General features: G+C 40.7%; 55 protein-coding genes, 1 tRNA gene and 2 pseudogenes (2 of these 58 only partly in view). 15 read left to right on the top strand and 43 right to left on the bottom strand.

Annotated elements, in window-relative coordinates; translation table 11 throughout:
- A protein-coding gene (locus tag G9Q97_RS04075; protein ID WP_166143367.1) for a copper homeostasis protein CutC crosses the window boundary here: on the bottom strand, positions 1 to 703 show its 5' portion. It extends 53 nt beyond the left edge of the window; only the first 703 of its 756 coding nucleotides appear in the window; the start codon lies at positions 701 to 703; the stop codon falls past the left edge of the window.
- A 3-nt stretch (positions 704 to 706) separates the two neighbouring features.
- The gene (locus G9Q97_RS04070; protein WP_166143365.1) at positions 707 to 1,699 is read right to left on the bottom strand and encodes an isoaspartyl peptidase/L-asparaginase family protein; all 993 of its coding nucleotides are present in this window, start codon (positions 1,697 to 1,699) and stop codon (positions 707 to 709) included.
- A gap of 273 nt (positions 1,700 to 1,972) precedes the next feature.
- Between G9Q97_RS04070 and G9Q97_RS04065 the strand changes: the two genes are divergently transcribed.
- From G9Q97_RS04065 to G9Q97_RS04045, 5 genes are all read left to right on the top strand, one after another.
- On the top strand, positions 1,973 to 3,217 hold the full coding sequence (locus G9Q97_RS04065) for an ROK family protein (RefSeq protein WP_166143363.1): 1,245 nt from the start codon (positions 1,973 to 1,975) through the stop codon (positions 3,215 to 3,217).
- A gap of 24 nt (positions 3,218 to 3,241) precedes the next feature.
- Positions 3,242 to 5,569 carry a PIG-L family deacetylase gene (locus G9Q97_RS04060; protein WP_166143361.1) on the top strand — a complete coding sequence of 776 codons (2,328 nt, stop codon included), beginning with the start codon at positions 3,242 to 3,244 and terminating at the stop codon, positions 5,567 to 5,569.
- A 157-nt stretch (positions 5,570 to 5,726) separates the two neighbouring features.
- Positions 5,727 to 6,626 (top strand): ROK family protein, encoded by a 900-nt coding sequence (locus G9Q97_RS04055; RefSeq protein ID WP_166143359.1) that lies wholly within the window; start codon positions 5,727 to 5,729, stop codon positions 6,624 to 6,626.
- Positions 6,627 to 6,774: 148 nt separating this feature from the next.
- Positions 6,775 to 8,133 carry a vanadium-dependent haloperoxidase gene (locus G9Q97_RS04050; RefSeq protein ID WP_166143358.1) on the top strand — a complete coding sequence of 453 codons (1,359 nt, stop codon included), beginning with the start codon at positions 6,775 to 6,777 and terminating at the stop codon, positions 8,131 to 8,133.
- A 79-nt stretch (positions 8,134 to 8,212) separates the two neighbouring features.
- Positions 8,213 to 9,571, top strand: a complete 1,359-nt coding sequence (locus tag G9Q97_RS04045) for a flavin monoamine oxidase family protein (protein WP_166143356.1) — start codon at positions 8,213 to 8,215, stop codon at positions 9,569 to 9,571.
- 1 nt (position 9,572) lies between these two features.
- Here G9Q97_RS04045 and G9Q97_RS04040 read toward each other — a convergent pair whose 3' ends face one another.
- The 3 genes from G9Q97_RS04040 to G9Q97_RS04030 all read right to left on the bottom strand — a co-directional run bounded on the left by G9Q97_RS04040 (position 9,573) and on the right by G9Q97_RS04030 (position 11,811).
- Positions 9,573 to 10,133, bottom strand: coding sequence for a DUF1349 domain-containing protein (locus tag G9Q97_RS04040; RefSeq protein WP_166143354.1), 561 nt, complete (start codon positions 10,131 to 10,133; stop codon positions 9,573 to 9,575).
- Positions 10,134 to 10,344: 211 nt separating this feature from the next.
- Complete coding sequence (locus G9Q97_RS04035) at positions 10,345 to 11,070, bottom strand: hypothetical protein (RefSeq protein ID WP_166143352.1); 726 nt, start codon at positions 11,068 to 11,070, stop codon at positions 10,345 to 10,347.
- Positions 11,071 to 11,370: 300 nt separating this feature from the next.
- Entirely contained in the window at positions 11,371 to 11,811 is a 441-nt protein-coding gene (locus G9Q97_RS04030) for a hypothetical protein (protein ID WP_166143350.1), read from the bottom strand.
- Positions 11,812 to 12,009: 198 nt separating this feature from the next.
- On the opposite strand from G9Q97_RS04030, the gene G9Q97_RS04025 reads away from it, so the two are divergent.
- On the top strand, positions 12,010 to 12,192 hold the full coding sequence (locus G9Q97_RS04025; protein ID WP_166143348.1) for a hypothetical protein: 183 nt from the start codon (positions 12,010 to 12,012) through the stop codon (positions 12,190 to 12,192).
- A 339-nt stretch (positions 12,193 to 12,531) separates the two neighbouring features.
- Here G9Q97_RS04025 and G9Q97_RS04020 read toward each other — a convergent pair whose 3' ends face one another.
- The 8 genes from G9Q97_RS04020 to G9Q97_RS03985 form a co-directional block, all read right to left on the bottom strand.
- The gene (locus tag G9Q97_RS04020) at positions 12,532 to 13,578 is read right to left on the bottom strand and encodes a hypothetical protein (RefSeq protein ID WP_166143346.1); all 1,047 of its coding nucleotides are present in this window, start codon (positions 13,576 to 13,578) and stop codon (positions 12,532 to 12,534) included.
- A gap of 206 nt (positions 13,579 to 13,784) precedes the next feature.
- Positions 13,785 to 14,516, bottom strand: a complete 732-nt coding sequence (locus G9Q97_RS04015; protein ID WP_222851902.1) for a sulfotransferase-like domain-containing protein — start codon at positions 14,514 to 14,516, stop codon at positions 13,785 to 13,787.
- On the bottom strand, positions 14,513 to 15,427 hold the full coding sequence (locus G9Q97_RS04010; RefSeq protein ID WP_166143344.1) for an aminotransferase class IV: 915 nt from the start codon (positions 15,425 to 15,427) through the stop codon (positions 14,513 to 14,515). The genes G9Q97_RS04015 and G9Q97_RS04010 overlap by 4 nt, the downstream gene beginning before the upstream one ends.
- Positions 15,428 to 15,587: 160 nt before the next feature.
- Positions 15,588 to 16,883, bottom strand: a complete 1,296-nt coding sequence (thrC, locus tag G9Q97_RS04005; RefSeq protein ID WP_166143342.1) for a threonine synthase — start codon at positions 16,881 to 16,883, stop codon at positions 15,588 to 15,590.
- Positions 16,884 to 16,912: 29 nt separating this feature from the next.
- Positions 16,913 to 17,857, bottom strand: coding sequence for a homoserine kinase (locus G9Q97_RS04000; RefSeq protein WP_166143340.1), 945 nt, complete (start codon positions 17,855 to 17,857; stop codon positions 16,913 to 16,915).
- Position 17,858: 1 nt separating this feature from the next.
- On the bottom strand, positions 17,859 to 20,306 hold the full coding sequence (gene thrA / locus G9Q97_RS03995) for a bifunctional aspartate kinase/homoserine dehydrogenase I (protein WP_166143338.1): 2,448 nt from the start codon (positions 20,304 to 20,306) through the stop codon (positions 17,859 to 17,861).
- 458 nt (positions 20,307 to 20,764) lie between these two features.
- On the bottom strand, positions 20,765 to 21,445 hold the full coding sequence (locus tag G9Q97_RS03990) for a head GIN domain-containing protein (RefSeq protein WP_166143336.1): 681 nt from the start codon (positions 21,443 to 21,445) through the stop codon (positions 20,765 to 20,767).
- Between the two features lie 29 nt (positions 21,446 to 21,474).
- Positions 21,475 to 22,155, bottom strand: coding sequence for an SDR family NAD(P)-dependent oxidoreductase (locus G9Q97_RS03985; protein ID WP_166143334.1), 681 nt, complete (start codon positions 22,153 to 22,155; stop codon positions 21,475 to 21,477).
- A gap of 82 nt (positions 22,156 to 22,237) precedes the next feature.
- Between G9Q97_RS03985 and G9Q97_RS03980 the strand changes: the two genes are divergently transcribed.
- The 3 genes from G9Q97_RS03980 (at position 22,238) to G9Q97_RS03970 (ending at position 24,452) form a co-directional block, all read left to right on the top strand.
- Positions 22,238 to 23,116 (top strand): mechanosensitive ion channel family protein, encoded by an 879-nt coding sequence (locus G9Q97_RS03980; protein ID WP_222851901.1) that lies wholly within the window; start codon positions 22,238 to 22,240, stop codon positions 23,114 to 23,116.
- A complete protein-coding gene (locus G9Q97_RS03975; RefSeq protein ID WP_166143332.1) occupies positions 23,109 to 23,441 on the top strand; it encodes an MGMT family protein in 333 nt (110 codons plus the stop codon). The genes G9Q97_RS03980 and G9Q97_RS03975 overlap by 8 nt, the downstream gene beginning before the upstream one ends.
- 321 nt (positions 23,442 to 23,762) lie before the next feature.
- Positions 23,763 to 24,452: a sugar transferase gene (locus tag G9Q97_RS03970; RefSeq protein ID WP_166143330.1), complete on the top strand. Its 690-nt coding sequence runs from the start codon at positions 23,763 to 23,765 to the stop codon at positions 24,450 to 24,452.
- Between the two features lie 10 nt (positions 24,453 to 24,462).
- Here G9Q97_RS03970 and G9Q97_RS03965 read toward each other — a convergent pair whose 3' ends face one another.
- The gene (locus tag G9Q97_RS03965; protein WP_166143328.1) at positions 24,463 to 25,908 is read right to left on the bottom strand and encodes a sodium:solute symporter; all 1,446 of its coding nucleotides are present in this window, start codon (positions 25,906 to 25,908) and stop codon (positions 24,463 to 24,465) included.
- A 53-nt stretch (positions 25,909 to 25,961) separates the two neighbouring features.
- Between G9Q97_RS03965 and G9Q97_RS03960 the strand changes: the two genes are divergently transcribed.
- The 3 genes from G9Q97_RS03960 to G9Q97_RS03950 all read left to right on the top strand — a co-directional run bounded on the left by G9Q97_RS03960 (position 25,962) and on the right by G9Q97_RS03950 (position 26,997).
- A complete protein-coding gene (locus tag G9Q97_RS03960) occupies positions 25,962 to 26,249 on the top strand; it encodes an ATP-dependent Clp protease adaptor ClpS (RefSeq protein ID WP_163382422.1) in 288 nt (95 codons plus the stop codon).
- An 11-nt stretch (positions 26,250 to 26,260) separates the two neighbouring features.
- Positions 26,261 to 26,881 carry a recombination mediator RecR gene (recR, locus tag G9Q97_RS03955; protein WP_166143326.1) on the top strand — a complete coding sequence of 207 codons (621 nt, stop codon included), beginning with the start codon at positions 26,261 to 26,263 and terminating at the stop codon, positions 26,879 to 26,881.
- A gap of 42 nt (positions 26,882 to 26,923) precedes the next feature.
- Positions 26,924 to 26,997: transfer RNA gene (locus tag G9Q97_RS03950), tRNA-Ala, on the top strand.
- Positions 26,998 to 27,044: 47 nt separating this feature from the next.
- Here the strand turns inward: G9Q97_RS03950 and G9Q97_RS03945 are convergent.
- The 5 genes from G9Q97_RS03945 to rsgA form a co-directional block, all read right to left on the bottom strand.
- Positions 27,045 to 27,881 (bottom strand): maleylpyruvate isomerase N-terminal domain-containing protein, encoded by an 837-nt coding sequence (locus tag G9Q97_RS03945; RefSeq protein WP_166143324.1) that lies wholly within the window; start codon positions 27,879 to 27,881, stop codon positions 27,045 to 27,047.
- A 78-nt stretch (positions 27,882 to 27,959) separates the two neighbouring features.
- The gene (locus tag G9Q97_RS03940; RefSeq protein WP_246255382.1) at positions 27,960 to 28,235 is read right to left on the bottom strand and encodes a cyclase family protein; all 276 of its coding nucleotides are present in this window, start codon (positions 28,233 to 28,235) and stop codon (positions 27,960 to 27,962) included.
- 39 nt (positions 28,236 to 28,274) lie between these two features.
- On the bottom strand, positions 28,275 to 28,727 hold the full coding sequence (locus G9Q97_RS03935) for a DUF1569 domain-containing protein (protein ID WP_166143322.1): 453 nt from the start codon (positions 28,725 to 28,727) through the stop codon (positions 28,275 to 28,277).
- A gap of 70 nt (positions 28,728 to 28,797) precedes the next feature.
- Positions 28,798 to 29,004: a VOC family protein gene (locus tag G9Q97_RS03930; RefSeq protein ID WP_166143320.1), complete on the bottom strand. Its 207-nt coding sequence runs from the start codon at positions 29,002 to 29,004 to the stop codon at positions 28,798 to 28,800.
- Positions 29,005 to 29,342: 338 nt separating this feature from the next.
- Positions 29,343 to 30,434 (bottom strand): ribosome small subunit-dependent GTPase A, encoded by a 1,092-nt coding sequence (rsgA, locus tag G9Q97_RS03925; protein WP_166143318.1) that lies wholly within the window; start codon positions 30,432 to 30,434, stop codon positions 29,343 to 29,345.
- Positions 30,435 to 30,850: 416 nt separating this feature from the next.
- Between rsgA and G9Q97_RS03920 the strand changes: the two are divergent.
- Positions 30,851 to 30,931, top strand: a pseudogene (locus G9Q97_RS03920) (transposase); the annotation flags it as partial.
- Positions 30,932 to 30,951: 20 nt separating this feature from the next.
- Here the strand turns inward: G9Q97_RS03920 and G9Q97_RS03915 are convergent.
- The 10 genes from G9Q97_RS03915 to G9Q97_RS03870 all read right to left on the bottom strand — a co-directional run bounded on the left by G9Q97_RS03915 (position 30,952) and on the right by G9Q97_RS03870 (position 40,123).
- Positions 30,952 to 32,211: a TlpA disulfide reductase family protein gene (locus tag G9Q97_RS03915; protein ID WP_166143316.1), complete on the bottom strand. Its 1,260-nt coding sequence runs from the start codon at positions 32,209 to 32,211 to the stop codon at positions 30,952 to 30,954.
- Positions 32,212 to 32,334: 123 nt separating this feature from the next.
- The gene (locus G9Q97_RS03910; RefSeq protein WP_166143314.1) at positions 32,335 to 32,526 is read right to left on the bottom strand and encodes a hypothetical protein; all 192 of its coding nucleotides are present in this window, start codon (positions 32,524 to 32,526) and stop codon (positions 32,335 to 32,337) included.
- A complete protein-coding gene (locus G9Q97_RS03905) occupies positions 32,516 to 33,091 on the bottom strand; it encodes a zeta toxin family protein (protein WP_166143312.1) in 576 nt (191 codons plus the stop codon). Before G9Q97_RS03905 ends, G9Q97_RS03910 begins: the two co-directional genes overlap by 11 nt.
- Before the next feature lie 112 nt (positions 33,092 to 33,203).
- Positions 33,204 to 33,653: a hypothetical protein gene (locus G9Q97_RS03900; protein WP_166143310.1), complete on the bottom strand. Its 450-nt coding sequence runs from the start codon at positions 33,651 to 33,653 to the stop codon at positions 33,204 to 33,206.
- A 542-nt stretch (positions 33,654 to 34,195) separates the two neighbouring features.
- Complete coding sequence (locus G9Q97_RS03895; protein WP_187357703.1) at positions 34,196 to 34,993, bottom strand: cupin domain-containing protein; 798 nt, start codon at positions 34,991 to 34,993, stop codon at positions 34,196 to 34,198.
- 34 nt (positions 34,994 to 35,027) lie between these two features.
- On the bottom strand, positions 35,028 to 36,161 hold the full coding sequence (locus G9Q97_RS03890; protein ID WP_166143308.1) for an aldo/keto reductase: 1,134 nt from the start codon (positions 36,159 to 36,161) through the stop codon (positions 35,028 to 35,030).
- 18 nt (positions 36,162 to 36,179) lie between these two features.
- The gene (locus G9Q97_RS03885) at positions 36,180 to 36,941 is read right to left on the bottom strand and encodes an SDR family NAD(P)-dependent oxidoreductase (RefSeq protein WP_166143306.1); all 762 of its coding nucleotides are present in this window, start codon (positions 36,939 to 36,941) and stop codon (positions 36,180 to 36,182) included.
- A 248-nt stretch (positions 36,942 to 37,189) separates the two neighbouring features.
- Entirely contained in the window at positions 37,190 to 37,987 is a 798-nt protein-coding gene (locus G9Q97_RS03880; protein ID WP_166143304.1) for a glucose 1-dehydrogenase, read from the bottom strand.
- Positions 37,988 to 38,048: 61 nt separating this feature from the next.
- A complete protein-coding gene (locus G9Q97_RS03875) occupies positions 38,049 to 39,035 on the bottom strand; it encodes a quinone oxidoreductase family protein (protein ID WP_166143302.1) in 987 nt (328 codons plus the stop codon).
- A gap of 44 nt (positions 39,036 to 39,079) precedes the next feature.
- Positions 39,080 to 40,123 (bottom strand): alpha/beta hydrolase, encoded by a 1,044-nt coding sequence (locus G9Q97_RS03870; RefSeq protein WP_166143300.1) that lies wholly within the window; start codon positions 40,121 to 40,123, stop codon positions 39,080 to 39,082.
- Positions 40,124 to 40,292: 169 nt separating this feature from the next.
- On the opposite strand from G9Q97_RS03870, the gene G9Q97_RS03865 reads away from it, so the two are divergent.
- Entirely contained in the window at positions 40,293 to 41,108 is an 816-nt protein-coding gene (locus G9Q97_RS03865; protein WP_222851899.1) for a helix-turn-helix domain-containing protein, read from the top strand.
- Positions 41,109 to 41,255: 147 nt separating this feature from the next.
- Positions 41,256 to 41,372: pseudogene (locus tag G9Q97_RS03860) on the top strand (helix-turn-helix domain-containing protein); the annotation flags it as partial.
- Between the two features lie 359 nt (positions 41,373 to 41,731).
- Here G9Q97_RS03860 and G9Q97_RS03855 read toward each other — a convergent pair.
- The 14 genes from G9Q97_RS03855 to G9Q97_RS03790 form a co-directional block, all read right to left on the bottom strand.
- Positions 41,732 to 42,286 carry a hypothetical protein gene (locus G9Q97_RS03855; protein WP_166143298.1) on the bottom strand — a complete coding sequence of 185 codons (555 nt, stop codon included), beginning with the start codon at positions 42,284 to 42,286 and terminating at the stop codon, positions 41,732 to 41,734.
- A gap of 137 nt (positions 42,287 to 42,423) precedes the next feature.
- Positions 42,424 to 43,644 (bottom strand): group II intron reverse transcriptase/maturase, encoded by a 1,221-nt coding sequence (gene ltrA, locus G9Q97_RS03850; protein WP_166143287.1) that lies wholly within the window; start codon positions 43,642 to 43,644, stop codon positions 42,424 to 42,426.
- Between the two features lie 795 nt (positions 43,645 to 44,439).
- A complete protein-coding gene (locus G9Q97_RS03845) occupies positions 44,440 to 45,987 on the bottom strand; it encodes an ADP-ribosylglycohydrolase family protein (RefSeq protein WP_166143296.1) in 1,548 nt (515 codons plus the stop codon).
- The gene (locus G9Q97_RS03840) at positions 45,984 to 46,646 is read right to left on the bottom strand and encodes a DarT ssDNA thymidine ADP-ribosyltransferase family protein (protein ID WP_166143291.1); all 663 of its coding nucleotides are present in this window, start codon (positions 46,644 to 46,646) and stop codon (positions 45,984 to 45,986) included. Before G9Q97_RS03840 ends, G9Q97_RS03845 begins: the two co-directional genes overlap by 4 nt.
- A 2-nt stretch (positions 46,647 to 46,648) precedes the next feature.
- Entirely contained in the window at positions 46,649 to 48,157 is a 1,509-nt protein-coding gene (locus G9Q97_RS03835; protein ID WP_166143289.1) for a 3'-5' exonuclease, read from the bottom strand.
- Between the two features lie 233 nt (positions 48,158 to 48,390).
- Positions 48,391 to 49,611 carry a group II intron reverse transcriptase/maturase gene (ltrA, locus tag G9Q97_RS03830; protein WP_166143287.1) on the bottom strand — a complete coding sequence of 407 codons (1,221 nt, stop codon included), beginning with the start codon at positions 49,609 to 49,611 and terminating at the stop codon, positions 48,391 to 48,393.
- 793 nt (positions 49,612 to 50,404) lie between these two features.
- Positions 50,405 to 50,698, bottom strand: coding sequence for a putative quinol monooxygenase (locus G9Q97_RS03825; RefSeq protein ID WP_166143285.1), 294 nt, complete (start codon positions 50,696 to 50,698; stop codon positions 50,405 to 50,407).
- A 100-nt stretch (positions 50,699 to 50,798) separates the two neighbouring features.
- Positions 50,799 to 51,659 (bottom strand): helix-turn-helix domain-containing protein, encoded by an 861-nt coding sequence (locus G9Q97_RS03820; RefSeq protein WP_065722184.1) that lies wholly within the window; start codon positions 51,657 to 51,659, stop codon positions 50,799 to 50,801.
- Positions 51,660 to 51,886: 227 nt separating this feature from the next.
- The gene (locus tag G9Q97_RS03815) at positions 51,887 to 52,492 is read right to left on the bottom strand and encodes a GNAT family N-acetyltransferase (RefSeq protein ID WP_166143283.1); all 606 of its coding nucleotides are present in this window, start codon (positions 52,490 to 52,492) and stop codon (positions 51,887 to 51,889) included.
- A 6-nt stretch (positions 52,493 to 52,498) separates the two neighbouring features.
- The gene (locus tag G9Q97_RS03810; RefSeq protein ID WP_166143281.1) at positions 52,499 to 53,050 is read right to left on the bottom strand and encodes a hypothetical protein; all 552 of its coding nucleotides are present in this window, start codon (positions 53,048 to 53,050) and stop codon (positions 52,499 to 52,501) included.
- Entirely contained in the window at positions 53,050 to 53,571 is a 522-nt protein-coding gene (locus G9Q97_RS03805) for a TetR/AcrR family transcriptional regulator (RefSeq protein ID WP_166143279.1), read from the bottom strand. The genes G9Q97_RS03810 and G9Q97_RS03805 overlap by 1 nt, the downstream gene beginning before the upstream one ends.
- A gap of 425 nt (positions 53,572 to 53,996) precedes the next feature.
- Complete coding sequence (locus G9Q97_RS03800; RefSeq protein ID WP_166143277.1) at positions 53,997 to 54,515, bottom strand: DUF3347 domain-containing protein; 519 nt, start codon at positions 54,513 to 54,515, stop codon at positions 53,997 to 53,999.
- A gap of 23 nt (positions 54,516 to 54,538) precedes the next feature.
- Positions 54,539 to 56,320 carry an efflux RND transporter periplasmic adaptor subunit gene (locus G9Q97_RS03795; protein WP_166143275.1) on the bottom strand — a complete coding sequence of 594 codons (1,782 nt, stop codon included), beginning with the start codon at positions 56,318 to 56,320 and terminating at the stop codon, positions 54,539 to 54,541.
- Positions 56,317 to 57,671, bottom strand: the 3' portion of a protein-coding gene (locus G9Q97_RS03790; protein WP_166143273.1) for a copper-translocating P-type ATPase. The gene runs 667 nt beyond the window's last position; the window shows 1,355 of its 2,022 coding nt (coding positions 668–2,022); the start codon falls outside the window, past its right edge — the gene reads right to left on this strand; its stop codon occupies positions 56,317 to 56,319. Before G9Q97_RS03790 ends, G9Q97_RS03795 begins: the two co-directional genes overlap by 4 nt.

Here is a 57,671-nt window from a genome sequence, read left to right as displayed (position 1 = left end):
CCGTCAGCACTTTTCCTTCCATTTCTTTTATCAAAGAAAGTTTCAAACCTGTGTCCGGCAGATCCATGGTTGAATTCCTGAATTGTTTACAGGAACTGTGTACTTCCTCTAAAGCACCATATTGATTCAGCCTGGGCAGATCAGCTGGTTTTAAACCTCCACCAGGAAGGATGATGATCCTGTCCTTAGCCCAGATGTTTAGTTTTTTGATCATGTCAAAACCTGCTGAGACGGTCGGCGCACCACCTGAAGTTAGAATTCTTTCAAAACCAAGACCAATAATGGTTTCCAAAGCTGTTTTTTTATCCGGAACCAGGTCAAAAGCGCGGTGAAAAGTACAGGGTTTTCCCTCAGCCGCCTGTATCAGTCTAGCACATGCTTCCCTATTCACTTCCCCGGAGGAAGCCAAAATCCCAAATACAAAACCATCTGCACCATGCGCAGACAAAATTCCAATATCGGTTCGCATGATTTCCAACTCCGAATCGGAATACAAGAAGTCTCCCCCCCTACACCTGATCATCACAAAAACGGGCACATCCACCTGCCGTTTTATCTCCTTTAACAATCCGGCACTAGGGGTGGTACCCCCTTCACCGAAATCCGCGCAAAGCTCCAATCGGTCTACCCCATGCTGGACTGCATTTAAAGCAGCTTCCAAGGTATATACAGGAGCTTCAAAAACTATATTTTTTCTGGCCATAACTTATTTAAACCAACTTTTGGCATCAGTCAACGATTTTCCCTGCCGGTGGTGCTGGGCATAATTAAATCCGGGCCGTATGGCAAAAGCGCCGTATTCGCCGGATTTATTCAAGGCTAAAAATCCAATCTGCGTATTGTCGATGTCTTTACTCTTGGATACTGCCCTTCTGACCGCCTCTTCACATGCCTCCTGAGGCGTCCTACCCTGACGCATCAACTCCACGATTAAAAATGCGCCGCAAATCCTGATTACTTCCTCTCCCAATCCGGTTGCGGTAGCTGCACCCACTTCCTCATCCACAAACAGGCCTGCCCCGATTATGGGGCTGTCTCCTACCCTTCCATGCATTTTATATGCCAGTCCGCTGGTGGTACATGAACCCGCCATGGTTCCATTTTCATCTATGCCCACCATACCAATGGTATCATGGTTTTCTATATTTATGATCGGCTGGTATTTCGAATTTTCCTTCCAGCGGCGGTAAGCTTCTCTGGCTTTTGGACTCAGCTCTTCCTGCTCCATAGGCATTCCCTCCGATTCGGCAAAAAGTCTTGCGCCTTCTCCCACAAGCATGACATGAGGTGTATTTTCCATGACTTTCCTTGCCAATGTAATGGGATGTTTGACTTGTCTTACAAAGGCAACAGAGCCACAAGAACCATCCCCCTTCATGATAGAGGCATCCAGGGTCACAACTCCTTCCCTGTCAGGCAAGCCTTGAAGCCCCACAGACAAGTTGGTCAAATCATTTTCGGTTACCATTACTCCCTGTTCGACGGCATCCACAATGGATCCGCCACTATTCAACACCTCCCATGCTTTGTCATTGGCAGCCATGCCATGATTCCAGGTAGATAATATTTGAGGGGTGAAATGATCCTGTTTTTTTTCATCCCATCGAAAAGAACCCGCAGAAGAGGCACTTACAGCAAATGGTATTCCCGCAAAGGTAGATAGCAGGGAATGCTTAATGAATTTTCTTCTTCCTCCCATATGATTTTTGTAATAAAGGTTGTAATTGGTCAAAACAAATTGCAAACATGACAAAATATTTTCAGAAAATAGCTTGGCTTTATATATTTTTATAAATAACTTAAATTTTACTACCCAATAGGAAGGTCTTTTCATGTCCCGTTATTGGCAGGCATAAAAAAATCTTATCCAAACAAAAACAAAAGAATTTCTATTTAAAGTTATACAAATTTTTTAATGTAAGTTATAGCTAATTAATAAAATTTTTTATTAATTTGCATAAAATTAAACCAGATGAACCTAATTGACCCAAAAATAGTCCTTGAAAAAAAAGAAGGCGTTGTTGAAATTAAAAATTATATCAACAAACTAAAAATCGTCAAGGAATTATATACCCTAGGTAACAATACAGCCAACAACATCTGTCAACTGGTAGGTATCAGTTTACCGACAGTAAACCTTTTATTGACAGACCTTTTGGAGGAAAACATCGTGATTAAGGAAGGCCGGGGTCAATCCCAGGGTGGGAGAAAGCCCGATCTTTATGGGTTGGCTCCTGATTCTTTCTATATTTTAGGCATTGACCTCAGCCGGTATGGTGCCAAAGCGGCAATTTACAACACCAAAAATGAAAGGGTCACTAAAATTAAGACCGTTAAGCTGACCTTGAACAACGAGGCAAGAACCCTGGACGAAATCTACGATTTTTCCATGGAAGTAATCGCATCCTCCGGAATACCGGAAGAAAAGGTTATAGCCGTTGGGATAAGCATGCCAGGCCTGGTGGATGGTGTTGCCGGCATCAACCATACCCATTTGAAATCAGGCAAAAAGCCGCTCAAAGATCAATTGGAATCAAAATTCGGGAGAAGGGTATTTATCGAAAATGATGCCAGGGCGAAGACTTTGGCCGAATTTAAATTTGGTAATAATTATGGCCATAAAAACGTCCTTGGGATATTTGTAGATTGGGGTATAGGTTTGGGCATTATCATTGATGAAAAACTTTACAGAGGATACTCTGGCTTTGCCGGCGAGTTCAGTCATTCCCCCTTATTTGATGCCAAGGAAATCAGTTGTACCTGTGGAAAAAGAGGCTGTCTTGAATCAGTTGCTTCCGGGGGAGCGGTAGTGAGATTGGCCAAAGAAGCCATACACCTGGATAAGGATTCCATCCTTGCCAGATTATCCGAAGGGAAAGAAGAAAATCTTGATCCTTCAGTTGTGGTAGAAGCAGCATCAGCAGGTGATCAGCGGGCAATAAGTATATTATCGGATGTTGGACTGGATCTGGGCAGGGGGATTGCTATTCTTATTCAGTTGTTTAATCCTGAGCTGATTATTTTGGGTGGTGCCATTGCGGAAGCAAACCAATACATCACCACTCCCATACAACAGGCATTGAACATCTACTCTATGGCAAAACTAAGAGAAAAAACCTCCATCGAACTCTCAAAATTAGGTAAGGAAGTCGGACTCCGGGGAGCTATAGCGATTGTGAATGAGCATATATTCGAAGATACCATCAACTCACATTAGAAAATAAAAAACAGATAAAAAGATATGTTAGCAAATTACCCACTTTCGAAAACTGAAGAGGCTTTTTTTAAGGATTCAGAAACAGAAACTATCACCACAAAAATTCCTTACCTCACAGTAGATAATTTTCCAAAACTTGGATTACTTACCGCTTGCAGGTTTTTGGAATGGGTTTCAACCAACCCTGAGGGAGTTATCAGCCTGCCCACAGGCAAAACTCCGGAGTACTTTATCAAATGGACCAAGTTTTTGCTGGAAAACTGGGATAAGAAAAAGGGATTGGAATTAAGGGAGAAGTACGGTTTGAAAGATTGCAAAAAACCTGTGCTAAAAGACCTGCAATTCGTTCAGATTGATGAATTTTACCCCATTTCTTCCCAGCAAAAAAACAGCTTTTACCATTATGTAAACAAGTTTTATATAGAAGGATTTGGTCTGGACCCAAAAAAGGCCTTGTTAATCAACTCAGATGAAATACAATTGGCAGAAGGGAAATCATACAAGGAAATATTCCCGGATTCCAAAGTAGATCTATCCTTGCGGTACCGGGAGTACACCAATAATCTGGAAAGATTACAACAGGAATCCATTTACCTGATAGATCAATGGTGTGGAGAGTACGAAGCCAAAATCAGGGAAAAAGGTGGTATAGGATTCTTTGTCGGGGGTATAGGTCCCGATGGACACATCGCATTCAATACCCGGGGCACCGATATCTTTTCAACCACCCGGCTAACGGAAACCAATTTTGAAACACAGGCAGTGGCTGCCGGAGATCTGGGCGGGATTGAAATTTCATCCAATCGTCTTGTTATCACCATAGGGTTGGATACCATTGTCCACAACCCTGAAGCCGTGGCCATCATTATTGCTGCAGGAGAGGCCAAAGCCCCTATTGTCAAACAGTCACTGGAACAATCCATGACCAATGTATTTCCGGCAACTGTTCTTCAAAAATTAAAAAATGGCCGGTTTTACCTCACAAAGGGAGCTGCTTCCAAGCTGACTGACAGTGTGGATCAATATTATTTCACTGGAAAATGGAGTTTCACCAAAACCGAACGATCGGTATTGGACCTTTGTAAAAGGCTTCAAAAATACGGCCACCGGATCACCCTGGAAGACCTGAAGAATGACAAATACACCAGCCAGATTCCAAACCTGAACGAAAATACGGTTAATGAAGTCATTCAAAGCATCAGTAGCAAGATCGACAAGGGAATGGAAGAGGAAAAAAATGAGGTCCTCCTGCATACCGGTCCCCACCATGATGACATATCTCTTGGCATACTCCCTCAAATAACAAAGCAACTTCATGAGAACAGCAATGAGGCTCACTTTGCGGTGCTAACTTCCGGTTTTACTGCGGTTACCAATTCCTTCGTGATCGATACCTTAAAAAGTACCAAGAAGTTTTTGGACGAGGGACGCATACAAATGGTCAAGTTCGATGATTTTTATGAATCCGGGTTCAAATTAAAAATGGATAAAGACGTCTATCATTACCTGACCAATGTAGCATCAGAAAATGCAGAAGAGCGGTTAAGAGGGCTTTGTCACAGGGTAGTAAGAGCGATCGTTTTTACTTTTGGCATCAAGTCCACCATGCAGCTCCGGGATCAAATCAATGAAATCATTACGGTTTTGAAAAATTCCTATGATGGGGAGAAAAACCCAAAAAACATCCAAACCCTTAAAGGGATGATCAGGGAGTTTGAGGAAGAACTTGTTTGGGCGCATTTTGGCGTGCAGGTTAAGAACGTTCACCATTTGCGATTGGGTTTTTATACCGGAGATATTTTTACAGAACAGCCGGATAAGAAAAGAGACGTAGAGCCCATATTGAATATGCTTAGGGAGATCAAACCTACCAAGCTCAGTCTGACCCTGGACCCTGAAGGCAGCGGACCCGACACCCATTACAAAGTATTACAGGCAACTGCCGAGGCTGTCAGGCAATGGAGCCTGGAAGAAGACCTGAGCAACTTCAAGATCATTGGATATAGAAATGTATGGTTTAAATTTGATGCAGCTGAGTCCAATGTGATCGTACCGGTCTCTTTAGGTGACATGTCTGTTATGGAAGATTCTTTCGCCAATTGTTACCTGAGCCAGGTCAATGCCTCCTTTCCAAGCTATGCCCATAACGGGAAATTCAGCACCCTTGCCAGGAGAACCTGGGTAAACCAATTAAGTGATGTTCAACTTTTATTGGGCAAAAATTATTTTTACCAACACCATACGGCAAAAGTCAGGTCCAGTCATGGATTGATCTTTTTCCGTGAAATGGACGTAGAGGATTTTCTGGTAGAAGCCAGGGAGCTGGAGAAATCAACAGAAGGTATGTTGTAATCCTTCCAAGCGAAAAGTTATATCCGCAGGTGGAAATAATTTTCCTGCGGATATTTGCTTTTAATGTCCTCTCCTAAGCTGGGCAATAATGAATGACAGGAAAGGTAACACCGGGTAAATTTTACATCGGGTAATTCCCGAAAACACAAACAAAAAAATGAAAGCAAGCAATACGGTTCTTGGAATGGACATTGGTGGTACTAAAATCAGTTCCGGCATCATCCGTGATGGCAAAATAGCAGAAAGAATACAAAGCCAGACCCCTGCCAGTTTGCCCCAGGAAGAAATACTTGATGCTATTTCTTTACAGATTTCAGCTTACAAGAAATTTGATTTCCAAGCCATAGGAATTGGTATACCTGGCCTTGTAGATCCTATTAAGGGTATTGTTTACAACCTTGCCAACATTCCCTCTTTTCAAAAGGTAAATTTAAAATCCTACCTTGAAAATAAATTTAAAGTTCCTGTAGTGGTAAACAATGATGCCAATTGCTTTGCATTGGGAGAGTACAAATTTGGCCCGGCATTGAGCCACCGGCACGTTGTAGGCATTACACTGGGAACGGGCATTGGAACGGGCATCATCGCCAATGGCCACCTTTACACAGGACAACTTTGTGGTGCCGGAGAGTGGGGAGCAGTACCTTATCTGGACCAAACATTTGAGGATTATTGCAGTAGTAAATTTTTTAAAAATCAAAACAGGTATAGCGCCAAGAAATTATCAGCAAAAGCAAAAGAAGGAAGCCCTGAAGCCCTGCAGATTTTTAATGAATATGGCCAACACCTTGGGCAACTGATCTATAGACTCTTGCTTACCTATGCTCCTGAAGCTATCGTCATCGGAGGATCTATCAGAAAAGCCTATCCCTATTTTGAGAAAGGCATGCAAGCCATCATCAGTGAATTCCCTTACAAACCAATTTCCGGAAATTTGAAAATCTATGTTTCCGAACTGGATGATTCTGCAATTCTTGGTGCCATTTCTTTAGTAGAAGAAAATGAGTTTTTAGTTAAATCCGAAAATCAATCAGCCCCCAGACCCTCTTTGGCCTAAATTGAAGCCGGTTGATAAAACACAGCCTTTTTTGATTGGTACAAATTTTCAGGCACCCTCCTGTTCCCTGTTGAGGTTTATGGATTTATTGAATACATTTGCTTATACAAATGGATCAGCCATGGCAAATAAAATGATAATAGCTTTTATGTTATTTTTATTTCTGGCCGGAAATAAAAATATTTTAGCCCAATCTGCTACTTATGAAGCTCAAATCAAACATGAAAACCAAGAGGTGGCTTGGATGATCGACCATTTATTTTCCATCACAGAAGTCATGGTTACTGATGTGGCCACACCCCCGGGGGCTGCCAGATTTTACAGTTATTCTCTTCTGGCTGCCTATTTGGTTTTTCATAAACACAACAACATTGACCAGGACCCACTCTTGAAAAACCTGGAAACACCTTTGCCTTATCCCTTGCCAAAACCAGCTTTAGACAACGTTTCTCTCAACGAATCTTTCTCGGCAATGTATGCCATGCTGGAAGTAGGAAAACAATTGATGCCCTCTGGCAAAAACCTGGAAAAATCGCAGGAAAAACTTATTGAACAATTTGTAAAAAATAAATTCCTTAAGAAAAAGGCCCTGCCAGCAAATATCCGGTATGCCGAAGCGCTTGCAGCACTGGTTTTGCAATATGCCAAAGAGGATGGCTACGCATATCTGAGCACCTTGAAGCGGTATAGCCCATCGGCCGGTGAAGGGAAATGGTATCCCACACCACCTGCCTACATGTCTGCTATTGACCCCGAATGGAAAACCATCAGGCCATATTTCATAAAAGATGCTTCAGCTTTCAGCCCCAAGCCACCTGCTGAGTTTTCAATGGAAGAAGGCAGTTCATTTCACCAACAGGTACATGAGGTGTATTCGGTCACCAATGCCTTATCCCAAGAACAGCGGTTGATCGCCAATTTTTGGGATTGTAATCCTTTTAATGTGTCTTATAGTGGCCATATGGCCATAGGTCTCAAGAAAATTTCTCCTGGAGGGCACTGGATGGGTATCACTGGTATTGCTGCACTTAAAGCCGGGCTAGACCTCAAAAGCAGCATCTACATCCACACACTCGTCGCTATGGGGCTTCATGATGCATTTATCAGTTGCTGGGATGAAAAATACAGAAGTGACCGCATCAGACCCATTACCGTGATCAATGAATACATCGACCAAAGCTGGAGGCCCATCCTGCAAACACCGCCTTTCCCGGAATATACCAGTGGTCATAGTGTTATTTCCAAGACCAGTGCCATCATCCTTACTTCATTTTTTGGTGATAACTTTAGTTTTATAGATACCTCCGAAGTTTTTTTTGGTCTCCCGGAACGTTCCTTTGATTCATTCCTGCAGGCTTCGGATGAGGCCGCCATTTCCAGATTGTATGGGGGCATTCATTTCAGGGATGCCATTGAAGTAGGTATGGAGCAGGGGGAAGCAATAGCCCACTACATCCTGAACAAAGTCGATTTACCCAAAGATATACTGCTTACTGCAGATCAGTAAAATAATTTCCCTACTTAACCCCTCTTTGGTAATATAAAAGTGTATTTTTTATATATTCAGGAAAAATCATTTTATTCCAATGAAAAGAAGAGATTTCCTTCAGGCCACTGCCCTGCTGGGTGGAGCCTTGACCCTTCCGGCAAAGGGATACCCAAATCTATTACCTGCAAAGAAGCCTAAGCAGGTGTTGGTTATCGGAGCGGGCTTATCCGGACTTGCTGCCGCCTGCAAACTCAAAAAAGCAGGAATAAAGACCACCATCCTGGAGGCCAGAAACCGGGTGGGTGGTCGGGTATTTTCGCATCAACCCCTTGATTCCCTTACCGTAGAGATGGGAGCCGAATGGGTAGGTACATCCCATAACAGGGTAATCGAACTCTGCGAAGAGTTTGGCCTTGAGCTTTTCGATAACCGGTTTGAAACGGATTTGATCTACCATGGAAAGCATGAAAGCGTTGGAAATTGGAGCCTATCCCCTGAAATGGAAACTTTTTGGAGTAATAAAAAGGCATATTGGGAACAGCTTTCCAGCAAAGAAAAAGAGAAAATGGATCGAATGGATTGGTGGAGATTCCTGTCCAGAAAAGGCTTTTCTGACAGGGACATTGACATCAGGGAATTACTAGACAGTACTGATTTTGGCGAATCGATACGCAAGGTATCTACCTATTGTGCATTGGCAGAATATGCCGAAAGCAGTGAAAAAAACGAAATGGACCTTAAAATTAAGGGTGGAAATGACCTGCTTCCCAAAAAAATGGCCGAATCCATTGGCAGCGATTCGATTCTGTTGGGTAGAAATGTTTCGCTGGTAGAGCAATCCCGTGACGGTGTGAAGCTGACTTGCAGCAACGGAGAGGTGTACCTGGCCGATCAATTGATTTGCACAGCTCCAACCTATATGGTAATGAAGATCAACTGGCAACCTGGCTTGCCAACGGCCATGACCGATGCATTAAATGGTTTGCAGTACGCCAGAATCGGGAAATTTCCGGTGGTATTTTCTGAACGTTTTTGGGGAAGGGAAAATTTTGACTGCCTAACCGACGGCGTTGGACATTATTTTTACCACGGCACCAAGGACCAGCCGGGTCAAAAAGGCGTACTGGTGGCCTATGCCATCGGTGATAAAGCAGAAGTATTGCATGCGCAGCCCAAAGAGGTCCGACTAAAACTTATACTCGATTCGCTTCGGCCTGGCTTTGGCGACCTCAGCAAGTTGGTGGCAGGAGAAAGCAGCTATTACTGGGGAAAGGATCAATATTCCTATGGGGCTTATGCCCAATATGGAATAGGACAATGGTTTGATCTGATGCCTGTGCTCAAGAGACCCTTCAAATCTGTATATTTTGCCGGAGAACATTTGGCAGAATGGCAGGGATTTATGGAAGGAGCCATAAATTCAGGAGAGGAAGTTGTGGAACAAATGCTTTCCTGAGTTAATTCGTTTGAAATTTCAGGGGTTCAAAATCAATTTCAAACCCTTTTCCTTTTGGGGAAGCGGCCATCGGCCCAAGCTGTAAAGAAGCGCAGGGAGGGAAAAAAGCCAACCGAAGCAGCTGAAATCGAACGCCATCGGTACTGAAGAAAATTTCCACATGGTCTTTCCCCCGCTTAGCCTGAATCCAAAAGTTTGAAGGGATTTCCTGTAGGTCCAAGACAGACCAATCGGAAAAATCTCTGGTCACCACAACACTTGCCTTGGCAATTCCATCTACATACTCAATTCCTGCCTTGATCCAGTTGGCATCATCAAGACGGAGCATAAGACCTGCCTGATCATAAAGGTCCCGGTATTGCCCCGAAAATTCAAGCTGACAGGTAAATTGTCCCTCCAATTCTTTGTAGAAAAAGTGACCGTCATTTTTGACAAAGTCATAATGTGTAATGCGCCAAAAATCGCTCTTCCTATCGGTTGTCCACCGAAGCCTTGATTTATTTATAGACCATTCCCGGGGTTCATTCAGCCATTGAAATCCCTCCCAACTATTCTCGGACATGCTTTTTAAATTTAACCATCTGAACCTGGTAAAATGCCTGAACTCATGAATAAACAAATGCACTTTTGAGCCATTTCTGTCTCCACGAAAACGCACCTGGCCACTGCCCTACTCGCTTTATCTCCTCGAACAAACTCTCAAATTATTTCACAGATTCAGCCGTTGACCTGGTCCTATGATGAGTGCTTCATTAAGGGGGCTTATTGGTTTTTTACTGTCTTGTTAAAGTTACCTCAATTTCCTGGTAGTACAAAACAGTCAACCCTTCAAATCCGGAATCCGTACCTACAATCAGCCATAGGTTTCCCTCCTCATCGGCCAGAACTTCCTGTGGCCGATCCATATTATCGCGGGATATAATCTCGTATACAAAATCATCCCCCGCTATACCAATGGTTCCCAGACCATACATGTCCTGACCATCCTGGGCTTGATTCCCTTTATCGATATTCATTCTATGGTATGTAGTCTGCGCCTCCTCAACTGGCTCCGGAAGCGGTTCATGATTTACTGCACCGGCCTTTAAAAAAACAGAACCGCCAGGGCTTCCACCTATGCCAACAGAATTCTCAGGATAGCTGGAGGCAAGTTTAATGTTAAAAACCACCTCATACCTTCCACCGGGCTCCAATCCCGAAATTTCCTTTTTAAGGAACATGAATAAATCATCACTCCGGTTTTGCCCCTGAATTTTTATGGCCTGACCAGTTTCTCCTGTTTCCTCCGGCAAATCAGCCAATTCAACCCCGAGTTCATAACTATCCAATCCATCAACCGGCAAATCAGCAAATCCTCCGGCCCAACCCTTCATGTCGGAATCGAAACTGTCTGAAATCACCTTTATATCTTCCGCGGGCCGAGTGTCATCTTCTACACAGGCCATAGTTACCGATATCAAGACCAGAAATAGTCCGATCCTTTCAAATAAAGGCTTCATAAAATACAACTGCTTTTTCCTGAATATTAATTTTTCTGTACCTTTCATGTCTTTATAATTGTTTGTCAATGGTCACATGCCTGCTGTTAGGCAGACAGGGTATCTTTTTCCATTATAATTATCATTGCCCTGCGTGTTTAATGATTATTTTAATTTTGTTGTATTCAATATTTTTTATTTTTTTTCCATTGGCCTAAATATTTCCCTTACCCGTAATCCTGGCAAACTGTCCCAGCTACCGGGAGACGCTTTCATTCATTATAAACCTCACCCTATATGACCTTCTCTACATGTCCGATTTCATATATATTTGGCCTTAAAGGTTAAATCGGTTTTTCCATACAACTTCAGATTCCCATTCGATAGCTGGCAGGATTGAATGCTTCGAAGTTCATCTATCAAGGATAAAGAAAACTGGCTATTGCAACATTGCTGGTTAATGTGCTGTATATTCCCGAATGTAATACTTTGGTTACCTGCCTGGTACCTATACAGACCATAAACCTTTGTTGCCTCGAGCTGAACCAGAAAAATGGAATCGTTGACAAACTCCAGATAGTACCGTGGACCCTTTAACAATCTTCCTGAAGCATCCCCCAGTTTGGTTGGTACAAATTCCCAAGTGGACTGAGCCAGGGATACCATTGGCCTGGGTGTTTTAGTCCATCTCTCCTTATATGGAAAAATTAGGGCCAGCAAAAGCAAGGCCCAGATTATGGGAATATAATATTTTGTCATCATCCATTTTATTATTTAAACTCCTTCCAAGGATTCCAGGACCCCTTAAAGCACTCTTCAATACAAGTGTTTTTTCGAATGGAATCCACAGACAGGAAGTCTGGAACCTTTATCTTCATTGACGCAAAAATCAATCCGATTGCTACATATTAATGGCATGATTTTGGTCAACTTAACAGACTGTAACTAATAATAAAAAAAATGATACTTGTACAACAACATCCAACCAACCTTCCCCTCCTGAACCTTACTGGTGACAAGGTGGACAAAAGATCCAATAGAAAAACGCCTGGAACATCGGGAGACGGTCCTCGGCCACCAAGAAGAAATGAATATCCGGATCAGGGGAAAGACAAACCCGAGGAAAAAAAGAAAAAAGAATGAAACCGAAAATGAGTTTCTATTTCCCCGGAAATAAAGGGATCGTAACCCACCCTTCAGCTACAAGTCCTGCTGAAAGGAAGGTAAAGCAGGGAAAAGGGTGAACTGGCTTTAAGACTCAATTCCATTCAATCAAGTTGGCCAAGCGACCATCTCTCCCACTACTATAGCTATTTGCTACTTGTCCTGTACATTAATTGTGCGGGGACAAACGAATATACGTACGCAATTTGCTTTCCTTCCGGACCTCTTTTCATACTAAATTCCAAATGGTCTTAAAATACCTCTATAGAATCAAATAAGAATGGATTAAAGCCAGATTTTGGTGGAAATTGCGCACGCTTAATTGACATCAATCACCATTTTACCGAGGGATACCACCACTTTCAACAAGCGGTCATGTATGTTTTTTCTGGAGGTGGCGTAGGATTCCTTGTTGTAGCAATCGGTAAAATCGCTCAGGTGAAGAAAAAGTTTTTCCCCACCGTCAGTCAATTCCACACTGATTTTAAGGCCACTGGAATACTCCAATTGAACCATATCCATCTGCCTGAGTTCAGGTTCACTTTTCCGGCCTGTCAGCTTATTAAAAAATAGTTGCTTTTTGTAATCCGATATGCTCACCAACTCCTCGTGCATGGCATCAGAGGGTGGTTTGTTTCTGAAGCGGTCAAATATTTTTTTGTTTTCTCCTTCTGAGGTAATATTAAAGGTTTTCTCACCATACAATTTATACCTGATCTGAAGGTCTACATGAAAATCATACAGGCTTTTTTCTTCCCCTTTAAGTTTTTTTACAAGGGAATGAATAAGATCAAACTGTTTTTCAACGTTAGCATCTTTATCCAAATCCATGATGACATGATTTTTCTCATCGAAGGCTAGAAACTCCTGAATACCATCATCCATGCTCATGATCTTTTCCTTAAGGTCATCATAGCCGGCATGGGATTCTTTGTAGGCCCCATTATTTTTGGTAATGATTTTATCGATTTGCTGGGAAAGGACGATACTTTTGACCACAAGTTTGGTCTTATCGACATCCATACCTGGATATCCATCACCAGCCAAAAATGCGTGAGCAAACAAAGCGGCCTGTTGATGGGCATTGAATACCAGAAACCTTCCTTCGGGATTGGGATAACCAATAATGGTTCGTTTCAAATCATGGTCAAAGCCCAAAACAAAGTCAAAATCCTGTCCCTTAATCTTCTCCAATGCGGGCAATAAAAACTTATAGTTCATGTTTTCATCAGGAAATTTTTCCGGATCATAAAACAAAGTTTCCAAAGGGCACTCATTCACAAAACTGGCACCTTTTGCAGGTTCAGGCAGGTAAATCAATCCCTTGGGCGTAACATTAACATCAACAGGCTGGTCGTTTTCCATTGCTTAACTTTTTTCAAATTTGAGTATGTACTTAGTTCATGTACATTTCCGAAGTGCTGGCCCGGAAAATTTTTCATTTTTCTCCTGAATTACCGGGCGGAAGGAATAATATTCAAAATTATGTTTTAAAAAACCACAAAGCAAGTATGAAACCCAACCTTTCTGAAATAATCGCTATTTCAATCAAAAATTTAATCAGGATTGGCCTAAATGGAATAATCCAGCAGCCTCCGGTACAAAGGTTCACAGGTAGCCAGGAGGGGGAGCAAATGCCCAGGCAGGGGTTCCCTTTTTTCCTGATACGGCTGGAAACCAGTAGAATTGTGCACATTCTGGTACCAATACCTGGCCCATACCCCATCTTCCGGAATAGGACCGGCCTTCCATTTGAGCATCTGCTGATCATAGGGTATTTCACAAGCCTCACACAATTTAGTGATTTGACCCTCAGTATCCATTAAGAATTTTTTGGCATCCATTACCAGACAAGGGTACTTATTGCCCTTAAGGTATTGGAGCAAATCCCATTGCATGGCATAGCCAATATCCTCCATGACCGGTTTTTCTATAATTTTGGAGAAGGACAAAAGCATTTCCTTGGGATCTCTGGTCAAAATAATATTGATGCCATTTTTCATAAACGACCAATCTAATCCAATCAGGTGATGGGTCATATTTTTAAAAAAGACAATGGGTCTGTCAAATTCTCCAAGCATGTGTTCCACCACTTTTTTGCCATCATTTTCCATCCGGGCCAGGATTTCGTTTGCTCCGGGGTGATAGGGTTTTGAAGGTGAAAGCTTCAGGTAGTGGGCATATAGGGGTTCGTCTTCAACTACCGTATCCTTTCTTTGGGCAAAGCCATACATCAAGGCTGTTGAAATATTTCTTGGTCCGGACCAGAGGAAAAGTCTTTTGGGGTATTGCAGTTTACTCATGATTGGATTTCTTTTTCTATTAAACTTTCATACCCCTTTCTAAGCTGCTTTGTCAGAGGCCCTGCCTCCTGCTTTCCTATTGGCTTGCCATCGATTTTAATTACAGGAGTAAGTCCGCCAAACGTTCCGGTCACGAATGCCTCATCGGCACCATAAACGTCAAACAGGGAAAAATTCTTCTGATGGCAGGTAATCCCATGTTTTTCGCATACACGGATGATGTTTCCTCTTGTAATGCCGTTCATGCAATACTGGCCGGTGGAAGTCCAGACTTCTCCGTTTTTTACCATAAAAAAATTAGTCGCATTACAGGTGGATACAAAACCGTGAATATCCAGCATCAGGGCTTCGTCGGCCCCGGCTTCTATGGCCTGTATCAGGGCTTGTACCTCGTGAAGTTTGCTATGACAGTTTAGCCTTGGGTCCAGGTAATCCGGAGACCCTCTCCTGATGGTACTGGTAAACAGGCTGATGCCCTGATTTTTACTTTCATCTGCAGCTTGTTTATGCTCTGCAATGATCACCAGGTTGGGCCCGGAAATGGTGAGTCTGGGATCCTGGGATGGGGTTGCCTTAATTCCACGGGTCAGCATCACCCGGACATGGATATGGTCTTTCATCTCATTGATGGCAAGTGTTTGACGGATTTGATCCATCAGTTCTTCCTTACTGAATGGAATGGCTATACCCACGACTTTAGCCGATTGCCACAAGCGGTCCAGGTGCTGGTCTATAAAAATCAAGCAGCCTTTATGGACGCGAAAAGCCTCCCAAACTCCGTCACCTACCAGATATCCACTGTCAAAAACAGAGATTTTTGCTTCCTCTCTGGGAAGAAACTCCCCATTTACAAAGATCTTTACCGACTTATTTCTTTCGTCTTGCTTTGCCTGATGTGTCCCCTTAACCATAGATTTAATTTTGTTTAACTAGATTACATACAAAGACCCCGGCAGGAACCTCAAGACAAATATGGCCTATCTTGCCCAGGTTTAACTGTGTTGATCGAGGTTTTTTGACGTAAAATAATCGAAATAGCAGGAGCTTCTGAAAACAGGAGATGAATCCCATTCAAATGCTCAACAAATACTTTTTAAACTCAAGGTAATCGTTCTCCATTTTATCCACCTTCTTTTCTTTTTCCATAAAAGCCTGTAAGCGGTCGGGAAGATCTAGCCTGATGGACAAGGTATCTTCCACTACATTCCGGAATTTTCCGGGATGGGCCGTCTCCAGAAATATCCCCGTACAGGGAGCAGGCTGAGCTCCCATAAAATCTTTCAGGCCCAAATAGGCCACAGCACCATGTGGATCCATCGTGTAACCGGTTTGGTTTTTTACCTTCAGCATGGCCTGGCGGGTCATGTCATCGGTATAAAAATACCCTTTGACTTTTTCCTTTAATTGGGATTCATCGTTTCCAAAAAGGGCCAATAAGCGGTAAAAATTACTGGGATTCCCTACATCCATACTGTTACTGATGGTTTGAAGAGAGGGTTTTGCCATAAAATTCTCCCCTTGAAGGTAATCCGGTACTACTTTGTTGATATTGGTTGCAGCCACAAAATAGGAAATGGGCAACCCCATTCTTTCCGCCAGTATTCCTGCTGCAAGATTTCCGAAATTTCCACTGGGAACGGAAAACACCAATTCCCTTTCCTTTTTTGGTAACCTGGAATAAGCATAAAAGTAATAAAGGCATTGGGGAATCCACCTGGCAATATTGATCGAGTTGGCAGATGTAAGTAACATTTTGCTGTTCAGATCCGGGTCGAGAAAGGCTTGCTTGACCATTTTCTGGCAATCGTCAAATACACCGGCCACTTCAATTGCCCTGATATTGCCTCCCAAAGTCGTGAATTGTTTTTCCTGCAGCTTACTCACCTTTCCCGAAGGATAAAGAATGATCACTTCTACCCCATCCACCCCAAAAAACCCGTTGGCCACTGCACTTCCCGTATCACCGGAAGTCGCCACCAAAACTTTCAAGTCCCGCTTATCCTGGAGCATACTCATCAATTTGGAACAAAATCTGGCACCGAAATCCTTGAAAGCAAGGGTAGGTCCATGAAACAATTCCAGACTGTAAACTCCCTCCTCCACCTGTACCAGTGGGGCATCAAAGGTCAGCGTGTGGTCCACCAATGAATTGATTTGTTGCTGGCTAAGGTCGTCAGAAAAAAGAGATCCGATGATTTCATAGCCCATCTCCCTGAAAGAAAGTCCAGGCAAGCGGTCAAAGAAATCAGCAGGCAATACCGGTATTTTCTCAGGCATGTACAAACCCTGATCGGGAGCAAGTCCTTTGATGACAGCCTCTTTTAAATCAACTTTATAATCTGCGTTATTGGTACTGTAATATTTCATTGCAAAAGTAACCCAAGGGTAATAGGATGTTAAATCTCTTCTTCGATAATATAGGCACCGCGCGTATTGATGGCGGAAACGTAAAGATCTATGGGGAGCTGCATTGTATCAAATACCTGTTGGGCTAAGCGGCTGACCTCCCAGGCTATCTCCTCAGAGGGAGATAAAATAAAAATGGTGGGCCCGGAACCGGAGATGCCGCAGCCCAGCGCACCGGCAGGCTTGATCCCCTCCTTGACCTCATCGTATCCGGGTATCAAAACCGAGCGGGAGGGCTCAGCGATAACATCATTCAGCGATCTGCTGATGAGTGCCATGTCCTCCTGAAACAAACCGGCCACCAATCCGGCAATATTCCCGGATTGGGTGGTGGCATCCTGCAGGGATACATTTCTTCTCAACACACTCCTGGAATCAAAGGTATTGAGTACCAGGTGAGGGTGCACCAGCGTACAGTACAATCCCCTGGGTACATGGAGGGGGATGACATCCAAAGGATGATATTCCCGGATCAAAACGAACCCGCCCAAGAGTGCGGGGGAGACGTTATCGGCATGAGCCGCACCACAGGCAATTCGTTCTGATTCCATCGCAAAAGGCAACAAATCCTTTTTTTCAAAAGGGTTTCCCAGCAAGGTATTGGTGGCCATCAATGCAGCTACTGCACTGGCAGCACTAGAACCCATTCCGCTTCCCAAAGGCAGGCCCTTAAAGAGTTCTATCTCTAGTCCTCCTTTAAAATCAAGTTCTTTCATCATGGCCATTATGGCCACACTACAGGTATTTTTTTCCGCTTCATAGGGAAGTTTACCTTTATCTCCTTCAATTTTGGTAACCCTGACACCGGGTTTATCAGAAAGGGTCACCGCTACTTTATCCCCTAAGTCTTCCACTGCAAAACCCAAAATATCGAAGCCACAGGAAACATTGGCTACGGTAGCAGGTGCGAAGGCGGTCACTTTTTGCTTTTCCATCTTACCTTGAATAATTACCTAACCTGATGATGTCTGCAAAAACTCCCGCTGCGGTGACATCTGCGCCCGCACCTGGTCCCCTGATGATCATGGGGAATTCGTGGTACCTCTCTGTGGTAAACAAAATCATATTATCGCTTCCCACCAGAGAATAGAAAGGATGGTTGCTGCCCACTGATTTCAAGCCCACGGTAGCTTTTCCGTTTTCCAAAACGGCCATAAACCTAAGTTTTTCTTTCTTTTTATCGGCTTCTGCGAGTAATTGCGTAAAGTGGCCATCATGAGAAGCCAGCTTTTCCAGAAATTCTTCTACCGATTCAATATGGGCACAATCCTCCGGCACCATACTTTGTACGGATACATCCTCAAAATGTAATTCCTGTTCGGCCTCCCTGCCCAAAATCAATATTTTTCGGGCTACATCCATTCCGCTCAGGTCATCCCGGGGATCAGGTTCAGTGTAACCTTTCTCTTTTGCCTGAGCCACTACCTTGCTAAATGGAATTCCCTTACTCAGTTCACTAAAAATATAATTCATCGACCCACTCAGTACTCCTTCAATTTTGAGGACTTTGTCCCCGCTTAATATGAGGTCCTGAAGGGTGTTGATTACCGGCAATCCTGCCGCCACATTGGTTTCGTATAAAAATTTGATATTTCGCTGCCCGGAAAGTTTCTTTAATGACTTGTATTTTTCCAGCGAACCCGAGTTGGCTTTTTTATTTGGAGTAACTATGGCCACTTTAGATTCCAACACCCTTTCATAGGTATCTGCGACTTCCTGACTGGCAGTACAATCCACCAAAACAGAATTGGAAAAATTCATGCTGTTCATGGTATTCAAAAACACGGGGAGGTTCATTGGCAGATCCTTTTCAGATGGCACGGGAACAGTACTCAGGTCAAAGCCGTCTTCATCAAAAGCCATAAACCTGGAATTGGCCAGGCCGTGGATCTTGATATCCAGCATGTATTCTTCCTGCAATTTGTTCAATTGGCTTTGGATCATTTTTATCAGGGTTTTGCCAATTAGCCCTACACCCACCAAAAATACGTGCAGTACTTTATTGTCTGACAAAAAGAAAGCTTCATGCAATGCATTCAAGCCTTTTTGAAGATCCGATTGTTTGATTACAGCGGAAATATTCAATTCAGAGCTTCCTTGTGCGATGGCTGAAACATTGATATTGTTTCTCCCCAGGGCCTGAAACAACCTGCCACTGGCACCGGGGTAATGTTTCATGTTTTCACCTACCACAGCTATCACTGCCATGTTGGGCATGATCTGCACCTTGTCCATCTCACCTGCCAGAATTTCATAATGAAACTCCTTCTCCAGTACTTCTCTAGCCACTTCTGCATCTTCGCTTTTGATAGCGATACAAATGCTATGCTCGGAAGAAGCCTGACTGATCAGTACCACATTAATGAGCGACTGGGCCAAAGCACCAAAAACCCTGCTGCTTACCCCTACTACTTCCACCAATCCTGAGCCCTGCACATTGAGCAGGGAGATCTGGCTCAGTGAGGAAATGCCCTTGATCAGCTTGTTGGTTTCTGAAGTTTCACATATGAGGGTACCTTCATCCTCTGGTTTGAAAGTATTTTTAATGTAAATGGGCACCTTCCTTTTCATGGCAGGCTGCATGGTAGCAGGAAACACAACCTTCGCCCCAAAATGAGAAAGCTCCATGGCTTCGCTATAGCTGAGCTGTGGTATGGTAATGGCTGAATACACCAATTTGGGATCCGCTGTCATGACGCCTGAAACATCCGTCCAGATTTCCAAAACGTCAGCCTTCAGCGCTGCAGCAAAAATGGCCGCTGTGTAGTCCGACCCACTTCTTCCCAGAGTAGTCGTCTCTCCTTTATCGGTGGATGCAATGAAGCCGGTGATAACTGACAGCCCCTTCTTTTTGGAATAATAATCATAGATCAACTGATTGGTGGTGGGAAAAACTACTTTGGCATTACCAAAGCGGTCGTTGGTACGAATCACATCTCTTGCATCAACAAAATGCGTGTTGAGCCCACTCTCTTTCAAAGCCTCCGCCATGATAAAGGCAGAAATCCGCTCTCCAAAACTTACTACATAATCTGATGTTCGTGGCGAAAACTCCTTGATCAGGTAGATACCATGATAAAGATCCTCCAGTTCATTGAACCTGATTTTGACATATGTCAGTACTGCAGATTGCTTTTGAACCGTTATCAGGTTTTTGACCAATTGAAGGTGTCGCTTTTCCATCGAAAGCAACAGGGGCTGATAATCCGGATCATTCTGCTTGGCCAGCTCTGCACATTTCAATAAATCCTCCGTAATTCCACCAAAGGCTGAAAAAACCACAGCTATATCATCTTTTTGGGACGATCTTTTAACAATGGAGAGAACATTTTTTATTCTTTCCAAATCAGCGATTGACGAACCTCCGAATTTTAATATTTTCATTGTTATTTATTATCGGTTAAAATGTAATCTTTGAGATCTGCAAAAGACCTTTTGGTATTGGGATAATATGGATCAAACACGGGATTACCCCGTAATGCCCGTAATGAAAGTGGTGCTAATACGGCTAAAAAATAGACTGCAGTATGCTACCCGAATAGTTTCGGTAATGGAAAGATTTGAAATAATTTTTACTGCGAAAACCATGATTATTTGTTTGAAGGGACAATTCTAAGGACAAATTTTATATATCACAAGTTTTTTTGATTAGAAATACCCGGCTGCCCTCAGATAAAAACCTGATTGCCAAACCAGAAAAGTAGGACCGGAACCCGGAGTTTTCCTGGTTGAGACAGAGCCTCTGCCACAGATTCAGCCTGGCTTTGATCACCTTACTTTCAGACCCTGAATTCCAAGCCCTGCCTTCTGGCAGAGAAAGAAATAACCGGAACGAAAATTGTCTAGAATTCTTCTATCACCCCACCGATGCTTTCCTTTACATCAATCTTATCGGGATCACCTTTGTATTTTATTCTCCCCCGGGTTGCCGCCGTCCCTGTAAGAGACTCCAACACTTCAAATGTGCCATATGCGTTGGTATTGGTCCTTACATGAGCATTTTTTACGATCAGGTTTTCCCCATCTATTTCCGCATTGGTAAAGGCATTGTAATCCAATTCATCTGCACTTCCTTTCACATACATTTTGGAATTGGTCTTTGCCTCCAATTTCAATTCACCGGCTTTTACTTCTGCTTCCAGGTAGCCATTGGTAGCCACTGACAAACTGACGGTCTTGCTTTCCAGGGGATCCCTGATAAATGCCCGGGCCCCGGTTTCCACTTCTACCACATCCAGCTTGGTATAGGTCACCTTTACCTTTACCGAGCTGGATTTTGGATTGGACCCAGAGACCTTGATCTCAAGTTTCCTTTTGTCCACATCTGTCAAAATCTCACCCAATCCGATCCCTGAAGCGGTGATTTCTATTTCATGTTGATCTCCCCGAACAAACTCGGCTTCAATGGAATTGCTCACCAATACCTGATCAAATGCCTTCAAAGTTCTGGATTCAGAGGCTGTCTGAGCCTGAACCCATGTAAAGGATAACAGCAGCACAAAGGCTAAGCACAAATTTTTCATATCAGTTATTTGGTTAATTGATTTTTGAATTAATATACGCCACCGTATAATTTAAATGTCATGTTTCTGAGCGATACATTGCTGGCTGCATAATGCATGGCTTCAGCTATTTCAGATGGTTTTACCCACTGCCCATGATCGGCATCCGGCATGGACTCCCTGTTTTGAGGGGTGTCGATGATGCTGGGAACAAATACATGGGACCTGACTTTGAAATCAGAAGTCTCATTGGCAGTAAATTCAGCCAAATCTATCACCAGGCCCTTGCTCAAAGCGTATGCCAGGACGTCCTTCCCCTCGTTGGGTTGAAGGGCAGGTTTAGCTCCTACAAAAAGAAAAGTGCCATTATTGGCCTTTTTCATCATGGGAAGAAAATATTTTACCATATTAAAGGCGCTGAAAAAATTCAACCGAATCATTTTCTCCAGGTCTCTTGAGCTGGTCTCCTCTATACCCCCCATGGCAAAACCTCCCACGAGCAATGCCATGCACTCCAGTTCACCATATTGCATCTGGTATTCTTTACTAAATTCCTGCACTGAATATTCGTCGGTAACATCCACCTGGTATACATCATCCGCATCCTCCACCTCATCCCCGCTATCAGGCTCGATAATGGCAATCACTTTAAATCCTTCCCGCTTGAATTTGGCCACAACTGCTTTTCCCAGATTTCCTGCACTTCCCGTGATGATAATATTTCTATTCATGCTATTGTTTAGTTTGGTTACAATCCGATACTTTTGCATGACAAATGCAAAAACATAAAATTAATATTTATTTTTAAGAAACATGGTGGAATTAGGAAAAAGCAAGATTGAGGCCACGGAAAGACGAAAACGAATTGTTTTTGTGATAAAGGTGCTTACCTACCTGGTTTTGGTATTCCTCAGAGAATACCTGGACTGGAAAAATGAACCTTTGCTCATCCGGTTGACTCCTTTAATGGATGCACTGTCTCTGCTCCTGGCCGGAAGTGTGCTGATTTCATTGGGCCGGTTATTCTTGGTTCGGTTTTACCTGAGAAAAAAGAAATCCGACTCCCTGCACAACAATTTTGTTCTGGGCATCAATTACATCGCCAGCATGTTGAATGTAATTGTTTTTCTATTTGCCATCATGATCTTCATTCAGATCAAACCTTCAGAATTTCTGGGTAGCATCACTTTGGTGGCCGCCGCCATTGCCTTATTGTCCAAGGATTACATTACCAACATGATCAATGGTCTGATCATCATGTTTTCTGACCAGATTACCCTTGGGGACTATATACAAGTGGCAGAACATAAGGGTAAAATACAGGATATCACTTTATTGAATGTGGTGCTAACCAATGATGACAGCGATTTGGTCATGGTGCCCAACAGCCTGATCCTTGCCTCTCACATAATCAATCACAGCAGGCAGAGTGTAAGGCGGTTAACTTTCGAATTTGAACTTAAAAATCAGGCTGGTCTGAACGTGGACCAGACAGAGCAAAAGCTTAAGAATGCCATTAAACCCTTTGGGCACGAGGTAAAATTACATCGCATAACACTTAAAGCGCTTGAAATACATAAGGATATCGTAAAAATGAAGCTTCAGGTCCAACTCAACACCAATTCTAAAGAACAGGAAAAGAAAATCAGAAGAAGCATCAATCAAAGCATTATTGATTTGGGGCATGAATAAAACAAACTTCTTTGACCTGGTATATCAGGTAGTCAGGCTGATTCCAAAAGGCAGGGTCAGTACTTATGGAGCCATCGCAAACTACCTTGGAAGTAAAGGCAGTGCCAGAATGGTCGGCTGGGCCATGAATGCAGCCCACCAACACAAGAACATTCCTGCCCATAGGGTAGTCAACAGGTTGGGGCTGTTGACAGGTAAATCTCACTTTGCCGATAAAGACCAAATGCAAAGGCTATTGGAAAAAGAAGGTGTTCGGGTGATCAAGGACCAGGTTCAGGATTTTGATATACTTTTTTGGGATCCCAATCAAAACCTACTTTTATAAGGATCCAGGTAATGCCATATTTTTCAGCAAACAGGTAATTTTTTTTAAAAAAATTATTTAAACGGTAAACTTTTTCATTTTGATAAAAAAAGTTTAAAAATTATTAGATTTTTATGATACAGGTCATAATATTAAAAATATATTAAGAAATCCGCTTTAAATATTATCAAATTTAAAAACAAAAGAAAAATATTAGGAAATTAAAAACCTTTATTCTACATTTGAAATGCATTTTTAAAAATACAAAATTACACTGTTGGTATTGTGGCACGATAATGGTTAAGGGAACATCTTAAATTGATTATTTAAAACTGAAAAAATATGGCCTCTACAATTACCGAGAGAAAACCAGCCTCAAAAAACATGAATACCAGGGGTAGATTCTTTAAATCCTTTCCCGTGGTTTTCTTCGATGAATCTCAGTTAGTGGTAAAAAGAGCTTTAGATCTATCCATCAGTGTAGGACTGGTTATTTTTGTTTTCTCCTGGCTCTTCCCCATAATTGGTTTTATAATAAAAGTAACATCAAAAGGACCTGTATTTTTCCAACAACTCAGGCATGGTAAGGACAATGTGCCTTTTTACTGCTTCAAGTTCAGGACCATGTATATCAACGATCAGGCTGATGTCAAACAGGCAACCAAAGATGATCCCAGAGTTACCGGGATAGGTAAATTTTTGAGAAAATCCAGTTTGGACGAGTTGCCTCAATTTTTTAACGTCATCATGGGAGACATGTCTATTGTGGGCCCCCGGCCGCATGCAGTCCCTATGAATTACAAATTCTCTGCAGAAATCGACAATTTCATGTTCAGGCATACGGTTAAACCCGGTATCACCGGACTTGCCCAGGCGAAAGGTTTTAGAGGAGAAACAAGAGACTTCTACGATATTTATTCCAGATGTAAACTGGACATCTTTTATGTCAACAACTGGTCTCCATTTCTTGACCTTAAAATCATTTTCTGGACCATTGTCTCTTTGCTGATCGATAAAGACAAAGCCTATTAAAGGCTAAAGTTTAGCTTTTCCTACTTACGATCATCAGCCCGATAAACATCAACAAACCATTTAGGATCAGTAATTCAAAGCCAAATTGATAGCCCCCAAACCAGGCTTCCGATTGGAAGGAGAGCAAAAAGGAAATTAAGGGGGCCAATACTGCCAATACCGGCACCCACTTGTCCCGAACCTGGAATTTTGTAAACAGCCCAAAGGAGTAGAGTCCAAGCAGGGGCCCGTAAGTATAACCAGCAATGGTAAATACTGCATTGATCACGCTCTGGTCATTGATCCACCGGAATCCGAGAATTACCAAAAACATTATAAAGGTGAACCCCAGATGCACTTTTTTCCTCAGACGCACCGCTTCTTTTTGGGTATACTTTTTATCGATCTCAAGGAAATCATAACAAAAAGAAGTGGTCAGGGCAGTAAGGGTGGAATCAGCACTGCTGTAGGCTGCCGCTGTGATGCCAAGCACAAAAACCAATCCCACAAAGGTTGAAAAATAGGAAGTAGCCAATAACGGATACAAGTCATCTGTCCTTTCCGGAAGAGCAATCTGATGTTCCGCTGCATACATGTACAATAAAACACCCAGAGCCAGGAAAATAAGGTTTACAAAGACCAGGATGTTGGTAAACCAAAACATGTTCTTCTGGGCATCCTTCAGGTTTCTGCAGGTCAGGTTTTTTTGCATCATGTCCTGATCCAATCCGGTCATTACGATCACAATAAATGCCCCGGAGAAAAACTGCTTGAAAAAATTTGTTCCGGATTTCCAGTCCCAGTCAAAAACCCTGGAATAGGGTTGCTCTGAAACCGTAACCATCAAATCTCCCAATCCGCTCAATCCCAGTTCTTTTGCCACCAATATGATACTCACTACAACAGCCAGTAACATGAAAAAGGTCTGCAGGGTATCCGTCCAGACCACTGTTTTTATTCCACCCCGAAAGGTATACAACCAGATCAGGGTAACTGTGATCAAGACCGAAACCCAAAAGGGTATCCCCCAATGATCAAATAAAATCAGTTGCAATACGCCTGCAACCAGAAAAACCCTGATGGAAGAACCCAGAGTCCTGGAAAGAATAAAAAAGAAAGCACCGGTCTTGTAGGACCAAAAACCAAACCTGCTTTCCAGATAGGAGTAAATGGACACCAGGTTGAGCCGGTAGTATAGGGGCAGGAGTAATTTTGCGATCACCGTATACCCCACTGTATACCCAAGCACCAATTGAAAATAATAGAAGTTACTGTTTCCCACCTCTCCGGGTACAGATATAAAGGTAACACCGGACAAGGAAGCCCCTATCATGCCAAATGCCACTAAAAACCAGGGAGACTGCCTATCACCGGTAAAAAAAGTATCTGCGGTCAATTTTCTGGAAGTAAGCCAGGAAATAAGGAACAACAGCAAAAAATAGGACGTTATAACAATTAATACTAAATTTGAATCCATATTGACTGAGGCTAAAGGCCGATAAAGTTGTGATTAATTATTAACTTTGCAAAATGAAACCTTTAGAACATTTAGTGGAAACCGAAGAAGAATTACTACTTGATGAGCTGGTAGATAAGGAAGAGCATGATCTGGTTGTATTCAATGATGATTTCAATACCTTCGATCATGTCACCAAGATTTTGATCAAAGTTTGCAAACATAGCCAGGAACAGGCTGAGCAGTGTACCATGATCATTCATTACAAGGGAAAGTGTTCTGTAAAGAAAGGCAGCATCAGCAAATTAAAGCCCATGTGTGAATCCATCCTTGATGCTGGCATACAAGCTACCATCGTATAAATTCCCCTTTGGTGAATTTCTCCTCCAAACTTATTGAGAATGCTGTTACTGAGATCAGCCGCCTTCCGGGCATAGGTAAAAAAACAGCACTCAGGTTAACCTTACACCTGCTCAAACAAAAAGCCCCGGTAACTACCGCCTTAACCGATGCCCTGATCAAACTTCGGAACGACATTCAGTACTGCTCCGTCTGCCACAATGTCTCGGACAAAGAGGTTTGCAGTATCTGCGAGGGCCACAAAAGAGATAAAAGCCTTATCTGCGTGGTGGAAGACCTGCCGGATGTCCTGGCGCTGGAAAACACCAATCAATACACCGGACTCTACCACGTTCTGGGCGGGGTAATTTCACCCATACAGGGCATAGGTCCCGATGAAATCAACATTGATTCCCTGATCAAAAGAATCATCCATCCTCCCTCCGGACAAGCCGTGGAAGAAGTTATTCTTGCTCTTCCTGCCACCATGGAAGGAGATACAACTTCCTTTTTTATTACCAGAAAGCTAAAAGACCAGGGGGTCAGGGTCAGTACCATTGCCAGGGGAATTCCTGTGGGTAGCGAATTGGAATATACAGACGAAATCACACTGGGACGAAGTATTCTTTCCAGAATAAAATATTCTGCGGAATAATTTGGGGAATAGAATTCCCTACATATATTTGCACTCCCAATCGGGGGATTAGCTCAGTTGGCTAGAGCGCTACACTGGCAGTGTAGAGGTCATCGGTTCGAATCCGTTATCCTCCACTTTTAAATATTCACAAAACCTGTAACTGATTCAGATACGGGTTTTTTTATGCCATTACCGCTAGCATATCAAAAAATTTAAGCCCCAATTCTCGTTTGCCCTTGATTTCGGAATTCGCTAAGGCTTCATCTTGCCTTATACCCCTTGTAAATATTCTCCAGGCCAATTCGTCGGGTATACTGACTTCACAGGATGTCGCCTGTGTAGCAGACTCCAGCAATTCCCAACTGCCATCATAGTACAGGTACCAACTCTTTTCTGTCTCTCCGTTAAAACTAAATTTGATTAGATCATTTTCCTCACCCGCTACACTCTTGTAATGATGGGGTAGTGCCCGAAGCGAAGTGTCCAGGTAGGGAAGATACCATTTCTCGTTAAGCAATTCCTTTTCACTTCCAATGGCCAGTCTGATCTGCTGTTGATGGTGCCATTTTTCGGTGTACTCCCTGGCTATGTGAAACCAGTTTTTCGATTCGTTTTCGCCCGCCCAGGCAACTGGAAATCCGGCCTTATCATCAGGAGCCAGACTTGCCAGAAAATTAAAGTATTCGTTTCCGGAAAGCCGTAATAAATCAATGATGACTCTTGGACTAAGTCTTTTTGCCGCCCTTACCCAATCCGCATTCAACCCATTTAGAAAGCTAACCAGATCCGAATGGGAATTTACTTTTTCGGGCTTTTCGCCATAATAACCATCTCTTAACATGGAAAGCGTCCTCAGGTTTCCATCCAAAAGGTGTACGGAAATGTCTTTTACATTCCAATCCCGGCTGATGGTTCGTGCCTCCCAGTCCGCCGGAGACAATTCCTCCAATAAACTGATCAGCATACTGTCAAGCTCCTGAATCAACTGAATGACATCAATTTTACCTGGTTTTTTCATTTTGAATTTTTTCGGGCATTGTAAGCGTGTGGCTCAGGTTACCTTCTTCGTTGGTAATGAAGTTGTACTAGTCCTGTTTCAAAAGACTTTGCCTTCTGTATAAAACATAGATAAGGGCATCGTATCGATTGATTTTCCTTTATGTTGAATTTCCATGTGATTAATGGCATCAACATGGGTTCCTGTATGCTCCCCTAATTCCAATTTATGAACAGCAGGAGTTTTGGTTGCCGGATTCCTAATCCCATTCCATTCTTCATGAGCATTATGAATTGTCATTTTTACTTGAGGAAGGTCTTTATACACTGGCATACCTTGATAAATTTCCTGACTCAAATCTATTATTTCGATCATGGCTGTATTTTTCTGAAAATTGTTGGCAAATGCCCGTTTTTATACTCCAAATTGCCTCAAATGGTGGTCAGTATGCTTGTAAACTAATATGCCTATCTGTTCCTTTGTCATTTTACCAAAGAAGTCGTGGATAAAATCCGGATTGCTATAGTTTTCATATTCACCTAACAATGAAATCCATTTTGATTTTTCAGCCTCCAAATCACCTTTCAATTCCTTTACTTTGAATTGGGCGGACGTAGGAATATTCTTGTCAAAAGGTTTTTCGTCTTTTATCATTTTCTTTAATGCTATCTTTCCAAATATTTTGCCCAAAAATGTTTGTTTATAGCGATACTTATCTTTTCCAAGAATCCACCCATTCCAATACGTATTATGCATTAGCATTTGAATAACGTTCATTTTCCCCCATTCAGCTTTGTTATCTTGATTGATTCGTCTAATTCTATAAATTAGGTCCTCTCTATTATTTTTGTTGAAAATTGTTTTCATGTGTTTATCATTTGATTTTAAAGGTCATAACCTGCCCTGCACCTGTCTTGGCTTATTGTTACGATATTTGTCATTCTGCACTGTCATCGTATTGCATCGCACAAATCAGGTTTCCTTCCGTGTCCAAAAACTTGGCTATCCAGCCCACATTGGGAATTGCCGTTTTGGGCATTCCAAAAAGTTCTTCGAATCGGGCCAGCACCTGCCACAACATAATAAAGGTTATAAGCGCACCAAGCCCATCGAATAAGAGGATTTTTTTGGCGGAAATATTCATGACTAACTTTTCGACAACATAATTGCAAAGCTAAGAAACAAGTTTAGCAATGCTCTTGACATAGATCAAGAAATCACTTTTCCTCCCTAATCCGACTTAAGGTTTCTTGCGTTATACCCAAATAAGAGGCAATATGTCCAAGACTAATTTGCTGGGTTATGCTTGGGTAACGAGTAAGCAAATGGTCATATCTCTCTTTTGCTGACAAAAACATCATGCCTGCCAATCGCTCTACCAAATCAAGAAAAAGTAACTGAGAAACTTTCCTTACCAATCGTTCATGTTCTTGGTTTTCTTCCAGAAAGCATTCCATTTCATTGTATATTCTGCTATATCGTCTATTTTTTATTTAAATTGTTGTGCTTCGTACTTAATTTTTGCATGTCATTTTTAAAGTTCTTTACCATTTTACCGAATGATTTCTCCTTTTTCCTCCTTTCTGCAACAGTAAGGTCAAAATGGTCTTTCTCTCTTTCAATTTTCAAAAAGTTCTCATAGGATTTTCTATCAATCTCGCCCTGTTCAACTGCCTCAATTACAGCACAACCAATTTCATTCCTGTGGGTGCAATCCGTGAATTTACACTTCTTTGAAAAACTGAAAATTTTATCAAATGTATTTTCTAAACCATCTGCGGAATCAATTATTCCAATTTCTCTCATGCCTGGATTATCAATAAGTATTCCTCCGCTATCAATAACAGATAACTCCCGGTGACTGGTTATATGCCTGCCTTTATTGGTGCTTTTACTTATTGACTTTGTTTTCATGATGTTCTTGCCAGACAGGTTGTTTATCAATGTTGATTTACCCACACCCGAAGAGCCCAGTAAGCAATAGGTCTTTCCTTTTTCTATTACTCCTTTGATGGAGTCATAACCATCTTTTGTTTCATTGCTGATAGCAAAAATTGGGATATTCATTATCCTTCGTTTGATATTTTCAACTATTTCATTGAGGTTTTGAGGTTCAATCAAGTCGGTTTTAGTGAGAACGATAATTGGACTTACTTTTGATGAATAACAAATCGTCAAATACCGTTCAAGGCGGTTGATGTTAAAATCCCTATCGACTGCTTGAACCAAAAGTGCAAAATCAATATTCGCTGCAATTATCTGAGTTTCGCCAAACTTCCCAACTGCTTGTCTTGAAAGCATTGATATTCGGGGAAAAACGCTATGAATGATTACAAAATCAGCATTACAATTTAATAGGGTAACCCAATCTCCAACAACAGGAAAGTCTTCACGACTTTTGGCGGTGAACCTAAGATTTCCTGTAATCTCAGCTTCAAATTCTCCCTTTTCATTCTTTACAATATATCTTTCCTTGTGTTCGGCTATTATCCGGCCAATTTCAAAATCCTCAAGATTATTTTCCTTTCTTAGTTTTTCGAAAGTGTCATTATATCCTAATTCTTCTAATGTCAAGTTATTTTTCATTTTACAGGGAATCTTTTTCTATAAAGTCCAAGTGTTTCAGGCAGGAGACCTGAGGTGTTTCGGAATACTTAACAGGCAGCCGGTGATGAAGCTTTCTAATAAACTGAAATTTGCAGAAACCACTGTCCGCCCTATGTTTTAGAACCATTGCTGCACTAAACCTACGGTAGTTTTTCAAAACTGCCCGATATGGTTTAATTAATATTTTCGATCAAATACCTCTTAGAATCTTAAAAAAAGCAAACCTTATCGAGAGAACCTGTACCAATGTAGCAGGATTCAGGGAACTTTACGAGAAATTCAGAAAAAGAAAATCAAATTGGCCGACAGAGGTGAGAGCACCATGCACGATTATTAGCTCCACTTGCCAAAGCTGGCCCTGTATTGCAACGATCTACCCACTTTGGGGGCAGCAGCTAAGCCTCCATCCCCACCGGCACTGCATCGTACCCGGAGGAGGAGTCACCAAAACAGGAAAGTGGAAGACAGCCTTGTGCAAATCTTTTTAATTAAGTCGAAATTCTAATTCCATTCTAACTTCTTCTGCTGTCGGGTCTTTAGCTAGAATAATTCCATTTTCGTCTATTAGGAATATACCACCTCCACCACCGCCAACACCATATTTTTCCCAAATACCATTTTTTCTATCGAGTTCAACCAAATTTAACCAAGACCATTTTTCTTTATCAAGAAACTTAATTAATCTGTCGGTATTATAAAATTCTCCAGCAACTCCAACAATTGTAAATCCTTTGTCTTTATATTCATCGTAAAGAGGTACCATTGTCCTACTTTTAGCTATACAAGGACCGCACCAGGTTGCCCATAAAACCAATAGAGCAACCTTTCCTTTTATTTTATCAGATAATTTTATATTATTTCCATTTAAGTCAGGTGCTGAAAAATTTGTATACTTTTTACCAATTTTTACATTTTCTATAGCACTTATCAAATTAGAAGCTAATTCATTGTATGGGTGATTTGGGATAGCTTTTGATAGTATTTGAAAAGATTTTTTGGCAGAATTTATATCAATAGATTCTTTATTATAAATCAGTTCGCGCAATAAAAAAGAATAAGATACAATAGTTGGATTATTTTCTATGTAATCTTGCTGAAACATTTTATGTTCCTCAGCTATAGGTTGCATTTTATCTTTTAATTCTTTTGCTTTTGGGCTTAACTTTTGACCTAATTTCTCTAAATGATCAAGTTTTTTGTTAATAACCAGCTTTTCATCTTGACTTTTGGTTTCTCTTAATTCCGCGTAAAGTAATTTTGCTTTATCGCTGTTATATTCATCACTTTTAAAAAGTTCACCTATGCTATCCTGAAGTGGTTTTATCCTATCATTAAATTTGCGCTCAACATTTTCTTTAAATTTTTTGTATTGAGCATTTAGGTCGCCTCCTTCAATTATATTTTTGTCAAACTCTTCTTCTGAATGAATAGTTAAATTAATTTTGTCGTTTTCTAAAAACAAAGGCATATAACGTCCTCCTCCATTTTCTTTCGCTTCTCCTAGAAAAAGCTTTACTGCTTCCGGATTTTCAAGTTTAGATTCTAAGTGAAATTTCCCATTTACAATTGGTATCTCAATTAAAGAGTCAAATCTCATATCCTGATTTGGCTTTCGTAAAAGAATAGACGCAGTTTCAGTTCCGATTACTTTTCCATTGATTTGCAAAACTTGTTCTTTCTCTGGCGAACAATTCAATAAAAATACTATTGTTAATAGTAACGAAAATTTAGTAAGGTATTTCATTCTCGATTTCGGTTTTAAATTTTGCACAACGGTCAAGTATGAGCGTAGTGAGGGATTTCGGAGCGAGTCACTGAAAGCCCAACGTAATATTTTTAAGGAGTAAAAAAGCTCAATTTCAGCAATTTACCCCGCATTACGCTTATACAATGTTGTGGGTAGTATTTCATTTGGGTCAACAGCGACAATTTTTCCGTTCCTTACCACAATCATTGGACTTTTCTTTTGCTTTTTGTATTCGATTAGCCTTCTGTATGTCTCTTCGAGGCCTTTGACTATTTTATCCCGTTCCTCTTTCAGTTGTTCTTTAGTTCCCATAGTAATTCCTTTTTAAATCTTCCCATTGTTCAACATTATTAATTGTTTCTTCCTTCAATGCGCCTTCAGCTATAATCTCATAAGTATCTCCTGAATTGTCAACAAAAAGCCAGTTGTCCACCTTGGCAAGAAATAGATTGAAAAAATTCTTAAGACCACTTTTATACCTCCTCCTTATCACCTCTTCCGGTATATGGTGGCCTCCTTCTTTTACTCTTGTTTCCACTCTTGAAATAGCCAATTCTTCCGAATTTAGCCAGAAAAACAAGCATGTAACCTGGTAATCCATTTTTTTTGCCCTATCAATAAATTGGACATAGCTTCTAGTTGAAAGAGTAGTTTCAAAGGCAAAACTCTCTCCTGATTCTAACAATCTTTTAATTCTTTTCAACATCAACCTGCCTGCTTCTATTCCTGCTTTTTCAGGCTGAAAAGGAGAAATACCTCTAGCAATTTCGTCCGCATTCACAAACTCTTTGCAATCAAGTATTTCTGGTAGAATTGTGTAAGAAGCAGTTGTTTTTCCGGCTCCGTTGCATCCAGCTATAACGTATAGTCTTTTCATTTCAGTCTAATATACGAATTTCTATCAATGGTGGTAGAATCTGGATATTACCCACAACGGTTTTGCTATGAGGTGGAGTAGCTAACTTAGTCTTGTTATGGGTTATAATTCTTCAGTGTCCATACTTTATAAGTACTTCCTCACTAATTCGGCACTGGCTTCTTGACTCTAATTTGAGATAGTCTGCCTTATTCACCACACAAACTTTCACCTTGAATCCAGCTGTATCCATGAATCTAAGTCCGTTCGTGGAAAGCATATCCTCAAGGTCAAGTACTAATGGTTTGGATGAGTCAGTGTAAAACACTGTTTTGAAATAATGCTCTTCTTCTTTTCCAGAGTTTTTCATTACTCGGAATACATCCACCATTCCCACTGTTTTATAAGGCAGAGGTATACCTTTAATCACGAAAGATTTTGGCTTTACTTCCGAATCGTAGTAATCTCCATTCTTTAGGTTGACTGTCTCTTTAGCTGTCGTTTTATAGGAAAGACTCACTTGTCCTTCTGCAATGAAGCAAAGAATAGATAAGATTATAGTTAAAGATAGAGTTCCTTTCATAATTACTTATTGCCCATAACGGGCAAGTATAAGCGTAGTGCGGGATTTCGGAGCGATTCACTGTCCGGCTACACTAAACTTTGATAGATGCCAAAATACTCAATTTTAGCGATTCCGCCCGCATTACGCTTATACAATGTTAGCGGCTGTGGTTCTTTATTTTCCTGTCCGTGTCGGCTAATGCGAAGGTGAAAAAATTAAAAAAAGAAGGGAAGGAAAAATTTTAATCGGGTCGGAAAAAGGGCAAGCTCTTTTGCAAGTTTTGGTCTGTGCGTTGGCTTGTGCGACATGCAAATGTGCTTGACCTTGTGAGGTGGAATATTTGTATAGTATATCTTGGCAAGTAGCGGATTTTACACGCAAACTTTTTGAATTATTACACATCTTGAATTTATGAAATTCATTTTTGCATAAGCACTTAAACCGCTATTTTTTATGTTGTTGTATGCAGGCTTTTTTTCATACCCTTTGTTGTCAGCCTGGGAACACAGCTCTTTGAATCCGCAGGAACGAGAATTGCAATGTGCGGTGCATTTTGGGGTTCATTCGGTTCTGGTTCTATACACCAAATCAGTAACGGCTTCCTGCCAATTTACAATTCCTTTTTCAGTATTTGGTACGATATAGATTTGTTGCAGACCTACGTCTTCACTTGCTCCGTGCCAATGCCGAACATTGGGCGGACATTGAACTACATCGCCCTTTTTTATGACTTCAATTGGATGCCCTTCAATTTGGTGGTAACCAACACCATCCGTAATTATCAAAATCTGTCCTGATGGATGCGTGTGCCAATTGCTTCTGGCTCCAGGTTTAAAGTAAACATTGCCTGCTACCGTAGTAAAAACGGAATCGAGTTGAAACCCAAAATTATTTGCATTTCCGGTGAAAAATTCGTTGGAGCCTTTTTCGCCTTTAGGGAATATGGCTTCCAATTCTTGTTTGTTTTCTGTTTCCATTTCCTTTTTAAAAATTTTATTCATTGTTTCTAAATCAATTGCACTCATATCAACCAATTTTAGTGATTTTACCATTTCTAAAGTAGTCGTTTTGTATTGCTGAAAATGAGGGGTTGCAATGTGTGATTTGTATGCTTCTTCATCTGCATAGATTTCCAAAATCCTTATTTGTGTGGAATCTTCTTTCTGAAACATTGGAAAAATAGAAATTACCTCAGCTTCCAGTCTAACCGATGCTTCTGCTTCTGTTTTCAAAATACTTTTGTATCCTGATAAATATTCAGGAAAGATTTCTATTTCTGAAATACGAATGATTTGTTTTTGTTGAGCTAATACCATTTGAGCCGAAAAACACATTAGCATAATTATTAAATGTTTCATTGTTCTGTCTTTATTGATTAGAAATATAAAATGACTAATTCCTTATTTGTTTTTGTTGTTCAGCAGGATAGCGGTCGCCCACAATTTCAATTTTTGCAACTTCATTTTCCAAATCCTGCCATTCTTGCTCAGAAATATCCAAATTGGTAGTAGCCATATTTTCGTGCAGATGTGCAAATTTTGTTGTTCCAGGAATTGGAACAATCCACTCTTTTTTATTGAGCAACCAACCTAAAGCCACTTGTGCAGGCGTTAATCCTCTTTGGTGTCCGAAGTCGATTAAAAGCTGAACCAGTTTATAGTTTTCTTTCATTGCTTCAGGTTGAAAACGGGGCCAATCTTGTCGCATATCATTTTGCGGATAAAATTCCCATTGGTCGTTAAGCATTCCTGTTAAATATCCTCTACCAACTGGACTGTAAGGCACAAAACCGATTCCTAATTCTTCGCAAACAGGCAAAATTTCCCTTTCCGGTTCACGCCACATTAACGAGTATTCACTTTGAATGGCGGTAAGTGGTTGAACTGCGTGGGCTTTTCTTATAATATCAGCACTTACTTCACACATTCCAAAATGCTTTACTTTTCCTTCCTGAATTAAATCTTTTACCGTTCCTGCAACATCTTCAATCGGCACATTAGGGTCAAAGCGGTGTTGGTAAAACAAATCAATGACATCAATTTTTAAGCGTTTCATCGATTCTTCAGCAACTTTTCTAATTTGTTCCGGACGACAGTTTTGCCCCACACTTTTTCCGTTTTGAATGTCAAACCCAAATTTTGTGGTAACGGAAATTTTATTCTTGAATTTACCTAATGCTTCGCCTACCAGTTCCTCGTTAATGTAAGGGCCATAAACTTCGGCGGTATCGAAAAGTGTTACACCCATTTCTACAGCTTCTTGCATTAGTTCAATCATTTTTTGTCGATTGGGAACACGGCCACGATGATAGTTTGCACCCATACATCCCAAACCAAGTGCCGAAACCTTAAAAGCTGACTTCCCTTTTCCGAGTGTGCGCATAGGGATTTTGTTTATACGCTTTTTGTTTAGATTCTCTGCCGAATTCGAAAATGAAACAGCGGGAACAGTTAGTGCAAAAGCACCTAACAAAGCACTCGACTTGATGAAACTTCTTCTATTTGAATTTTTTTCTGAATTGTTCATTTTACTATATTTTTAAGATTATTGAATACTATATCCACCATCGGCAACCAAAGTATGTCCTACGATGAAACTTGACGAATCGCTACACAACCAAACCACAGCATTTGCCATTTCTTCGGGTTTTCCGTATCGTCCTGCAGGTACGGTTTGCAACATTGCGTCTAAAGCTTCTTTTTGTCCGCCCTCAATCATTTTTTCTGCCATTGGTGTGTAAATCAACCCTGGGCAAATAGTGTTAATTCGAATTCCCAACGGTGCGTATTCCAAGGCTGCGCTTTTTGTTAGTCCAATAACACCGTGTTTAGATGCGTGGTATGTTCCCCGCATTGCACCACCTAAAATTCCACCAATGGATGAACAGTTTACAATGGCTCCAAACCCTTGTTTCCGCATTTGTTGCAATTCATATTTCATACAGCTCCATACACCTTGTAGGTTTACACTAACAACTCGGTCAAAGTCTTCCTTGGTTTGGTCGGCAGCTTCTGCCAGTTCGTTTTGTACGCCTGCATTATTGTAGGCGGCATCCAATCTTCCGAATGTTGCTACTGTTTTATCCACCATTGCTTTTACCTGCTCATCATCAGAAACATCACAAGTGATAGCGAGCGTTTTGTAGCCCTTTGCCGTTAACTGTTCTGCCGCTTTGGTTACCAAATCCTCATCATAATCGGCTAGGGCTACCGATGCGCCTGCCTCCGCGAAAGCCTTTGCGGCGGCAAACCCTATGCCTTGTGCTGCTCCCGTAATAAGAACAACTTTATTTTCCATCAGTTTCATAATCAATTCTTTGTTTTAGGTTATTATTAAAAATTCTGTTGCTGTTTACCGTGATTTTCTCACGCTATAATTTACAATACAAAGGTTTTGCCTTATCAAAACATATTACTTATACAAACCACGGATTATGCTACCATTTTCACAGATTGGCACGTAGTTGTAATCATCTAACTTTGGAGCATAAGACAGTTATAAAAAGGGCTTTTTTTATCGTTTCATTCGGTAATGACTGATTATTTTTTTCATCTTTACTGCTCTATGTTTTCATTACCAACGCCAACGGTTTGTCCCCCGTCCACAACAAGAGCGTGTCCAACCATAAAGCCGCCGCCCTCTGAACATAGCCACAGTACTGCCGATGCCACTTCTTCAATTTTGCCCAATCTGCCGATAGGTTCCTGTGCTATCATCGCTTTGTAACCCTCTGGAGTACCTCCCGAAAAACGTCTAATCATTTCGGTATCTATCACACCGGGGCAAATTGCATTGATACGGATGCCGGATGCCGCATAGTCCAATGCTGCCGCTTTTGTAAGGCCGATTACACCGTGTTTAGCCGATACATAAGTTGCTCCGCCTTTAAAACCTTGTACCCCTGCACTTGATGAGTTGTTCACAATTGCGCCACCGCCATTTTTCAACATAAGTGGGATTTGGTATTTCATACACTTGAATACCCCTGTTAGGTCGATGTTGACCAAACGGTTAAATTCTTCTTCTGTAATCTCGTGAAGTGGCTGTATTTTATATTCAATACCTGCATTATTAAAAGCAAAGTCAAGTTTCCCAAAACGTTCGATAGTTTTATCGAGGGCATTTTTGATGCTTTCCGAATTGGTTACATCAACTGTTACCGCAAGTACATTACCTCCGATTTCTTCAATCTGTTTAGCCGTTTCCTGATTCGCCACTTCGGAAAGGTCTGTTACCACTACGTTTGCACCCTCTTTGGCAAATGCGATTGCCGTTCCACGACCAAGCCCGCCACCTGCTCCGGTAATGAACGCAACCTTACCTGCGAATTTTCCATTTTTTTGATTTTCCATTTCTTGATTTTTTAAGTTTCTTATTTGTTTTAATCCAATTATTTGATAACAGGTAGTTCTTTTAAGGAATTAACACTATTGTTCCAGTTCTCTTAGGTGATGTAAGCAACTCGTGAGCTTTGGGTGCTTCTTCCAATGGGAGCGTCAAAGGGTCATCTATTTTAATAGTTCCTTCAATTATTGCAGTATATAAATTGTCAGCCATAGAAAGCAACTTACCATAATCACTTACGTGATGGTCTAAGTCGGGGAATGTTGCATATAAAGAACCGTGAGCCGCTAAATCCCACAAATCAATACTTACGGCTCCGGTTACCATACCATAATTCACATAGTAGCCAAAGTTGCATAATGAGTTGAGCGATGCTTCTGTTACTGCTTTTCCAAGACCATCGTAAACAACATGAACCCCCTGACCATTGGTAAACTCTTTAACTTTAGCGGCAACATCCTCTGTCAGCGTATTGATAACAAAGTCAGCACCAAGTTCTTTGGCTATTTCTTTTTTATCCTCTGTATCAACAGTTGCGATTACCGTTGCACCTTTACTCTTTATCCATTGTGTAAGTATCGAACCAACACCACCCGTGGCAGCATGTACCATGGCAATCTCGTTTTTTTGGATAGGATAGGTGTAATGTGCCAAATAATGCGCTGTTAGACCTCTTAACGTAATACTTGCTGCTTTTTCAAAGCTCAATTCTTCCGGTAAGGGCATCGTTAAATTAGCTGAAACGATATGTTCTTCTCCATACGCTCCCAATGATTGGGTATAAACCACACGGTCGCCGGGCTTGAAGTTTTCTACATTTTCTCCGACTTCAAGAACAATCCCCGCTCCCTCTTTGCCCGGAGTGTAGGCTTCAACTTCTTTATCTTTATGGCGCATGTACGTTTCATTTCCCTGACGGGTATAAACATCCGTATAGTTTACACCAATCGCATAATTGCGAACCTTAATCTGATTTGGTGCTGGATGACCAAGTTCAACATCTTCTACCTTCATAACTTCCGGGGAGCCGTGTTCCCTTGCTACTATTCTTTTCATCGTATTTTAAGTTTGACTTTTTATTGAACAACATTTTTAAAATCTTATTTCAGATATTCAGTGAAGAATGATTTCAGCTTATCAAAGGGTATCAAATCTGTTTTGTCATACAAATCTACATGCCCCGCTTTTGGAACGACATACAGTTCTTTTGGTTCTGCTGCCATTTTATAGATATCTTCAGTAAAATAGCGTGAATGCGCATTTTCTCCCATTATTAAAAGGATTGGTCTTGGTGATATTTCTTTGAGGTGGCTCAATGACGGAAAATTCATCATTGACATACTGCTTGCCACGGTATGTTGGGTCAATGAGTTGGGGTGTTGTCCTCGTGGTGTAGAATAATATTCTGCAAATTCACGGCTTATAGGGTCTGTATTTTTATCGAATTTTAATGGAGCACCTCTTGGTGATAATGTCGGCTCATTGCTTCCAAATTCTTTCCAACGCAGTTCACCGATAGCGTCTAATTTTTTCTTTCGTTCCTCCCGTGTCATTGCATCTTTCCAGCCATTGGCTTCTGCCCGGCTTATGTCATACATGCTTATCGTTGCAATTGCTTTGATGCGTGTGTCTACCTGTGCTGCACTCAAAGCAAAACCTCCACTGCCACATAGCCCTATGACGCCGATTTTTGTTCTATCAACAAAGGGTCGTGTACCAATAAAATCTACACCTGCACTAAAATCTTCCGCAAACACATCAGGTGAAGACGTATTTCTCGGCTCACCACTGCTGTATCCTTTGTACGAAGGGTCAAAGGCAATGGTGACAAAACCACGTTCTGCCATATTTTGAGCATAAATTCCGGCAGTTTGTTCCTTAACACCGCCATAAGGCGGCCCAACAATTATTCCCGCATGCTTTTTAGTGCTATCAATACCCTTGGGCAGATACAAGTCCGCAGCAATTGTAATTCCATACCTGTTCTTGAACGAAACTTTCTGCCTTGTGACCTTATCACTTAATTTAAAAGTATAATAGTCGGTTTGTTCTGACTGTTTCATATTGTTTGTTTTATTTAATTGGGCAAAAGTCTGTCCCGTTATCATAAGGAATGCGATTGCCAATACTGTTAACTCTTTCATATATAATTATTTAATTTCACCAAAAGGATTAAATACATTCTATTCATACCCGATTACCAAATTTGGTGATACAAAGGTACAGACAAGGGACAAGCACTATATTACATTTATGACGCGAATATTGTCAAATAGTACGTATTTTTGATGAAATTTAGTTATTAGAATAAAGATGGTAGAAAATCAAAAGATTATCCTTTATAAAGCTGCTTCAACAGCTCAATTTCCCGAAGACTTTCAAACCCGGTTCCACACGCATATTTATTGTCAGCGTGGAGGTGTAAAATTTGTATTCAATGGTCAAACGTATCATTGCAAAAAAGGGGAATTTATCTTTTGGCTTGCCGGGCTTGAAGTTTCAGACCTGTCTTTCTCGAAGAATTTTTCCGCTACGGTATTGTTTGTGGACAGGGATTTATTAACCGAAAACTTTCCAAGTTTAACCGGAAGTATTGATGCCATTTTGCATTCCAAAGAAAATCCGATTTTGCACCCTGAAAAGAAAGACACGGAGAAAATATTAAAGAACTTCCAGTTATTGTATGATAAATCCCAAGAAACAAACCACCGCTTTTATGGGGAAGTGTTGAAACTTCAAATGCAATTGTTTCTTTTGGAAATGTGGCACATATTCACCGATGAACTCGACAGGCGTAAGCGAAGCCTGCAAAGTGGTACAATGTATGAACGATTTATGCAATTGGTACAGGAACATTGTATGAAAGAACGGGAAGTTCGTTTTTACAGCGATAAGCTGAACATCACTCCCAAATATCTCAACTACATCTGCAAGGTCAATACCCGTATTACGGCTTCGCAATGGATACAGCGTTATGCAAAAGAGCGGATAATACTTCAATTGCAGAGCAAAAACCTGAATATTTCGGAAATTGCCGATGAAATGGAATTTTCGAGCCGTTCGTTCTTTACCCGCTATGTAAAAAAGCTGTTGGGTGTAAGTCCGAAGGAGTACAGAGAGCGACTGTAAATAATAAAAAAAACAAAGGGGTACGCCCATAAAAACTTTCAATGCGCTTACACAAACCACGGATTATGCTACCATTTACTCTGATTAGCACGATAAAGGCATTGTAGTATGATATAAACAGTAAATTTGTATTGGTTTTTAACCACGAATCAATCCATAAGTGAAATTGCTTATGGACTGGGTTTTAATTATCCGCAACATATTACTCGTTTGTTCAAACAAAAAGTTGGGGTAAGTCCGAAAGAGTATAGAAGTTTAAACTAATTCCGATTGTCTCTATTGTGCGTGGGCTGATTGGCTCTTTTGGGTTTGCGAAGCTTTGGTTTTGCGTGTCGGGCAAACCCAAATGGGCCAATTGCGTTGGCATCAAAATTTTTCCTGTGCGGTGGGCTTTTTTTTAATTTTTTTCGTGTCGGTGGTTGTCGTGGTTAGTGTTTGTCAGATGTTTGTATGTTGATGTTTGTTGTGTCTTTTTACCATTGCCGCTAACGGATCGGCCATATGAAGTGGCCCGATTTGCGTGTAGTATATTCGCTTTCTTGTTTTTGCCTTAGCTGCGCGGGAGCTGCACTCCCAAAAACCGCTAAAGCCAGGGCTACTTTATGATGGCTTGTTATACGCTTTTATTTTGTTATAGCGTACACATGACATGGTTTTCCTGTAGAAGGATTATTAATGTCAATTTTGATTCTGATATTGGATATTAATTCTGCAATAGTCTGATTCATGAAAATGTTTTCTACAACAAAACAGCCACTTGTCTCACATTTCTTATCAAATTTTATATGCTCTTCGCCATGATTTCCAATGCCGCAAGAATCTATTAAAATAAATTTTGGTTTTAATGCCAATATATAATCAAGAACAGGTTCTGATAGAAAAGTATTTGCTTCACCGTATTCTTTTGTGCCATATCCAAATTTATTCAAGACGTTTGTATAGAGAATTAAAGCTTTATCTTGAATATTCCTCTTTTCTATTTCATTTATTTGAGGCATTTCGTTAAAACATCTAATTAATTCCACTTCTAATTCATATTCAGATTCTTTAGGTGAAACGGTATAACAATCAATATGTGTTCCAATATGTCCTAAAGCATTTACAGAATCTGATTGTTTTTTCGCCCATAAATATGATGGGTGCTCTTCAGATAGTTCTAAACTTAATTTATGTATCACTTCTTTCTTTTTTTCAAATTGCGTATAATCGGGTCAGGCGGGGGAATTGCACCCCTACCTTCCCACGGAACCGTGCATGAGACTCTCACCTCACACGGCTCTTCATGTTTATAAATCGCTCGGTCCTCCGAAGATACCTAAGGTTGAACCAATTTCCAATGCGCAAACAGTCCCGGTGAGGACTTGTACTGACGCTTAAGCCATCTGACTGCCGCCATTTTGTACAATCCCTTCTCCCATTTGACCCATTTGAGCAGACGGTGGTTGAGTTGATTCCATACCTCACGCATAGATTCTCCTCTTAGCTTGTGATAGTAGTTGAGCAGTCCTCGGACAACCGGATTGAGTCGACGGGCAATCTCCTGAATAGGCTTGCGCCACTTGTGGATTGCCAGTTCCCTAAACTTTCCCAGTATAGCCGTTTTGGACTTGATGCTAACAAACGTGCCCGGTAACAGCATTCCCCTTCCTTTGATGGTCTGCATCGATGCTTTGATAGTGAAGCCCAGAAAATCGTACTTCCGTGGATATTTGGTCTCAGACCAACCCCGGAGATTTACAATCTTCGTCTTCACAGGGTGCAGTTCCAGATGACAGACCCTCATGCGTTGGCTGATTTGCCTAAGCATAAATTGGGCTTGCTTCTCCGTCTTGCAGTGTATCACTACATCATCCGCATACCGTTCGAATGGTTTCTCCGGATGAAATCTCTTCATCCATTCATCAAAAGCCACATGAAGATAAAGGTTTGCCAATAATGGGCTCACTACCCCACCTTGGGGTGTACCCGCACTTGTCCTCAAAATCTCCCCTTCCGCCATGATTCCTGCCTTTAGCCATCTGGACACATACATCGCTACCCATTCGTCCTTGCAGTAATGCCTCAAGGCTTTCATCATCAGGTCATGGTTGATGTTGTCGAAGAACCCTTTGATATCCAGGTCTACCACAAAGTCATGACCGAAACAATTTCGCTCTGATTGTTTTACCGCTTGGTGGGCACTCCTTTTAGGCCGATAACCAAAGGAACTCTCATGGAAAAGTGGTTCAAGCTGTCTTTCCAAGTGCTGACGGACTACCTGCTGGGCGATACGGTCAAGAAGGGTCGGTACCCCCAATTTGCGGACACCGCCATCTTTCTTGGATATTTCCACCCGCTTGACAGGTACCGGAAAATAACTCCCCGAGGTCAGTCGGTTCCATAGTTTATACAGGTGTGAGGTTAGATCGCTGTCCAGTTCCTCCCAGTCCATACGGTCTATGCCCGCACTGCCCTTGTTCGATTTTACTTTCTTGTACGCCTGCCATACCATCAACTTGGTAATTGGTTGCGATTTTGTTTCATAGTAGTCTGTCATCCCAAATTGATTGGTTGTAAACTGGTTTGAAACCAAACATGTCCAGCCCTTCGCTCCACTCCCATTACAGGAGCCTCATCACTACTACGGCTGGATCTGTCCCCCATGCCTCACCCAACCACGGGTGCCGGTTTCCTCTCTCGATTTGGCCTGACGGCATGGAGTTCACTTGTTCCTTGAAATGGCCTATACTGCGTTCCTGCCAGCTTAACCCCGGATGCGGTGTGACCGGTATCTTCCGGGCGTCTGCCACACTTTGTCACAGATACAAACGTAACTACCTGTTTTCCACATCATGATTTGCTTTCTCGAGGCTTCATCACTGGTTTATTTTCATTCAGCTCCATCAGCACTTACCTACGGGGATCACTGTCCCCGTTTTTCCTTACCGCTCACCACATACTAGTTTCCTAAACTATGCAGCGCAAGGCGGTTTGATGGCTGCTCCGGCAAGCCGCCATCGGAGGGCCTCTCTATTGGTTGCCCAATAGTCCTCCATCCATTTCAAAGCATTCAGCCCCTTGGGGCTAATTCAAGTCACACACGGTTCTCAGCTATGCGCAGGCAGGGATTTTCACCACTGAACTTCCTACGAAGAACTGAACTTCAAATTTTCCTCTTCCCTGTCCTACGAAGCACAAAACCCCTGCTTGCGTATAGGTGATGTTGTGCCTTCGTTGTTCTTTTTCGTCCGTTGGTTTGTCGGTTGTTTTTGTCGTGCGATGGGGCAGACACACTCTTTGCCAAGCTTTGGTTTTTGCGTTGGCTAGTGCGGCTTGGCAATGTGTGTGGCTGTTAGCGTTTGGCATTCTTCTCTATTTGGTTTAAGATTTCTCTGAATTCCTTTTGTTGCTCTTTGTTTAATCCATTCAAAAATTTATCAATTCGTTCTTTTGTTTGAAAGTCTATTTTCAGAGCATTCAAAAAGTTTATGTCTTTTTCAATTTCGTTTTGATTGTCAGGCGATTCAGATTTTGAAATCTCTTTTTCTGTTTTGTTTAAAATTTGGGCAAATCGACAACTTTGCCCCAAGTCAAACTCAACATCAATTATTAGATTATACTTCCCTTTAGTTAATGTGTCTTGCCTGTCAATATGAATCACCTTTCCTTTGCCTAGAGGTGTAAAAAATATAGTTTCATCTAATTCAAAATTGTCTTTTTCAATAGTATTTATTGACTTTAACTCTGGAAAGTTTTCGCTTTTTACTTCTGTCGCCCTGCTCTCTGAAATTTCTAATAACCTTATAGCTATATTTTCAAGATAATCTGAATCTTGAATTGATTTAAATCTATCAGGAATAATAGATGTACCGTGTAGTGAGCCAATTAATCCACCTGCGAAGGCCGCAATGCTATCTGTATCAGTACCAATTGAATTAACAGCTTGTTCTATTCCCTTTATTGGTTCTTTATGATATTTACAGCAAAGAAAAATACCTGCAATGACTGTGGACGTGCCCGAGCCTTTTGTGTCTGAATTGAAACAACCTAAAGTTTTAAGTGCCTTTTCGTCTTCGGTTTTATTAGTCAGACTCTTATAAACATCACGCAAATACTGTTGGGTTTCATCGAGAATCGTTTGATATTGCTCTTTGAATGGTATTTTGGCTTTACTATTCCATTCTTTTTCCCAACTGCTAAAATTGGCTTTTTGAATAAATGGAATTGAAAGCTTATGATGAATATCTTTTCCAAGTTCTGTTAAAAATGCTTCGTACGTGAAATGTTCAGGTCGAAATTTAAGAATTGTATCAACTGCATAACCATAAAGCATAGCCCCAATAATCGCTCTTGGGTGTCCGTGTGTTACAATACTGTTTGCAAAAATTTCTTCTTTGATTTTATCAATTTCTCCAAAGTTTGCAAGAGCAATAGGAAGAATTCGCATTGCTGCACCATTTGCTCCGCTTTCTCTATAATCTATCGTTGTATTACCTGCCTTGTAATTAAAAAAATTACTATTCCATTTTGCTGATTTACGTTCAATCTTTCTCGCTGCATTTTTGATAGTTCGACCTGCTCCACGTGCATACAAAAGCCAATTTGGCAATTCTATTTTAGAAAAATATTCACGGTCAATAGTGCCGTCAACTTTAATTGACCTTGCAACAGAAAGCAAAAGTTGGGTGTCGTCTGAATACGAACCTTTTGTCAAATTATCTATGTATCCATTGAATCTCCCACCAACTTCTTTTTTCCATTCGTAGAAATTGGAAACATAATCAGTTCCATATTTTAACTTCAATGAATCAGAGCTTTTCTCAAACTCTGTTATCCAACCAAGGGCATCCCCAATTGCAGCGAGCTTAATCGCTCCTTTATATTTAGTTTCTGGTTTCATATTGCTCTATTTGGCGAAAAAATTTCTTTATCAACAACGAAATTACTAGTATTAAATTCTGACAATGCAGCTTTGGCAGACGCTAAACTTTCCTGAGAATCAAAACACACTTCAATAATACTTTCAACAGGTATTTCTTCCTTTACTAGCACTTCAGCTTGAACATTCGTTGGGAACTTTGAATTTATCCTGCCACGAACACCAAAAGGAATGTTTATGTTGTTCGCAAAAAGCATTTTAAATTTTTCAATGTCGCCCGTTACCCCTATTGACTTTGCAGCATTTGATGCGGCATTAGTTACTGCAAACTTTGTTTCCTTTTCATAGATGTGTTTTGGGTCAATTTTCAAGACACACCAATTTATGGTTATGTCATCTTTAGTTCTCTCTTGGAATTTAGAAAACAAAAAAGTGTTTGGGCCTGAAATAGATAAATTTATAAAGCTCTTATCATCATATCTGACGTTATCGGTGAACTGGACGTAGTCCAATATATCGAATTGGTCAATATCTAAATTTTCAAGGACTCTTCTTGACATTAGTTTTTCTTGCTCTAAAATGCTGTACAGGTTAATAGTTGGCGTAAAGTGTATTAAATACTCAATTCCACGCCTTGATATTTCGCCTTGAAATTCTATGTAATCTTTCTTTAAATCCATAATTAAAATGGTAGGTCGTCATCTTCAAAATCTTCATCTGAGGAAGATTCTGTAACATTATTCAATAAATCATCATCAATCTCGGCTATGTATCTAGATGGGCTATCCTTGTCGCCTATTAGATAAAGACCTGTTCTTGCTCTAGTCATACAGGTATATAAAAGTCTTCTTTCTGTTGAAATATGAAATTCATCATCTGTCTCAATAAAGCCTGGGGGATAGGGAATAACATCGTCTGTTAAATCCATAATGAAAACATTATTAAACTCTAACCCTTTTATGGACGACATAGTACAAATTTTGATGCTATCACTATTGTAGTTTACAGGCTGACTAGATTTTACAAGCTCAGTTTGAAAACCATTATTATTCAGATAGTTTTGAATTCTTCTTACTCCATCATTAGTTCTGTGTAAAATAATAGTGGTACTTATGTTTCCTTGATTTTTGAGGTTTTGTAGTTCTCCTTTCAAATAATCAAGTTGGTCATCGAAGTCTTCAAAAAAACCTACAATTGGTTTTTCACCACCTTTAAGTGCTGTTTCTACTTCCGTAAACTCTGATTTATCTTCTTCATTCTCCAACAAAGAAAGTGCTGCACGAGCAATGTGTACAGAATTTCTATAATTCTTTTTGAATTCTATAGTTCTACCACCACGAACATTTAAACCAACTTCCGACCAAGTAAACCCACTCTTAAAAATCCTTTGAGCCGCATCTGCTATGATTGAAATACTCTCTGTTTCTTGAGATACCAATTTTGAAATAACTAGGATTTGAGCTTTGTTCAAATCTTGTGCTTCATCAATAATTATATGAGTAAAGGGTGGTTTCCAAAATGGGTCGTTTTCTATTTTCCGTAAACTATTTATCGCATAATCATCAAAATCAACTTTTCCCCTGTTTTTTAGCTCTTGATTATATTTTAAGTATACATTCCATATTACTTCTTTATCATTTGCAGTAACCCTATCCGATGTACCCCTTCCTATACGTTTTGCTTCTAAATATTCTGTTTTTGTATTGAATAGTTTTCCTTTTATCCAAGAAATCTCTTCTTGAAAAAACTCTGAACTTTTAGTTAATACGTTTGAGCTTGTTGATGTCTGTGAGCTTTTTATGTTTTCTATAATTTCAATCTGTTCCCATTGCATAACAGTTGTGTTGTACCCAATTCCTGCAAAATGATATGCCCAACTGTGGAAATTCACAATAGTTACATTTAGTCCGTCTGGTGTTTTAGGTTTTATTTCGTCAGAGTCTTTCTGATAACCACCATTTATATAAGGACTTACTGCTCTTATGTAGGCTGTTAATGTTTTATTGAAAGTGAAAATTACAATTTTAGCTTCTTGAAAAAGAGTGTTCTGCGTTTCTAATAGGTGTTTTGCCCTATATAGTGCAACAGTTGTTTTGCCACTTCCTGCAACTCCCTTTATTTGAATGGGGTTTGTCGGTGGTAAGAATAGCACCTTCTTTTGTTCTCCTTTTAAAGTTATCTTTTTTAACATATCATTTCAGTTTCTGTCGAGCGTTGGCAAAATTCAAGCTCTTTTGGTTTTTTGTTTGGGTTATGCGTTTGGCAAAAACCAAATGTGCTTGAATGTGCGGTTGGCTTTCTACAATGAGGCACAATCGGGTCAGGCGGGGGAATTGCACCCCTACCTTCCCACGGAACCGTGCATGAGACTCTCACCTCACACGGCTCTTCATGTTTATAAATCGCTCGGTCCTCCGAAGATACCTAAGGTTGAACCAATTTCCAATGCGCAAACAGTCCCGGTGAGGACTTGTACTGACGCTTAAGCCATCTGACTGCCGCCATTTTGTACAATCCCTTCTCCCATTTGACCCATTTGAGCAGACGGTGGTTGAGTTGATTCCATACCTCACGCATAGATTCTCCTCTTAGCTTGTGATAGTAGTTGAGCAGTCCTCGGACAACCGGATTGAGTCGACGGGCAATCTCCTGAATAGGCTTGCGCCACTTGTGGATTGCCAGTTCCCTAAACTTTCCCAGTATAGCCGTTTTGGACTTGATGCTAACAAACGTGCCCGGTAACAGCATTCCCCTTCCTTTGATGGTCTGCATCGATGCTTTGATAGTGAAGCCCAGAAAATCGTACTTCCGTGGATATTTGGTCTCAGACCAACCCCGGAGATTTACAATCTTCGTCTTCACAGGGTGCAGTTCCAGATGACAGACCCTCATGCGTTGGCTGATTTGCCTAAGCATAAATTGGGCTTGCTTCTCCGTCTTGCAGTGTATCACTACATCATCCGCATACCGTTCGAATGGTTTCTCCGGATGAAATCTCTTCATCCATTCATCAAAAGCCACATGAAGATAAAGGTTTGCCAATAATGGGCTCACTACCCCACCTTGGGGTGTACCCGCACTTGTCCTCAAAATCTCCCCTTCCGCCATGATTCCTGCCTTTAGCCATCTGGACACATACATCGCTACCCATTCGTCCTTGCAGTAATGCCTCAAGGCTTTCATCATCAGGTCATGGTTGATGTTGTCGAAGAACCCTTTGATATCCAGGTCTACCACAAAGTCATGACCGAAACAATTTCGCTCTGATTGTTTTACCGCTTGGTGGGCACTCCTTTTAGGCCGATAACCAAAGGAACTCTCATGGAAAAGTGGTTCAAGCTGTCTTTCCAAGTGCTGACGGACTACCTGCTGGGCGATACGGTCAAGAAGGGTCGGTACCCCCAATTTGCGGACACCGCCATCTTTCTTGGATATTTCCACCCGCTTGACAGGTACCGGAAAATAACTCCCCGAGGTCAGTCGGTTCCATAGTTTATACAGGTGTGAGGTTAGATCGCTGTCCAGTTCCTCCCAGTCCATACGGTCTATGCCCGCACTGCCCTTGTTCGATTTTACTTTCTTGTACGCCTGCCATACCATCAACTTGGTAATTGGTTGCGATTTTGTTTCATAGTAGTCTGTCATCCCAAATTGATTGGTTGTAAACTGGTTTGAAACCAAACATGTCCAGCCCTTCGCTCCACTCCCATTACAGGAGCCTCATCACTACTACGGCTGGATCTGTCCCCCATGCCTCACCCAACCACGGGTGCCGGTTTCCTCTCTCGATTTGGCCTGACGGCATGGAGTTCACTTGTTCCTTGAAATGGCCTATACTGCGTTCCTGCCAGCTTAACCCCGGATGCGGTGTGACCGGTATCTTCCGGGCGTCTGCCACACTTTGTCACAGATACAAACGTAACTACCTGTTTTCCACATCATGATTTGCTTTCTCGAGGCTTCATCACTGGTTTATTTTCATTCAGCTCCATCAGCACTTACCTACGGGGATCACTGTCCCCGTTTTTCCTTACCGCTCACCACATACTAGTTTCCTAAACTATGCAGCGCAAGGCGGTTTGATGGCTGCTCCGGCAAGCCGCCATCGGAGGGCCTCTCTATTGGTTGCCCAATAGTCCTCCATCCATTTCAAAGCATTCAGCCCCTTGGGGCTAATTCAAGTCACACACGTTCCAGGGCTTGCCGAAGGCGGGGATTTTTAGTACAAAAGTTCAATAGAATTACTACTATTGAACCTTGCAGAAATGTTTAATAGAAGCACTTCAGCCCCGCTTTTGGCAAACCCTTGTTGTGTGCTGGGCTTCTTCGTCATTCTACGCTTAATTTATTATCAAGCTGTTTTGTAAACAAAGGCAACCTGTCCAAATTCCTTTACAGAACTTTGACAGGCAGCCATTTTATAATAATTGTGGTGTATTTATTTAGCCGCTAAAACATCCAATTTCTCAATAGATGGTGCAGTAGCCAACAATTCAGGTGCATTTTCCATTAACGCCTTTGCAATCTTACCACCAAGATGTGCTTCTCTGCCCTCTTCATCTGAAAAAGTGTCAAAAATGCCAAATGTAGAAGCGTCAATACGGAACGCATACCATGTAATAGTACCCGTTTCTTCATTAGCAAGTGGCAATGCACTTGTGATAAAGGCTTCAACATCTTTTTCTTTTCGTGCTTTTGCTTCTAGTCGAACTAATAATCCTAATTTTTTCATGTCTTTTTATTTTTAAATTAAACCAATTTTGTTTTAACAAATGTAGCACCTTTAAACTTGTGGTGCTTTTTTATTTAGTTCAAAAACTTATGAAAAAAGGTCAAGTTTTCATCATGTTTTTTGGACTGTAACCAAATTCATTTTTAAAGGCTGTGCTAAAATTTGATAAGCTATCATAACCAAAGTCCATATAGATTTCTGATGGGGTTGCTTCATTATTAAGCAATAATTTTTTGGCTTTGTTGAGCCGTTTTAGTTGAAACCATTTTCCTGGAGACTCTTGATATAATTGTAAAAATTTCCGCTTAAAAGTAGACAGGCTCATGTTGCATAGAAAAGCAACCTCGTCAATATTCAAACTCGTGTACAGATTTTTTTCAATGACCATTTTAAAAGATAATTCTCTTTCATTGATCAATAATGAATGTAGATAAACAAAAAAACTTTGCCCATACTTATCAGCCAGATATAGCATAATTTCTTCAAATTTCAATTCCAGAATCTTTTGTGAGATTGTTTGATTCAAGCCATAAATTTGTTGAATAGAATTAATAAAATGGATAATAAAATTGTCTTTTTTGATAAGGAAATAGGGACTATTGTTCGTTGTTTTATTTAAGTCTTTTGGGTTAAATAAATGCCCATATTTCAATAAAAAATCATTAATGTTTTTTTGAGAAAAGAAAAAGAGTAGGCAACTATAACTATTTGCCCCTACAATTTCTGTTGTTAAAAAATTCCCCGATGCAAGAAGTAAGGATTGTGCAGGATTTATCGAAACGATGTCATTAGAAAAGTGAATGTCCTTTTGTCCATCCAACAAAAAACTGAATACATTTTTGTTTAGGTTAATCTTATTTTTGGAAACATGTTTATACACTTCGTAATTAGCAATTTGCAGGTCTGAAGTGTCTGTGTAGTTATTTTCAAATAAATCTTCTGGAAAATTTGTAATGTCCATAATAGTGTTGTTTTAAAAAACATTTTGGAATTGTAAATATATTACATTTCTATTTCAAAAATTGTTTGCTAAAGTTTGGATGAATAGGTCGTTTAGCCTTGCACACAACGGTTACGTATATGAAACGTTTGGCATTTCGAGGCACTTCCCTGTCAAATTACAAGTGCCTTTGATACGAGCTCATAGGCTCGATATTCCACTGACTGCCAAATGTTTTATATACGATGTTAGGCACTTTTTTCATTCGTCATAATATAGTACTTAACAGATGATTCATTTTTTGTATCAATTAAATGGAAGCCCATTTTATTAAAGATTTCAATATTGTTGTTATTTGTTGTCTCTAACCATACAGAAGCATTTTTGCTGTTCGCTAACGCATCTAAATTTTCAAACAACTTTTTTCCAATGCCTTTTCCTCTGTGTTCGTTATTTACAGCAATAAATTCCAAAATTAACTGATTATTATCTGTAAACAGTTTCTTTCTGAAATTATCATGCTTTGCAGATTGTCTAACAGTTTTCAATCCGCAGGTCATAAAAACTGAATAGGACCACTTTAATAATGACAAAATGGATGGTTTGTAGGAAGTGTGCGTCACAATTGAAACTCCAACAAGTTCATCTCCCCCAAAAGCACATTTTATGATTTGGTTATTGTCGATTAGCATTTTCAAAGTCGCTTTAAACCATTGGTTGACTTTTTGAGTATAATTTTTGTTATTCTCTTTAAAAAGTATCATGACACCTCTGTCTGAAATAAAATTTCTGGTTAGCAGTTCAGATGCAAGATGTATATCTTTAAGTTCAATATTTTTAATGTTTACTTTCATAGCTATTTAATAGCGTCTTATTCCGAATGCGATAAAAAGTTTGGTCATATATAGAGGAAAAAACCACAACAACAATGGATTTGAGATTTCTAAAATCAAAAGTGTTCCAATTCCGAATACGATACAAAATGATGCAATTACTTTTTGACTTTCTTTGTTTCTAATTGAGTTTATTATGAACGTTGAAACAATGACAAAACATACCAAACTTATTGTCTTTAGAGAGAATAAGTTTAAGGTGTAAAGAAAAATTGTAGCATGGAAGAAGTGTGATAAAATAAACACTAATCTTGATTTGCTTTTACCTTCTCCGCCATAATAGGAATTTGTTCCTTTTGTAAAATTTGCAATAACACCTGCACCAATATCAGCACTTATTAGGAGTAGCAATACAAGCTTCCAAACAGGGATATCGATATTGTTTTGCAGGTATAAAATATAAATGCTCAGAACAGATAGTATCCCTCCAATATACGTGAGAATAACATCAAATAAAGTAGTTGTACTGCCGTGAATGTCGTGCAGAAATTTTGGTGGTTTAATGATTCTTAATCCCATTACACGTATTTAATTATTGTATAATTTATTCTGTTTTCTAATATATCTGCATCAGGATTTAATACATAATCCATGGTAATTCCGTCCATTATAGCAAGAAGCAATTCGGCTTCAATTTTTGCTTTGTCATTGTATTTAGCTTCCAAAAGTGAAGAGAACAATTCAATCAATTCTAATTTTTGGCTGTCTAATAATTTTATTACTGAGGCTGGTGTTTGCGGATGAATCAGTAAAAGAATTGACAAACGTATAATATCCTTATTTTTTATCAGACTCATTTTCAGATTTTGAAGCAATGATGTAATAGAAAAATTTTCAAATCGCATCATCTCGTCAGTCATCTTAGTTATTGTGCTTTCGATAACCACCCTTAACAAATCCTCCTTGTTTTTAAAATGACTATAGGTTAACCCTTTTGATACTTTGGCGTGTTTCGCAATGGTATCTACAGAAGTTTCTGTAAAACCATTTTTTGCAAATAGATGCAAGGCTGACAATATTATTTTTTCTTTTTTATTCATACTGACTGACTGTTCAGTCACAAAGATAATCAAAAAATATGACTTCAATTAAAGCTTTCTTGAATTTTCTATTTTATAATTGTGCCTAACGTTCTGTATAAAAAATCGTAGGGCTTTTGGAACCACTTTCCTGTCAGTCAAGCAGAATGTTTATTAAAAGTACTAATCTCACTGAAACCTTTATCTGCCCTATGTTTTTTATACCTTGTTGGGGCATCGTGTTTTTTCTTTTCTGTTCATATTTTCAGTAGGTTAAGAAGAGTCCATTTTTGTCGGGGCATTGTATTGTTGTGTTCGTTTTAGTCGCGGGTGGAGCATTTTTTGAAAATTTCTTTTTTTCGGGTAGGGTAGTCACACTCTTTGGCTGGCTTTGGTATGCGGGTGGCATTGAGCGGCCAGCCAATGTGTGTGACTTCTGCGTTGGCTTACAATTCTTCTTTTACACTTCCACAATGAAGCATTTTATCACCAAAATAGGGATTGTTCACTTCTTTTTCGGCACTGAGCCAATAGGCACCTTCGTTGTTGAATGCCATCGGACAATACTGCTTATATAGCTTTTGATCATTTACATTAGTTTCTTTTACCCATTTGTAAATGTTTTCTGAAAGGGTATTGAAGTGATCTCGTTGGTGATCTATATTTTCTGTATTGGCTATATGCTGAGCATCATCACGTATCTTTTTCATTAGTGCATCTTGGTCATCAGGAATGATGTTTACAAGTTTTACTGCCGCTTTACTAGCTGCTTGTGCATTTGATTTCACTAATGCATCTTTAATACCAAGGTAGCTCTTCAAAATGTTTGAATCTTCTTCGCCCTTCATGATTGTGGTCTCCTGCTTTTCAGTCGATTCATTTGATTGTGAATTTCCACATGAGGTCATCATTATTGACAAGCTGATTGCCAACAATACCGTAAAAATTGATTTTGACTTTTTCATTTGATTTGATTTTAAGTGAATAATTATTTGATTTTCTTGGTCACTTCTCCGCAAGTCAGCATAGACTCACCGAAGTAGGGGTTTCGTATTTCTTTTGCTCGGCTCAGCCAATCTGCACCTTTATCTGAGTTTGCCATCGGGCAATGCTGAATGTAAATTGGAGATGAATTGGGTTCAAAAGACTCTGCAATTGCTATCATCCCGTTTGAAATATGGATAAAGCTTTCTCGCAGGGATGCTATGTTTTCTTGGTGTTCAATGTGTTGTAAAGAATTTTTCAGGGAAGATGATAACTCCATCCAAACAGCATGAGCATCGCCTTTGAAAAGGTTCATATCTACATTAGCAAGTGCGGACTTCAGTGCCAAACCTGATTGCTTTGCTTTTTTAAAATCGTCAGAAGCAAGCGCGGTTTTAAAGCTAAAATAAGACTCGAAAAGAGGCTCTATGGATTTTTTTGCAGAGGTAGATAAGGAAGTCTTCTTAATGGTAGAGGGCATTTTTTCCATTGGAGAATTGTTTGCACCACCATGGTTGTGCCCCGTCATAGCTACTCCACCTTCAGGGTTCATCATGCTTGGTTTACCTGCCAACTGTGCAGCCGCATCAATACTGAATGTGCCGTGAACTGCGATTTCTTCCCCTGCTTCAAGGCCTGATTCTATTACGTAACTATCCCCTAATTCAGGACCTAGCGTAATTTCACGCATCATAAAACTAACGCCTTGCGCGCTGGTTTGCATGACGTAAACAACCGAACGAGTTCCTGTCCACATTACGGCTGATTTAGGGACCGTTAATGATTGCTTTTTAGTTGAAGTAATTGCTTCCACAATTCCACTGGCGAACATTTCGGGCTTTAGCTGTAAGTCGGTATTACTTCGTTCTACTCGTGCTTTGGCCACCCGTGTTTTCGGGTCGATTACGGGGTCGATGTAGCTGATTTTACCACTGAATGTTTTACCTGGTATTGATTGGATGGTGTATTTGACTTCATCTCCTTTGTTTATAAAACCCATGTCCGTCTCATACACATCAAACAATACCCAGACTTTTGATAAATCTGCTATTTGATAAATGGGTTCACCTTGCCTTACGTAATCTCCTAGGTTGACCATTTTTTCAGTAACATAACCCGATACATCGGCAAGAATAGGAAATGACTCAATAGCCTGACCTGTGGACAGCACCTGATCTATTTGCTTTTCAGTGAGCTTCCACTTTTTTAATTTTTCTTTGGCTGCCTTGAATAGAGCTGGTTGTGTCGTAGCAATCTTTTGCGCTTCAAGCAGTTCTTCCTGAGCTGTTACTAATTCGGGCGAATAAAGCCTTGCAATAATCTGACCTTTTGACACAAAATCTCCTGTAAACGTTACAGCTAGTTCTTCGATACGACCTGAAACATGGGAAGATTGCGTATGCAGTAATCGTTCATCTGCCTGCACTTTACCATTCAGTTGAATGGATTTTGTGACATTTCCTTTGCCTACATTGAGGGTTTGAACCTGCGCTAACTGCATGGCTGTGGGAGACATACTTACTGCCATGGGGTCTAATTCTTCGTTTGGGTCTGACTCCAGCGGTATTAAGTCCATTCCACAGATCGGGCAATCACCTGGCTCGCCCTGTCTGATTTGCGGATGCATCGAACAGGTCCAGATGGTTTCGGCATCTTCAGCAATAACCTTATCATGTTCGGTATTAGCCTTTGTATTAGTGCGACCGAATATCAGCCAGCCCATTAAGATACCTACCACAAGTGTACTAAATGCTGTTATTAGGGTAGTTTTATTCAACTGTTTCATTGTAAGTCTTTTTTAAATTTCAATCTCAGAAGCTGCGCATTGGCGGCACAAATAATGGTGCTTAAACTCATGAGAGCGGCACCTAAGGCGGGATTGATCATAATGCCTTGATAGAATAGAACTCCCGCTGCAAGTGGAATAGCCACTATATTATAGCCAGTTGCCCAAACGAGGTTCTGAACCATTTTTTTATAGGTTGCTCTTCCGAACAGAATCAAAGTAGCTATGTCGGATGGGCTGCTTTCGGTAAGAATGATGTCGGCTGTTTCTGCGGCTACATCTGTACCTGACCCCACGGCAATACCTATATCTGCTTTGGCTAAGGCAGGTGCATCGTTTACTCCATCGCCAGTCATGGCGACAAACTCACCTTGGTTTTGAAGCTTCTCAATCAGTTCAGACTTTTCATGAGGAAGTACCTGGCTGTAGTAACCATCGAGCTTTAGTTCTTCCGCTACTGCTTTGGCGGTTTGTTCATTATCGCCAGTAGCCATTAATACTTTTATGCCTTTTTCTTTAAGCGTTTCAATAGCGGATTTACTTTCTTTTCTAATTTGATCAGCCAATGCGATGAAACCTATCAAGTTGCCTTCTTTGAGAATGAACACCACAGTTTCAGGCTTGTCTGAGTTGGCTTCATTCGGGAGATCTATTCCTTCTTCTTTCAGGTATCCAGGACTTACTATTTGAAAAGTGATTCCTTCAATTTTTGCACTTACGCCTTTTCCCTTCGTGGAACCGAAATCGGAAATTGAAGGTAGTTTGAGGTCACGGCTTTTAGCTTCCTTAACAATACCCTTGGCAATGGGATGCTCTGAACTTTGCTCGATGGCAGCCGCTTTTGAAAGCAAATCATCTTCTGATTTATCGGCTAGTGAGACTACTCGGTTTACTCCGAAACTTCCTTCCGTCAGTGTTCCTGTTTTATCAAATACGATAGCCGTTATTTTGCGGCTGTTTTCAAAAGCTGTTCGGTTTCTGATCAACAATCCATTCTTGGCCGATAGCGCAGTAGAAATAGATACCACCAAGGGAACAGCCAATCCCAAAGCATGGGGACAAGTAATGATCATCACCGTTACCATACGCTCAAGTGCAAAGTCCATTCCCTGTGAGCTGAAGAAAGCCCACGCAATAAAGGTGATTACACCCACACCTATGGCAATATATGCTAACCATCCTGCTGCTTTATCGGCCAAATTCTGTGTTTTGGATTTGGTTTGCTGAGCTTCTTCCACCAATTTTATGACCTTATTCAAGTAGCTGTCTTCACCAGAAGATTTAACTTCAACTTTTAGGCTTCCATCTCCATTGATGGCCCCACCAATGACTTCATCACCTTTAGATTTCT

It is taken from the genome of Cyclobacterium plantarum, assembly GCF_011290685.1.
In the GTDB taxonomy this organism is placed as follows: Bacteria; Bacteroidota; Bacteroidia; order Cytophagales; family Cyclobacteriaceae; genus Cyclobacterium; species Cyclobacterium plantarum.
Note: the sequence above shows the minus strand (reverse complement) of the source record. Positions and strands in the feature narration are given on the sequence as shown.

Excerpts from the sequence above, each read along its gene's own strand:
- G9Q97_RS04070 (WP_166143365.1), bottom strand. The coding sequence starts at position 1,699 with ATGGGAGGAAGAAGAAAATTCATTAAGCATTCCCTGCTATCTACCTTT.
- G9Q97_RS04065 (WP_166143363.1), top strand. The coding sequence starts at position 1,973 with ATGAACCTAATTGACCCAAAAATAGTCCTTGAAAAAAAAGAAGGCGTT.
- G9Q97_RS04060 (WP_166143361.1), top strand. The coding sequence starts at position 3,242 with ATGTTAGCAAATTACCCACTTTCGAAAACTGAAGAGGCTTTTTTTAAG.
- G9Q97_RS04055 (WP_166143359.1), top strand. The coding sequence starts at position 5,727 with ATGAAAGCAAGCAATACGGTTCTTGGAATGGACATTGGTGGTACTAAA.
- G9Q97_RS04050 (WP_166143358.1), top strand. The coding sequence starts at position 6,775 with ATGTTATTTTTATTTCTGGCCGGAAATAAAAATATTTTAGCCCAATCT.
- G9Q97_RS04045 (WP_166143356.1), top strand. The coding sequence starts at position 8,213 with ATGAAAAGAAGAGATTTCCTTCAGGCCACTGCCCTGCTGGGTGGAGCC.
- G9Q97_RS04040 (WP_166143354.1), bottom strand. The coding sequence starts at position 10,133 with ATGTCCGAGAATAGTTGGGAGGGATTTCAATGGCTGAATGAACCCCGG.
- G9Q97_RS04035 (WP_166143352.1), bottom strand. The coding sequence starts at position 11,070 with ATGAAGCCTTTATTTGAAAGGATCGGACTATTTCTGGTCTTGATATCG.
- G9Q97_RS04030 (WP_166143350.1), bottom strand. The coding sequence starts at position 11,811 with ATGATGACAAAATATTATATTCCCATAATCTGGGCCTTGCTTTTGCTG.
- G9Q97_RS04025 (WP_166143348.1), top strand. The coding sequence starts at position 12,010 with ATGATACTTGTACAACAACATCCAACCAACCTTCCCCTCCTGAACCTT.
- G9Q97_RS04020 (WP_166143346.1), bottom strand. The coding sequence starts at position 13,578 with ATGGAAAACGACCAGCCTGTTGATGTTAATGTTACGCCCAAGGGATTG.
- G9Q97_RS04015 (WP_222851902.1), bottom strand. The coding sequence starts at position 14,516 with ATGAGTAAACTGCAATACCCCAAAAGACTTTTCCTCTGGTCCGGACCA.
- G9Q97_RS04010 (WP_166143344.1), bottom strand. The coding sequence starts at position 15,427 with ATGGTTAAGGGGACACATCAGGCAAAGCAAGACGAAAGAAATAAGTCG.
- thrC (WP_166143342.1), bottom strand. The coding sequence starts at position 16,883 with ATGAAATATTACAGTACCAATAACGCAGATTATAAAGTTGATTTAAAA.
- G9Q97_RS04000 (WP_166143340.1), bottom strand. The coding sequence starts at position 17,857 with ATGGAAAAGCAAAAAGTGACCGCCTTCGCACCTGCTACCGTAGCCAAT.
- thrA (WP_166143338.1), bottom strand. The coding sequence starts at position 20,306 with ATGAAAATATTAAAATTCGGAGGTTCGTCAATCGCTGATTTGGAAAGA.
- G9Q97_RS03990 (WP_166143336.1), bottom strand. The coding sequence starts at position 21,445 with ATGAAAAATTTGTGCTTAGCCTTTGTGCTGCTGTTATCCTTTACATGG.
- G9Q97_RS03985 (WP_166143334.1), bottom strand. The coding sequence starts at position 22,155 with ATGAATAGAAATATTATCATCACGGGAAGTGCAGGAAATCTGGGAAAA.
- G9Q97_RS03980 (WP_222851901.1), top strand. The coding sequence starts at position 22,238 with ATGGTGGAATTAGGAAAAAGCAAGATTGAGGCCACGGAAAGACGAAAA.
- G9Q97_RS03975 (WP_166143332.1), top strand. The coding sequence starts at position 23,109 with ATGAATAAAACAAACTTCTTTGACCTGGTATATCAGGTAGTCAGGCTG.
- G9Q97_RS03970 (WP_166143330.1), top strand. The coding sequence starts at position 23,763 with ATGGCCTCTACAATTACCGAGAGAAAACCAGCCTCAAAAAACATGAAT.
- G9Q97_RS03965 (WP_166143328.1), bottom strand. The coding sequence starts at position 25,908 with ATGGATTCAAATTTAGTATTAATTGTTATAACGTCCTATTTTTTGCTG.
- G9Q97_RS03960 (WP_163382422.1), top strand. The coding sequence starts at position 25,962 with ATGAAACCTTTAGAACATTTAGTGGAAACCGAAGAAGAATTACTACTT.
- G9Q97_RS03945 (WP_166143324.1), bottom strand. The coding sequence starts at position 27,881 with ATGAAAAAACCAGGTAAAATTGATGTCATTCAGTTGATTCAGGAGCTT.
- G9Q97_RS03940 (WP_246255382.1), bottom strand. The coding sequence starts at position 28,235 with ATGATCGAAATAATAGATTTGAGTCAGGAAATTTATCAAGGTATGCCA.
- G9Q97_RS03935 (WP_166143322.1), bottom strand. The coding sequence starts at position 28,727 with ATGAAAACAATTTTCAACAAAAATAATAGAGAGGACCTAATTTATAGA.
- G9Q97_RS03930 (WP_166143320.1), bottom strand. The coding sequence starts at position 29,004 with ATGAATATTTCCGCCAAAAAAATCCTCTTATTCGATGGGCTTGGTGCG.
- G9Q97_RS03915 (WP_166143316.1), bottom strand. The coding sequence starts at position 32,211 with ATGAAATACCTTACTAAATTTTCGTTACTATTAACAATAGTATTTTTA.
- G9Q97_RS03910 (WP_166143314.1), bottom strand. The coding sequence starts at position 32,526 with ATGGGAACTAAAGAACAACTGAAAGAGGAACGGGATAAAATAGTCAAA.
- G9Q97_RS03905 (WP_166143312.1), bottom strand. The coding sequence starts at position 33,091 with ATGAAAAGACTATACGTTATAGCTGGATGCAACGGAGCCGGAAAAACA.
- G9Q97_RS03900 (WP_166143310.1), bottom strand. The coding sequence starts at position 33,653 with ATGAAAGGAACTCTATCTTTAACTATAATCTTATCTATTCTTTGCTTC.
- G9Q97_RS03895 (WP_187357703.1), bottom strand. The coding sequence starts at position 34,993 with ATGAAACATTTAATAATTATGCTAATGTGTTTTTCGGCTCAAATGGTA.
- G9Q97_RS03890 (WP_166143308.1), bottom strand. The coding sequence starts at position 36,161 with ATGAACAATTCAGAAAAAAATTCAAATAGAAGAAGTTTCATCAAGTCG.
- G9Q97_RS03885 (WP_166143306.1), bottom strand. The coding sequence starts at position 36,941 with ATGAAACTGATGGAAAATAAAGTTGTTCTTATTACGGGAGCAGCACAA.
- G9Q97_RS03880 (WP_166143304.1), bottom strand. The coding sequence starts at position 37,987 with ATGGAAAATCAAAAAAATGGAAAATTCGCAGGTAAGGTTGCGTTCATT.
- G9Q97_RS03875 (WP_166143302.1), bottom strand. The coding sequence starts at position 39,035 with ATGAAAAGAATAGTAGCAAGGGAACACGGCTCCCCGGAAGTTATGAAG.
- G9Q97_RS03870 (WP_166143300.1), bottom strand. The coding sequence starts at position 40,123 with ATGAAAGAGTTAACAGTATTGGCAATCGCATTCCTTATGATAACGGGA.
- G9Q97_RS03865 (WP_222851899.1), top strand. The coding sequence starts at position 40,293 with ATGGTAGAAAATCAAAAGATTATCCTTTATAAAGCTGCTTCAACAGCT.
- ltrA (WP_166143287.1), bottom strand. The coding sequence starts at position 43,644 with ATGACAGACTACTATGAAACAAAATCGCAACCAATTACCAAGTTGATG.
- G9Q97_RS03845 (WP_166143296.1), bottom strand. The coding sequence starts at position 45,987 with ATGAAACCAGAAACTAAATATAAAGGAGCGATTAAGCTCGCTGCAATT.
- G9Q97_RS03840 (WP_166143291.1), bottom strand. The coding sequence starts at position 46,646 with ATGGATTTAAAGAAAGATTACATAGAATTTCAAGGCGAAATATCAAGG.
- G9Q97_RS03835 (WP_166143289.1), bottom strand. The coding sequence starts at position 48,157 with ATGTTAAAAAAGATAACTTTAAAAGGAGAACAAAAGAAGGTGCTATTC.
- ltrA (WP_166143287.1), bottom strand. The coding sequence starts at position 49,611 with ATGACAGACTACTATGAAACAAAATCGCAACCAATTACCAAGTTGATG.
- G9Q97_RS03825 (WP_166143285.1), bottom strand. The coding sequence starts at position 50,698 with ATGAAAAAATTAGGATTATTAGTTCGACTAGAAGCAAAAGCACGAAAA.
- G9Q97_RS03820 (WP_065722184.1), bottom strand. The coding sequence starts at position 51,659 with ATGGACATTACAAATTTTCCAGAAGATTTATTTGAAAATAACTACACA.
- G9Q97_RS03815 (WP_166143283.1), bottom strand. The coding sequence starts at position 52,492 with ATGAAAGTAAACATTAAAAATATTGAACTTAAAGATATACATCTTGCA.
- G9Q97_RS03810 (WP_166143281.1), bottom strand. The coding sequence starts at position 53,050 with ATGGGATTAAGAATCATTAAACCACCAAAATTTCTGCACGACATTCAC.
- G9Q97_RS03805 (WP_166143279.1), bottom strand. The coding sequence starts at position 53,571 with ATGAATAAAAAAGAAAAAATAATATTGTCAGCCTTGCATCTATTTGCA.
- G9Q97_RS03800 (WP_166143277.1), bottom strand. The coding sequence starts at position 54,515 with ATGAAAAAGTCAAAATCAATTTTTACGGTATTGTTGGCAATCAGCTTG.
- G9Q97_RS03795 (WP_166143275.1), bottom strand. The coding sequence starts at position 56,320 with ATGAAACAGTTGAATAAAACTACCCTAATAACAGCATTTAGTACACTT.